Below are 57,671 nucleotides of genomic sequence, written 5' to 3' on the forward strand. Positions count from 1 at the left end.
GAGTCTTCATTACATAATCCTCCAATAACCAAAATGGATAAATCCCGTGTTCACAATTAATCGCAGTACGGAAACCATTTATCGGCTGTAGACACGATATCCCGCGCCTACAGCCGAAATGAGCCCGAACCCTTAGTCTCGCGGAGGGAAGGGATCGAACCCATGGGAATCCTTTGCGCGAATTCTGCCGTCAGGGCGATGGATAATCAACTCGGACTGTTGGTTAGAGCTAATGATTCGTCCGCGATTTATAGCATCGCGTTGTGTCGTCGTAACGAATGAAGCGCGACTCGCCCCTTCGCCTTTAACCTGCCAACTTCCGTCCGCCCGCTTTGTAACGTGTTGATTTCTGCCCTTCATGTTCACCTCGCCCTCGAAACCGATTCATCAACGAATCCACAGCACAAGACTTTCAGCAAGTCGCTCATGCTGTTCCGTTTAGATTTTAAGCGCCGGTGCGGACATGAACTTAGCGCGCCTTGAATCCCATGAGTCCGATAGCCAAACGCGTAAACAGTCCGCAAAGACAAATGCATGCACGATTTAACCAGCCAAAAATAGGGGGCGTCAACCTGCGCCGATGCCCCCCCATGCGAACACGCTATTTGCCACATGAGCCAGATCTCATACGCCAGCAGCACACCCCCTACTGCCCCTGTGCGCGGTAGCGCGCCTCGGTGGCCTCCTTGGCCGGGCGCCACCAGGACTCGTTGGCCACGTACCAGTCGATCGTCTGCTTGAGCCCCTCGGCGAAGTCGGTGTGGGCCGGCCTCCAGCCGAGCTCGCGCTGGAGCTTGGTGGAGTCGATGGCGTAGCGGCGGTCGTGGCCGGGGCGGTCGGCGACCCAGTCGAAGTCCTCGGGGTCGCGGCCCATGGCCTCGAGGATCATGCGCAGGACCGTGATGTTGTCCTTCTCGCCGTCGGCGCCGATGAGGTAGGTCTCCCCCATGCGGCCCTTGGTGAGGATGTCCCAGACGGCCGATGAGTGGTCCTCGGTGTGGATCCAGTCGCGGACGTTCTCGCCGCGGCCGTAGAGCTTGGGGCGCACGCCGTCGATGATGTTGGTGATCTGGCGCGGGATGAACTTCTCCACGTGCTGGTAGGGGCCGTAGTTGTTGGAGCAGTTGGAGATCGTGGTTCGCAGCCCGTAGGTGCGGGTCCATGCGCGCACGAGCATGTCGGAGCTGGCCTTGGTGCTCGAGTACGGGCTGCTCGGGTGGTAAGGCGTCTCCTCGGTGAACTTGGCGGGGTCGTCGAGCGCCAGGTCGCCGTAGACCTCGTCGGTGGAGACGTGGTGATAGCGGATGCCGTACTTCCTCACGGCCTCCAGCAGGCGGAAGGTGCCCTCCACGTTGGTGCGCAGGAAGGGCTCCGGGTCGGCGATGGAGTTGTCGTTGTGGCTCTCGGCGGCGTAGTGCACGATCGCGTCGTGGCCGGGGACCAGCCTGTCCAGCAGCCCGGCGTCGCAGATGTCGCCCACGACGAGCTCCACGCGGTCGGAGGGAAGGCCCGCGATGTTCTCGGGGTTGCCGGCGTAGGTCAGCTTGTCCAGGACGGTGGCATGGACCTCTGGGTGGTTATTGGCCACGTAGTGCACGAAGTTGCCGCCGATGAAGCCGCAACCGCCCGTGACGATGATGTTCTTGGGATTGAACGTTTCAGCGATGGTCAATCACCTTCCTACACCTAAAAACTACCGCGCTGAAAATGCTTGCGCAAGCGTAGCGCCAAAACGCCAGTTTGAATAAAGGCAACCTACGTCCAAGAATCAGAGATTCCAAAAACATTCGCAGCTTGCGCCGGTGTATTTACGACATGCGTACCCAAGCTTCGCCCCGACAACCTTGAAGACACGATTAAAAGCAACACGCAGCTCAAACAAGTTGATCCCTGAGTTATATCTCTTCGCCAAATCGATTAGATCCGCAGTGAAACGGAAAGAATGGATACAGATTCTTTAGAACCTCATTAAGGAAAAATTAAAGTCAGGAATTCGAATAACAGAGGTGAGCGGTTTGGACAGTCACATCGATAGCGTATATTACGACAAGCCACTCCCAGATAGGACCAAAATCGATATCTGGGAATGCTATGCAAGACACGTTCTGCAGTTTATCGATAGCAACAAATATGGAAATCTGACTTACAGCGACAAGCCAGATCTGATCGATAGGACACGTTCTCTGGGCATCGAGGTGACAGATTCCCAATCACGAGAAAGCAGAGAGGCTGAATCTCTTTACTCGAGGCTCGCATTCATCGATGACCAATCTTGGAGAAAACGCCAAATCGAACGGATCGAACAGTGCGGCGCGCATTATGAAAGCGGAATTCTGTTTGGTCCAAGGGGCGCCGATTCGTTCGAGCTGGTTTATGAAGCCCTTAACAAAAAACTGAAGAGACTCAACTCTAACGATTATGAATTATTTAGAAGAAATGAGCTGTTTGTCAAATCTACTATTCTTGCTGACGAGGAAATGCTTCGAGAAGCCCTCTCAAAAATGGAAAAACAATCCCGCGATCACCCGCGACGCTTCGCTTCCGTCACTGTCTCGGTTCCAGGACACAATTACGTGTTCGACTTCGATTCATCCACATACAAATCTCTTGAATTCGGAAGTAGCGAGCAGTTTCGAATTGCCGATAGTGCGCGGTGGGAAGTAATACGCGCGGAGTTGAGCTGAGGCAAGCACGGCCGCATAAAATAAGAGCTCCTATACCTCCGCGCTTGCAAAACCATTCACACTGCAATTAAACGGGCTGCGCGGTCAAGACCGCGCAGCCCGTCATTTCCCACAAGCGATTCCAAACACTCGTAATCTCTCGCGATAAGGAAATCCCAGGAGTCATTACCGCGCATAATCGCGCGATTGACCACATCGACAGCGGCACCATCAATGTGAGAAATACTCACCAAGCGGTCATTCTCTGATTTCTGCTTAAAGGCCACTCCATATCGAGGGCTCAACGGAAAGTAGATGCTGCAGGGATCGCTCTCCCGAATGTCCGACCATTCAGGAAAGATGGGCAACGACGAGGTTAAAAACTCTGACCCCTCAGGCGCCACGAAAAAGCCGCAATCCATTCTAAGCATCAAAGAAACCAGCGAATAAAGCGGGGCGCCCTCACAGAACTTAAACAAGGCTGCGTCCTGAATAGCAAGCTCTACAATCGATTCAAACTCCTCGCCAAAACCCTCGGCGTCCATCTCTTTTCGATCAACTTCAGTAAGGAATCCTTCTGCTTCCAACTCAGCCGTGTAGGATGCAGCATTGCTTCTTACCCTCTTGAGATATTTTGGGCTCCTTACGAGTAATAACGCAATGAGGAGTATAAGACGTTCGAGCAGCTCACAGGTCTCATCAGTGTCAGAAAACCCGCCGGCATCCAAATGCTCTATAAGCAGTCTGTAATCGTACGCAAGGTCATTCTCCATCTTGCTTAATGCCTTTTCAGCAGACCCCTGTTCAATAAATCGCTCCCCATCTATTGGGGTCCGTCTCTTTATCTCATGAAGGTACTTCTCGAAACAAATGCCTTCCGGTTTAGTTTGAAATATGCGACCCAAACCACTTGGCTCACGCTTCACCGCATAAAGAAAGCCATCTTGATTAGTAAACGACTTCAGATAAAAACGCGGCACGTAGTGCTGCTTCTTAACATCGGACATATAATCGCCTCCACAAAGCGTCCTTACCCCTGCCGAAACACCAGGAAGAAGGTCAACGTAAAAATCATGGAAAACAATAACCCAAAACCAGGCAACCATTATGCCGACAGGCCGAAGATGGTAACGCGCCGCAATATGCGATTAAAGGCAACCCGCTGGGAACATCCTTGGTGAGCAGCACGGTCACCTTCGGCTATTGCCAGTTTCCAATTTACTTCATCTATGCGATCAGGGGGCGCTACGCCCCCAACCAAGAGCCTGATTGGCAATCCGTTCCTTGGCAAATCGTATAGGCTTTTGTCAAAACGACCGGATACGGCAACTCGCAGAGACGACGCATCATCCGGGGTCTGCCCTTGAAAACCGAGGCTCGGAGTCTAGATGAAGACAGTTCGGCCTTTGTTGCAGCTAATTCGGTCATACCTACAAAACACGACACGAATACCTGGACCACTTGAGCCTCATACATCAGGCAAACCATAACGAATATGAATCTCTTTGGCAGAGATCCCACATCAATGCCCGCAACGGTTGGCACTACAGCGAGGCCCAATCACACGGCACCACTTCCAACACGCGTCTGAGGAACGTAGCCCCGCTGAGGTTGAGCAGGACAGCCTCAACTGTGAGCTCACCCCCGATTTCGTTATTAGCTGACAGCCGCCGACACTCCCCTGCCCGGAAACAGCTCCCGGAACGCTCCACAGACATGCACCCCCGGCGCCGAGGACGATCACAACCTCCGGGCAACACCAGCGATCCACACCACTCCCGCACGAGGGTCCCGCCAGGAACCTTTACCTTGGTAGCAAAGAACCTGGCCGCACATGGCGGTCCGAGGCATCACTACCAAAGAAAGGACGCGCCATGCCCGGCGGCACCATCGCCTACCTACTCAAGTTCGCACCCAAGGAGGCGTACATCGACGACCTGCTGAAAGGGCACCTCTACATGAACGCGGCCGAATACCACAATGGCCTGCCTGGCGAGCAGGGCGATCCGCTCGAAGCGTCCATGGTCCTCCCAGCATGCATCTACGGCAATTACCGACTGCCCATCTACTGCATGTACACGGTCCGCGAGAACAATATCGTGGACAACACCGTGAAAATCCTGATACGAATGATCCGGGAGTTCGGGTGCGTGGACGGGTGAATCGGCATTGTGCAGTACGACTGCTTCGCGTGCCTCGCCGACAGACACATCGCCGAAGACGGAAACATGTACGCCCACGGCCCCATCTCCTACGGCGTCCCCGGGCCAAAACTGATTCGCGAGATCTTTGAGGGCATCCCGCACAATCTCGTTATCAAAACGCCCAAGTACGCTTACCAGCAGGAATATCGAATCATCGGGTCGCGCCCGGTCGAATGTCGTCTTTTACCAGACGAGAATCACCCTAGCTACAAAATTGAAGAATACGGTCATGCGGAGCTTGACCTAGGCAGCAGCCTCGCGGACTTTTCCTGGAAAGTCCCGGTGTCGAGTCTCGAAGAAGCGGAAGACGGCCTCATGTTGAAGCTCCCGCATCGCGTATAGTCAACCCAGTACAGGTCAGAGCGCCGCCGGGGACCAAAGCGGGACCGCTCCCCCTCCCCAACATCCCCCAGAAAGATCGCTGATGTTGACTGGGGTTCCCGTAAAATAAAACCCCAACTAAATATGTGCGGAGTGCCGGCCTGGAGCTGCCTTCGGACCCTATTGGCTGCTCACCGAGAGGCTCCGCTATGAAACGACCCCTTTACTACCTGCTCTGCGCGATCGCGTGCACGTCCATGGTCGGCGCGACGATGCCTATGGCGGCCATTGCGGAGGCGATTCAGCCTCAAGCAACAGCCGAGCAGCAGGCACAAGCCGACGCCACGAGCAGCGGCACAGGCAAGGCCGAAGACGGCACCAACACAAATGCGACAGCGGATACAGTAGAGGACAGCACCGCAACATCCACCGGCACCAGCCAGACCGACACCGCGGACGCCAACGCCACAGACACCGCCATGCCCGGCACCACCGCCGCAACCGGCACCCCCACCCCATCCCTCCGAGCCCAAGCCACCCCCGCGCCCGCCGCGATCTCCGCCACGTCACAAACCGGCTACGCCCACTCCACTACCGCAACCCAAAACGGCGTCACCTTCACCGTCTGGTGGAACGACGCCCCCGCGGGCACCGCGACGACCTTCCACGTAACCCAGGCCGACGGCTCGTCCCAGGCCAAGGCGCGCATGGACGTGCCCACCTACTGGGACGGCGGCGGCCAGGAAAGCGTCTGCGACCCGTCGCGCCAGGCATGGTCCAGCTACCACAGCCTGGGCACCGCGGGCCACGACTTCACCTTCGACTTCACGGCGTCGGGCACGTACCGCATCCACTTCTACTTTATGGACAACGACAGAAACGACCCCCAAAACGACAGGGGGATCTACTACCTGCGCACCACGGCGGAGGTAACCGTAAACGACGCCGCCCGCCCGAGCGTCGCGCAGATCGTCAACAGCGCCGTGGACCTGTGCAGGCAAGAGACAAACGGCTCGGAATACGACATGGCGCTGTGGCTCCACGACTGGACGCTCGAGCAGCTGGAGTACGACCACAGCCTCAACTGGTACGGAGACCTGGACCAGCACCAAACATCAGCAGCGAACCAGCTATTCAAATAAGCTTCCGCCTGACGTCTTTTGCAGCAGTTCGACAAAACCGATCTGGTTTAACACGTGCTTAATCGCATACGTCTCAACATATCTCATAAGAAGCTCAGTGAGTTCCTTAATGAACCGTTTGAACTCATTCTCGGTCAGATAGCGCTCAAGCATCCAAACCATTCGAATGTAGTTGACGTTTTTGCGCCCACCGACCTTGGCGCAATAAAGCCTCTCATCATGGGCGCAAACATTGCGGAATTTAACGAGGACCTCAATCGAAACCCTCGCGTCATCCACACTGAAAAACCCGAGCTTGTGTGATCCGGTCCTACCCGTCGAGTCCACAATCATTTTGCAAACCGCAGACTTATCCTTGGGCTTCATTAAGTTATAGAAATGTTCGATGTTCCCAAAAGTCAGGTCGTTCACCAGCACCCAAATGGGCACCGCACCATATGAATTTCGGTAATGAGCGATGAAATCTGATTTGCTATTAGATACCCTACGACCCAAAACCGACGTAAGGCCAGCAATCTCTTGCGCGAAATTGGCCCCATTTTTCCCGGCGCTAGCAAATTCATTTTCATCGCAATAATTTGACTGGAGAAGATACGCTTCGGGAGCTCGGTGGGCATTCGAAAAAGCATAGGCGACCGCAGTCTTGATTTTAGCCTCAGCCAAAATCAAATATCGAAACGTAAGAGACCTTAGCTCTCTATCAAAAGTGAACAGAGTATATAAATCCGAAAACGATATGCCCTCAAGATACCGATCTTCGCCAGACTCTCTACTCTTGCCAGTATCGAGAAATGGATCCTTATAGCCATTGACAATTGAGTAGTAGCCCTCACGCATCAGAGTGGGACCAGTATCCTCATCGACATCCAAACCGCGAGATTCAAGAAGTCGAACTTGCTCATCGATAGTCAAAAAGGGCTTATCAGACATACCAACTCCTTAAATGAAGAGAGACGGCCATCCATAAGAACAGCCGTCTCTCCGCAGGACGTAGGCCCGTAGGTTGACTACGTCAATACCGCTATATTTACTTTATCCCCTGGACTCCAAGGGGTCAATTCAAATTAGGAGAGCAGAAATCCTTCATGAACCTGTTCCGACTGCGGCTCGATCACTAAGATGTCCTGCGGAGCAATCGAACCTTCAATAGCCCCATCAACCTCAAGCGAGAGCTGATCAGCATCGGAAAAACCGTCAAGCGCCTTTACAAACTTTGACATAATTGGATCCTGAGCATAAGGCTGGATACGATTAAAATTAAAGGCAAATTTCACCCTGATCGGAATTCCCATTTCCGTCAGCCTCTCACCCGCACCAGGCCCTAAACCGCCCTCCACCGACCACCTAAACGTTTCCCCACCCAAAGTCGCTGAATATTTCGAATAACGGTTGCTCATAGACTCAAGCAGATAGAAACATACATGGTTGCTCCGACGAGGATGTTCGTCTAAATAATGCTTCGCTATCCGAAGAACCGCATCAATCCTGTTTGAATCTAGCCCAACGATATCGTATAAACTGCGAAACCGATCAATCGTCTCAGTTTTTGAATATGCTTTGAGTCCCCCGTGCCTTATTTCTTCTTCCGAGAGCACCCTAGTCGCGTGCCACCCCGTAATTTTTTCCCTATTGAAAAGCTCTATGAGTGCGGCTCGACCCCTTCCATCAGAACCGCACAGCTTTCGATAGTCAGAATGCAATCGCATTAAATCGATACGGTTATCGAGATCGTACATATTTCAAGCCCTTCTTTAACGCCATCACACGAGTAGAATTGCTCAAGGCGAGATAGCAACAACACTAAAAAGAATATTTGTCCGCTTGAACACCGCTGTTTATTGCGAGACGGCGCACACGGCGTCGACGGGAAAACCATCGATACAGACAACGCTGTTAGCAATGGCATCCGCGCCTTACATACCCCAAGGCACCTTTAACGGATCAAATCTTGGAAAGGCGATTAACTCACAAAGCGAGCGTTCCAGCTTGGAGCGAACAGCCATAAGTTCGGTTTTAAACCCTTGCAAATCCAATCCCATCTGGTTATTACAGGCTATATCGAGTATTGACCACGAGGAGGAGCAACCGGAAGGATCAGACACAAGCTTCTCCGAAAAGTCGTAGTGCATGAATGCGTTTCGCAAAGGATGAGCGCGCTTAATCCATCTCTTATCTTCTCTCGAAATAAGCCTCTCGACTTCAGACAGAAACCTGTTCGTACAAAGATCAAGCTCCGCATGGGTCCTTGCAAAGGTAGTAAATATCTGAAGAGCCCTTGCGACATGGTCCAAACTCAAACAGGAATACTTAATAAAAACCGCGTCAGTAAAGAATCCTGCTTCAAACAAAACATCAACTGATACAAGCAGCATAAGGAGCTCAGAAAGAAAAAAGAAAATCACGTCGTCCTTGCATCCAATGATTTTTACCTTTTTGACCAAATCTTCGAATCGGCGATCATTCGAACGAGTTTCAAAGGCTGAAACATCAAAAACAGACCGATCTGCATAATACGATTGAGAAAAACGATATAAAAAGCTACCAGAAAACGCCGAATGGTATCCGATTTCATACGGAAAGCTAGTGGCGCTTGAACCGAGAAGCTCCGATGAGTCCTTGGTAAAGAGATGAATGGAAGAAAAGGTTGCATAACAGGGAAGTTCACCGTAATAGGTGATTCCGATATTGTTTCGAAACCTATTGAGAAGCTTTGGAAAGGGACCACCAGAGAATTGCTTATTGAGTTGATCTATTACGGCTCGGGTTTCCGAAAGATAATCATAGAAGCTCATTTTGTTCGAGCTGAGAGACTTTGTCATATGCCGAATACGAGTTACGCGTAGATCTTCTACGGGAATATGAAAACCGAGCTTCTTATTAATGAAAGGAATCGCATCGTGCACAGCAACCGCTACGAACGGAAGCGCCGTGATATCAAGAGCGATTGCCTCATTGGGAAATTGTTCTGCATGTCTCACCATACGACCAATGAATAGGCCCTCGTCGATGATAAGCCGCCAGCTAAACAAATCTCTGGAGTCAAGGTGGATATCTAGCATTGTTTATGAATACCCCGTTTACTATATCTAAGCCCGAAACACCCATCGCAGGCTCCGCCAAATCCGCTTACCCATACGACACCGGCTATCGCCTGGTCCAGAATCTCGGATTTAAACTCTCCTTTTCAATATGCTCGGCAAAGGCGACCCAGCTGCATCTCCATTCCGAGTAAAACGACTCAATCTCTAAAGCAGAATAGTTTTCGCCAATTTTCGAAGGCAAGACTGAGCCATGGGCGATTTCATTTCTTTTGTATTGGAAGTCATCGATATGACTCCAAGCTCTTCCCAAAATTGGCGCGGGGTCCCCCAAATCAAATAAATAACAGATAGTCCTAACCTGGGTCGACTTCATATAGCTCCCGTCATCTGGAAAATAATCAGTGAACTTCAAATCGCGAACACAAGAGTCGAGTAAAGACCGAACGTCCCTGGCGTTACCAATTTTGGTTTTTACATTAGACGCATCAGCATATGACCGAAAGGATGAATTTAAGGCTGCTGCTATAAACCCATCCTGCATGTTTTTCAATTTTCCCCTATAAGAATTGGCCGTCTCAAGAACAGCTCGAACAGTCCCTTTGAGTAGCTGCTCATAGGCCGAAAAAAGAAATACAAAGGAAATACCTTTAGCTGTCTTTACCAGAATATCATCAGGAGAGGGATTCGATTCTCTATCGCCGATCTGTTCGAAAATATTAGCGGACCTCAAAAGCAGCTCAAGTTCCGACATGGACTGTTCAAATAGATCGATCTGAGGTTTAAGGCTCAATGTATCCATGATTCAAAAAAGCCTCTTTTGCATAAGCAATCCGCCCCTTTACCTTAGGAAGCGAATTAGTTGCAGACGTCGTATACCCACGAAAAGCCTTAGAATCGATCCAGTTGTTTTTACTGCACACCTCAAGCTGGGGACATACTCTGAGAGCCTGCGCAGCCCCAACAGAGACTCCCTCAAACACGTTAGCAGGAGTTGATCCCTTTCCGCCCCGCTTCAACCCATTCGGAAAACACCGAGCAAGATAATTCATAACCCGATTGAATTCATCTCTATATTCATCAAGCAGCTCCTCATCGTATTGATTGCCCTTCTCGATAAAGGAGTTAAGGAACTCTTTAACCGAGTGTTTAAAACCCTCTACACCGTTTAAATAAGCAAAAAACCTGAGGACATATTCCTGAAGACTACCATCCGACTGGCGGTTTTTGGGGACAACAACAACAGTTCGAAAATCAGCATTGGATGACAGTTCATTAATTAAATCGAGAAAAACTCCGCGATAGATACAGGATCGCACCTCTTGAGATGTCAATGATATGCCTCCCGTATTCAGGCGCTCAAAGAGGTCGAAACGGACCTGACGATCGCTTTTGTCATTCAGAACCGTTACCTTTATTGGGCGATCGAGAAAAATCGAGCGCATGTCTTCTGGCAAATCCGAAAAGCAGCATCCATTAAGCTCGGGCAGCTTGCTTAATCCCTTAAGACATAGAGGAGCCTTCAAGCCCAACTCCTCGCGCTGTTCCCCTTCAAGAATAAAATTGACAATCGAGAGGCTACGCTGAAGTCCGTCCACAACTTCCCAAACAACAGCCTCATCTGGAGTAGAAGAAGTTGCCATAAATAAATTTGGAACCGGAATTCCCAGCAGAACCGACTCTATAAGGCCAGACTGTCTCTCATCGTCCCACCGAAACTGCCTCTGGTACTCAGGAGCAATATCGATTCTCTTTTTCAAAATCCTTCTTGTTAGCTCATCGCATGTAAGATCGTAAGTATCAAAACTAACTTTCATGCGCTGCGCTTGTAAAGCAGAACGCATGTCTTGAAACGTGGGTTTCATAATGCCCCAAACGTCATCGACCACTAGACCACTTCTGAGTTATTTTACTTTACGAACCGCGTTCACGAAATATCGACTCGCTTATGACAGGGTGGTCGCACGCATCCTCGCCCACAAGCGAGAGGATAGTCGAATCAGCCGCATTCCAGGTTCTTCAACGTCAAGACGATCCACTTCGGATTGGGCACTACGGCAACTATCACGACATCACCCAATCCGGCACGCAGGTTTGAGAAGCCGCCCTTATCTTGACAGCCAACACCCCGGAGCATACGACGCGGCCTGGCGCACGTCAAGCAACGAGAGGACTCGCCATGCCAATAGACGACATCATCTACCTACTGAAGTTCGCTCCCCAAGAGGAGTACATCGACGACCTGATGGGCGCCTCTATATGAACGCCGCCGACTACTACCACGGTTTGCCTGGAGAGCAGGGCGATCCGCTAGAAGCGTCTCTGGCGTACGGCGTGGGCGTCTACGCCCATTGGCCCTTACCGATCTACTGCATGTTCACGGTGCGGGAGAGCGACATCGTTGACAACGCTGTCGTGATTACCAAGCGAATGGTCGAGGAGTTCAGGTGTTCCGACGGCTGGATCGGCATCGTGCGGTACGACCGCTTTGAGCGGCTGCTAAATTGGGATATCGATTCTGGAGACGACATTTCCCTACACGGCTCCGTCCTCTATGGCGCTCCAACCCCTCCCCAACATTCCCCAGAAAGATCGCTGATGTTGACTGGGGTTCCCGTAAAATAAAACCCCAACTAAATATGTGCGGAGTGCCGGCCTGGAGCTGCCTTCGGACCCTATTGGCTGCTCACCGAGAGGCTCCGCTATGAAACGACCCCTTTACTACCTGCTCTGCGCGATCGCGTGCACGTCCATGGTCGGCGCGACGATGCCTATGGCGGCCATTGCGGAGGCGATTCAGCCTCAAGCAACAGCCGAGCAGCAGGCACAAGCCGACGCCACGAGCAGCGGCACAGGCAAGGCCGAAGACAACACCAACACAATCGCGGCAGCAGATACCGCAGAGGACAGCACCGCAACATCCACCGGCACCAGTCAGACCGACCCCGCGGACGCCAACGCCACAGACACCGCCACGCCCGGCACCGCCGCCGCAACCGGCACGGCCACCACAGCCCCCGCCCCATCCCTCCTCGCCCAGACCAACCCCACGCCCGAGGCCATCTCCGCCACGTCACAAACCGGCTACGCACACTCCGCCACGGCAAGCCAAAACGGCGTCACCTTCACCGTCTCGTGAATCGACGCCCCCGCGGGCACCGCAACGACCTTCCACGTAACCCAGGCCGACGGCTCGTCCCAGGCCAAGGCGCGTATGGACGTACCCACCTATTGGGACGGCGGCAGTCAGGAAAGCGTCTGCGACCCGTCGCGCCCGGCATGGGCCAGCTACTACAGCCCGGGCACCACGGGCCACGACTTTACCTTTGACTTCACGGCATCGGGCACGTACCGCATCTACTTCAACTTTATGGACAACGACAGAAACGGCCCCCAAAACGACAAGGGGATCTACTACCTGCGCACCACGGCGGAGGTGACCGTAAACGACGCCGCCCGCCCATGCGTCACGCAGATCATCAACGACGCCGTGGACCTGTGCAGGCAATAAACAGACGGCTCGGAATACGACATGGCGCTGTGGCTCCACGACTGGACGCTCGACCAGCTGGAGTACGACCACAGCCTCAACTGGTGCTCGGCCGAAAGTGGCCTCACGCGCCACCAGGGCACCTGCGAGAGCTACCAGCGCATCTACTCCAAGCTCCTTAACGCCGCGGGCATCGCCAACGGCCACATCACCGGCAATGGCCATACCTGGAACGCCGTAAAGCTCGACGGCAAATGGTGCCAGATGGACCTAACCTGGGACGACACCAGCGACAACTGGTACGGGGACCTGGACCAGCGCCATCTGTACTTTGGCCTGACCGACGAGCTCATGGCAATCGCCCACTCCGACCACACGGCCAACTACCAGAAGGACGGCCACGCCTACCGCTCGACCGACCTGTCCAACAATTACTTTGTGCGAAACGGCAAGGCAAATGAATGGGCCGAGAAACATCTCAGGGATTCAGAATGGAATCGTTGCTTTTGCGATGAATCAGAGGGAGGGAAAGGCTCAAGGCGCCGAGGTTAAGCTAACCGCGACTTCGAACGTCGGCAAGGAATCGATCAGCAGATGGAGCGCTAAGTACGTCCTAGCAGCAAATTACCAAAACGCAGCATAAGAGAAGATCATCGAGGACGGCGCACACCGCGTCGCATCCTCCCTCGACGGGGGGGGTGGCCGTCGCGGCCTCCGCCTCAGGCTGTTCCCTGCCGTCGGGCGGGGGCGCGCTGACGTTCGAGCGCGACGGCGCCGCAGGCCTCTACAGGATCTCCTCGGGCGGCGCGCTGCTGACCGAGTCGGGCGACTGGGCGGTCCTGGCCGAGGCGGACGGCTCTGCCTCACAACTCTGGCGCGTCTCGACCTGCGAGGGCGGCCACGCCATCGTGTCCGCGTCGGGCATGACGCTCGACGACTTCGCGCAGTCGACCTCCGAGGGAAACCGAGTGTAGTTCTACGCGCACAACGGGGCTGCCGACCAGGCGTGGCTGCTCGCGGACCCGGCGATCCCCGCAGCAGACAGGGTCGAGACGGCATAGGATATCAACAGTATTCCAGATTCTAGGACGCAGGGCCGACTCGCTTCGGATCGGGCTCTACACCAACTTTCTCGACGCTACCCAAAATGGGTGCCGAGGCTCATACTTGCCCCGGCACCCATGTGCAATTTCTTCGGTACTGTTTCACAATAATCCGGAGAGCCCAAACGAGTAAATGCCCAATCAGACACCGCTTAAGCAGATTGCTTACGCTTTCCAACTACCTTCATACCCTTGCAAGCAATGTCTAAGAGGCCATTCCTAAGAACGAATAGAAGGGCAAAGAAAAGCAGAAACTCTGCAATTAGAATGCCAGGGGAGAACGGTGCGAAAGACAAAGCCACTTGGGCGCCAATCAAAACAAAGCTGGCAGCAATCTCTCCCCTGCGAAAATCAAGTTTAATAAACTTACGTGTATCACGCGCACGCACCGCAGCGATAACAGCATAGCTAATGGCAGTAGCGCCAGCAGCGCCCAAAATTCCACACGCCGGAACAAGAAGCAAAGTGAGCGCTATATTAACGATTGCGCCAATAGCGGTTGTAGAGAAGGCCTTCTTGCTTTCTTTAGTAACGACATACGTTGTTCCAAAGAAAGCGGCAACGCAGGAAAAGAGATTGGCAAGCGATAGCATAGCAACTGGCTGCCACGAGCCTTCATACGACGAACTCATGAGGAACGTGTAGACGGGGTAGGCAGACGCAGCGATAAGGGACGATGCCACAGCAAGAACCACAAAGATATAGCGAAAGACCGTCGACTGAAACCTAGCATTATCCGCAGATTCTCGTTCTTCAATTGCCGAAATCTGCCATGCCTGCATGAAAATATTGTAGACGATGTTCACAATTTGGGGGATCTTCTGGGCAACGTTGTAGATACCGTTTGCGCTGGCGCCAATAAAGAACAGTATTACATACCTATCGGAAGCCGACATAATCCACCACATAAGCGAGTTCGGAATTAGAGGTATGCAGTAGGTCAACATGGCATTTAGCGCATGTCTATTTAAGCTGGAGAACGCTAGGTAATTCCAAAGTCTACAGGAAACGATGATATGCAAAGCACCGATGAATTGCGCTACGACCATAGAAGCAAGGTATCCGCCAACACCTAGATGCCATACCGCAAGTGCAAGTACGTTCGAAAAGGCGGTAACAAATGTAATGACCACTCCATTAGCAGCAAATGCCTTTGATTTACCGATCCCGCGAAGAAGCTGCATGAATACATAGTTGAAGCTGGTCAAGCAAAGTAGGAGCAAGAAATAAACGACGTTATCACCAATAACGCTGAACATGCGAAACAACGGGAACAGTAGCCAGCAAATAAGCCAGCCAGCGATAACAACAAGAAGCGAATTCGACGCAATGGTCTTAACGTCGACTTCCTTTGAGACCGTGAATCGAAGAACAGCTTCGTTCATACCAACCATAGCAAATGGAACGAGCAAATTGACCGTAGTGGTAACAAGGTCAGCTGTGCCATACTCTGCGGTCGTTAAATAATAAGTATAAAAGGGAACAATGAGAAAGGTGATAACCTTGCTACCTAGGTTCCCAATAAAGAAAACCACAGAGTTCTTAACTAATTTCTTATATTTACTTTCTGCAGTCATCTGCCCATCCAAACCATATAGCGATTACAACGAATGCAGCCTAATTGCCGAGCATTCGCTTGAGCTTTCGTCTCAAACGAATAAAAAATGTATCCGTGAAGCTCCACCTCGAAGAAAGCTCCTTGATACTCGCCCCTTTGGCAAGAGCACGCATAAATTTGCATCTTTGAGGATGAGGAGCCACTGAAGCGGCAAGCGCAGGATTCCCGCCAATCACCTCGTCATAGCTAGAAGGCCCTATTTCGAGCTTAGGCGATATTCTTTCGAACCATTTCTTGCCTTTATCGGTATTGCACAGAACGGCAGAGACCCCCATAGAGGAATCAACTTCGGGATGAATGGAGGGGAATCCCCAAAAATCGCCAAGAGTTAAATCAGAGCCACATGAGCGCTTTGCCGGACAATCAAAACATGAAGAACGTAATGACGCGTTATCCAAAAATGCTCTCATATACCAATCGTCGCCATAACGTCCGCCGGTGACGCGACAATCGTCTTTCTCCGTCCTTGCGTAGTAAAGGACGGAGTAAGACGACCATCCGGTCGTCTTACTCCGGAAATTGACATCATCAATTTCAGAGTTTTGGGCAGAAGACTGGAATTCAATCCATTTTCTCCAGAGCAGAGGCGATGGGGCGCCGTGGCAGATAACGTCAGCAGAAATAAAGAAAGCGGAATCTGCTAGCTTGCCCAGATAGTTCCTCATGCCGGAAACCTGACAAGCAGTGCCCGTAAAGAAAACTAAGCGTTTCGCCAGAAGATATTCCTTGACCTCTCGATAAAGAGAAGCAGGAATCTCGCTTTGAACATATTTTGATCGTTGGAGTCTTTTAAGATCCTCTAAATCAGTAGCACACTCATGTCGAACCGTATGGCAGTGCTCCTGGAAAGAAGCCCCAACGACAACGCCATCGGACTTAATAGCAGCATCGGCAAGCACACCAAAGAGCCCTCCAGACGATGATTGCTGGAGAACATCACTTGAAAGAGACTTGGCCCAAGACACTTCAACAGGCTCGACAACGGGATTGCGACTTAATACGGGGCAAGTCGAGTCACAAGCACCACACCCGATACATAGGTCGGAATTGAAGCTGGGCCTTAAGAAGCCCGCCTCGTCCGGCGTCATCGAAAGACATCCCTTCGGGCATTTGGCAGAGCAGGCGCCGCATCCACAGCAGGAATCACCCAGAGAGATGATTTCTGGTGCCCTATCAGCCCTTCCCGACTGTTCTTGCTGAGTCATTCTCATTTCCTCTTCTTTACGGCACGCAATGTTGAATTAAATGCCCTCGAAACAATTCGTGGAGCGTTAAGATACATCGCTCTACGCACCCTATCGACACCACTTAGCTGAGAACTGTCACACTCGGTAAACCTAATAGCGTTAAATAATCGATCTTCCTCGTTCGAGCTCATTTGGCCCGAATCGATACCCATTCCAAGAATCCTCAAAGCCTCATGAACCTTGAACTGACGAAGATGACTAACGATCTCAGGACTGTTCCCTGGATAACCAATCATCTGATCAATAGCATCGAGAGAGCTTATCAAACTATGGTTGAAGCCGCTGGTGGTAGCGCTTCCAGGGCGATCCAAAATATTCCACAACGCAAGGGGCTCATAGTGAAGGCCGCGACATACCTTAAGATAGGTAAATACAAAAAGACCATCCTCGGTATGGGCAATCCGCTCATCAAACCTTAAGCCGCACCGTTCAATTAACTCACGAGAAAAAAGCTTATAGCAGGAACTGCCGATATGTATCGAATTGTAAACTCCAAAGCGGAGAATAGCGGCATCGGAGGATAGATCCTCAATGGACATGTCGACAATCTGATTGCCGCAAACCTCCAAGCCGTTAACCACAGAAACAAAATTTGCATCTGCAGCAATTAGGGCACCCGGTTTAAGGCTTTGCATCCGCATCATCTGCTCGCATGCTTCAGGTTCAAGCCAGTCATCAGAGTCGAGAAAGATAACATAGTCACCAGTCGCAAGATTCAGCGCATGGTTACGTGCGCGAGAGACACCGGAGTTTTCTTGCCGTGAAAGCACCACTCTTGAATCAGCAGAATACGTCTGGAGAACACTCCAAGTGCCATCAGACGACCCGTCGTCGACAACGACAACCTCAATGTCCTCATACGTCTGGGAAAGAGCGGAAGAGACACCGCGCCCGATATAATTCTCAACATTAAATGCGGGAATAATTATCGATACTTTGCCTTTCATAGGCGGCAACTACCCCAATTCTTTGTAACCGAATTTATATTTAAGCCGCTCGTGAGGAGCCAAATTGTTCATGAAACGAAGCCACTGAAGTATTTCCGCCGTTGCGTCACCAAACCCTGGAATGCCATTCGCCATCTGGGAAAGCCAAATAGAGCCTCCCCTAATATTGGCTTCAATAACAATCGGCGCGCCATCTTCCCCGATGGTAAAGTCCCAACTGATAAGGCCCATTTGAGGCATCAACGAATGCATGCGCTTCGCCGCATCAATAGCACCGGGAACACCAGCAATCTTATATCCCTGAAAAACAACCCCCGTGTCAGGATGTTTCTCGAACCGATCATTAAACTCAGTAAGGGCCGATGGTGCAAGCAAACCTTCATTTGAAATGCCAATGAACATGCCGCCAGCATGCGCATTATCCACCGCACTCTTTCCGCGACCAATCCTCATCAGCAGAGGTAAAGAACGGAGTTCGCCTTGCCAGCGGTATGTCATAATCCTCAGCGTATTAACGCTCTCAGGATGTAATTTAACCACTGAAGAATGGCATGAGATTACTTCTTGAACTGTAAAATCACTGCCGAGCAATTCGAATAATTCTCCAGCAGTAACACCCGTCGCAGCATCGACACCGGAAGCAAAGCAATAAGACCCGCAGCCTTCGCCCGAACAAGTCCCTACGGTCGGTTTTGCAAAGCAAGCACCACAGTTGCCAATTAAATTAAGTGCTGTCTCTTTGGAAATCTCTTTGAAGTCGGAATTGCGAAGAACCCCAGACGTGCTTGTAACGATTGGACGTGGAGTTCTAACCCCAGCTCTTTCGGCAAACAATGGAAGAAGATTCTTATCCTCAAATACGGTGGCATACGCCACCGGCATATTCATATATCGTTCAAACTCAGGGATAAACAGGAGTTCTGGAAAAAACCTGACATCGAACTTGCCAGAAATTGCAAGATTATGCCGATGCCATGTGTAAGGGATTTTTCTACCATAGTTCTCAACATAAAACTTGTCGATGGCACGCATTTGCTCGGAAGAGAGCTCGACATCACTGAGAATAGATTTTCTTTTGGGATCTTTAAACTTTGCAATTTCTGCCTGTCGAGCGCGATGAATCTTGACGTTCTCTAAGACATCATATAAGCCATCTTTAACATCTGATTTGAGAGACATGTGTTCTCCGATAACTGAAGGGACGAATTTAACGTGACAAAGCGTCTAATAAGTATGAATTGGAATATGCCCTGCGAATATCTATAGCACGGTCGATTCCAGAATAGTCGCAGTTAAGCGCGTTTGTCGCATCCGAAATACCCCACCGTTCCTCGAGGCCACACATCTGCAGCAAGGTGTTAATACGACTGTTCATGTTGGAACCGTTCGCATGTTTACGATCAAAAACGACAAAGGGACGCTTAAACAAAATCGAAAAAACCGATGCATGAAAACTATCGGTTAAGACACAGTCGGCCTTATCGATATAAGAAAGGAAATCCGAAGGATCACCGCCAAAATAGCGACAGTTAGGATTCATGTAGTCAATAATTTCATACCCGAGCGACTTCAACTCCGCCGTCAATTTAACCTGAGCATCAGACTGCTCGCCAAGATTAAATTGAAATACGTACTTCTGCTTGCAAGCCACAGGCTTTTCTATCTTACGCCATTGATTTGCAGTCAAAAGCATGGTCGGATCTAGGGTAACCGGCACTTTTCGACCAGTCAGTTCCTCTACAATGCGAGCTCCGGCATCTTCTCGCACACTAATATCCGAATAACATTCAAGAGCTTCCTTAAAGGAAGACGCCCAATTCTCGGGAAGAGATGCCAGGCCAAAACTGGCTGAGTATGCTACTCGTTTATTAGCGTCGGCAAATTGAAGAAGATAATCATTGGCGCATCTGCACTCCAGCGAATCGCCCCACCAAAGGGGATTCCAGACCTGGTCACTTCCGACAACAAAATAGTCGTACTCATCATTCAATTGAGACGAAATACCACTGCCGTTCGTTGAAATAATTCTTGTAGGAATTAGAGAATCTGTAAACTTAGAAAAAGCGGCATCGCGACCACGCTCCTTTTTAGTCCTGAACCTTATCGCACCGTTCTCCTTTTCAAAATACTTGTGAAAAATGGATTTAAGTGCAGATGATTTTTCAAGAGTAACGAGCGTATCTACATCATGCCCCATTTGGCTCAAAACGGTATGAAGCGCATAATTCTGAAGTCTATTGCCGTAATTAAAATTACCAAATAATGTAACGATACCAATTCTCATATTAATAATCACCTTATCGTGCTTCTAAACTAATTATTGATCCCCATAGGCAAGTGACAAATCAATGAGCGATCCGAGCCATAAATCGTTTTTCTCATCAATGGGATCAAGTCCGGCTCCATTAAACAGCGTTAACTCTCCGAAAACTAAGCGATCGCCCAGAACATACCAATCACAACGTACTTGAGGAATTCCCCTAGTGAGAACACTGCTCAACTCGAGCATTTTCTCAAGCTTTTCAGGCCGCTCGACCTCAACAGGAGAAACTGGGATGCCGGCCCAATCGATGGTGACTGGATTCCAATCCTGATCGTAATAGTTGCAAGTATGTTCACCAAACCTGCCCCTATGCACCTCAATTAGGCGAGGATTTCCGTTAAAGCACGTGACTTTATAGTCAACTAGGCCAGTATCGAAGCCTTCATCCTCGAGATACTCCTCCGCCATGACCATGGGGGTAACATCCTTATAGGGCCACTCCCTTGTCCACCAAAAATAATTACTCTTGAGATGTCTACGAAGAACCCTCTTGGCCGCATCAAAATCAAACGAGGACTTGTCGCGACAGATAGCAACTCCGCCGCTGTCATGATTCGTCTTAAGCACGAATTGTTCGGGAAGATTCTCGAGGCTTATGCTCTCGACACGGTCCCAAGAGTCATAAGTCTCAGAAACGTATTGAGCGCCAATTTTGTCGGCGACCCACTGCTTAACAGCCAGCTTGTCAACAAGGATATTGTAGAGAGGGTTACGATCATGAAGCTTTAGCCAGTTCAGCTTCTCGTTAAAGCCTTTTGGATTATCAAGATTGATGTTCTTTCCAATCAGCGCCCTATACATTATTTTTAAGTGAATTTCATCAGGCAAGCAGCGAGTCCATCCCCATTTTGAGATTAATGAGTAAGTTCTCAAAGGATGCTTCATATACTGAACTGCTTTACTAATTTTTCCCATTAATTATCTCCGTTGCTCTTACGCAGCATTTTGGCGGGAAATTGAATTCCACCGGAGGCTGCAAGTTATCGCGATAGCAAAGAAATACGTAATCAGGTTTGGAATCGTTGTGAATAGAGCTCCGCTCGTAAATGCATAGCTTAAAAAGAAAACCTGAATGCAAAGTGAAAGGCGTAGAAAAGCTTTTTGTTGCCCCTCCACAACCCTCGAAATAGTCGTGAAGGTTAATACAAAACTTGTTAGACAGCTAGCAAGAACCAAGGCAGTTCCAAAAAACCCGGTTTCATATAAAAGATTAAGGAGCTCATTGTGCGCCATATATGTAATAGTAAAACCGTCAGGCCAACGATAGCAGTAGCTAGTCCAGCCATGACCAAATAAAGGTGCCTGGGAAAGGCCATTAAGGGCGTAATTCCAAAGAAATGTCCTATTGTTAACGTTGTCCTCGAAGCTGGTACCACTGGAAAAGGTTGAATTCAATCTTTCGATTGTCGCCTCAACGCCAGGAACAAGAGGCGCAAGGATAGCCACGGCAAGCAGCACCAATACCGTGACTCCAATAGCCTTAAGATATTTATGGCTATTGCCAGAAAGCAAGTAAACCAAACCAATAGCAAAAATCCCGCACAACAAATGAGCCCTTTTTGTAGTCAAAACAAGAGCAATAAAGAAAATTAACGCAAGAATGCCGTAGAACCGTTTAGTTGAACTTGACTCGCTGCCATAAAAGGACATAGAGGAAGCAAGTATTAAGCCTATCGTGCAGAAAGTTCCATTATGACTATAGTGTGACGCTAAACCCGATCGATAGTCCATTGCCATTGGCACATTTGAATAGAACGTCGGTTTTATAAAACCAGTATAGAGCTGAGGCGCTACATAGCAGGCAATAGTTGCCAATGCAAAAATGAGTAAAACCCCAATAAAAACTTTAACGGCAGGCAGAATCCAATTAGAGTTTTCAGCTGCAAAATAACTAATAACAACTACGGAGACAAGGGCAATAGTTGCAGAAAGGTCGTAACCACCGCCCAGTACAAATCCGATAGCAGCCATGACAGCAACCGCGCCCCATGGCAATAGTGGCACGATTGCCCTCAGATCAAAGGACACAATCCTGCCACTTCGAACGGCAAGGGCAATCATCAGCATGATACTCAAAGCAAAAATAACAAAACTAATTCTATAAGTTATCAGAGAAGAGCAATAAGCAAATAAGCAGACGAAAAGAGCTATAACGCCAAACGCAAATTCACCTTTGCCCCGCATCTTCGGGCAATGCAAGCTTAGATACCTCCTCTTGCGAGTAGAAAAAAAGATGACTTGTCTTCCGAGCAAAATAACTAAGAAAACTTGCTATCTGCGCGCAAAATAGTAAGGCCAAAGGCCGACAACGCTATACCCCTACATTGCCTCATGCGTCTCGTATACGTGCGCATCGGCCTTGGACGCCTCGGACAGGCCGTCGTTGATCTTGGCACACAGGTCGCAGGTGGAGCAGGCGTCGAGCTGCTCCTTGGTGACGCGGCCCTCCTCATAATCACGAACGACCTTGAGCTCGTGCATGTCGTAGGGCCTCTTGGTGAAAAGGCCCTTCACCTTGTGCTTGAGCACCCACCAGCCGGGCTTCCAGATGTACTTGTGCATGGCTGGGCTCACCGAGCCGATCATCCAGCAGTTGCGGTCGCAGTGGCGAACCTTCGCGCGGACCTTCTCGGCCTGCTCGGAGTTCCAGAGCTCGTCCCAGGACTCCTCGTTGAGGTTGCCCATAACCTCCTTGTCCTTGGTGCCGTTGCAGGGCATGACGTCGCCGTAGGGGTCGATGAAGAAGGTGTCGAACGCCATGTCGCAAGGCAGCAGGCGCGGCTGGCCGTAGATGTAGTTGATGAGGCCGTGGTTGAAGTAGGCACGGAACCACTTCTTGGGGCTGTTGGACCTTAGCAGATCGTTGACCAGGTCCTCGAAGTTCTTGGCCACCATGGGGCGGTCGTGGATGATGTTCTTTGCCTCGACGAAGTAGAAGCTGTTGTGCAGCGACGCCGTGGCGAACTCCATGCCCAGCTCGTCGGAGATCTTATAGAGGGGCACCAGGTCGGGTGCGTTGAGGTCCTGGACCGTCATGCCGAAGCCCACGTCGGGGTGCTTGAGCTCGACGAGCTTCTTGAGCGTGGCGTAGCCGCGGTTGTATCCGTTATCCAGGCCGCGGATCTTGTCGTTGGTCTGCTGCAGGCCCTCGATGGAGATGCGGATGCCGACGTTGGGGAACTCCTCGCACAGGTCGATGATGCGGTCGGTGAAGAAGCCGTTGGTGGAGATGACGATGCGGTCGGACTTCTTGTAGAGCTCGCGCACGATGTCCTTGAGGTCCTGGCGGATGAAGGGCTCGCCGCCGGTGATGTTGGTGAAGTACATCTTGGGGAGCTTCTTGATGGTCTCGATGGAGAGCTCCTCCTCCGGGCGGCTCGGAGCCTTGTAGCGGTTGCACATGGTGCAGCGCGCGTTGCAGCGGTAGGTGACGATGACGGTACCGTTGAGTTTCTTTTCGGCCATGTGGATTAGTCCTCTTTCTTGGCGCATGCAGGATCAAGAATTGCTTCAAGCTTTTCGAGATGGTTCTGCGGTGTATATTTCATTAGCACGGCATTACGACCATTCATACCCTGACGTCTGGCTTCATCCGGATTCTCCAGGTAAAAGGCGATGGTTTTCGAAAGGGCATCAACGTCGCCCAGGGGAAGCACGGAACCAGTCTCCCCGTTCTCCACCAACTCCGGCATGCAGCCGATATCGAAAACAACAACCGGCTTGCCATGTGCGTAGGCCTCTAGCACGGTGTTGGGCATGTTCTCAAACCAAGTCGATGGGCAGAGAACGCAAGCGGCGCCGTCAATGAGGCGCTCCTTCTCCTCGCCCTTAACGAAGCCTACGAAATCTACGCGGTCCGATATGCCGGCCTCTTCTACAGCCGTTTTAATTGACGCAGCGTACTCGTCGTCGGTACGACCAGTGATCTTGAGCCTAACACCGCTGTTGCGCATGGCGGCATCTACGGTTAGATCAACGCCCTTTTCGGGACTGATCCTACCAAGATAGAGTGCGTACTTTCCCGCGGCAGGACAGACCTCAGACCGAGAAGGAGCCGTAGTAAACGTCGGAACAACATTAATCTTCTCCCCTGGTACACCGGACTTCTTGAGAAGGGACGCCGTGAACGCGGAGGGGCAGACGAATGCATCCACATAATCAAACAGGCGCTTGCAGCGGTGGAATTTCATCGACGCGATGCGTACTGCAGTTGTGGCCCTCGAGCCATGGCAGCAGGACATATCGGCAGCCTTGGAGTAATCACCGTTGATACAAGCAGTACAAACCTCCCCGTTGCAAAGGAAATCGGAACGGGGGCACATGATATTGAAATCCGAAAGCCTGTGGACAACCCTTACGCCTTCATCGTGACACGCTTTGAAGATGCTGGGAGAAAGCGCGTTAATCTGCTGCAGAACGTAAACGACGTCCGGCCTCTCGTCCTGAATGAGACGGCGGAGATTCTTATATGCCTCGCGGTTATAGAAAGCGCAGGAGAGCAAACGAGCGACGTTCTTCGGAGTCTTTTTAACGTTGTTAAAGTAGGCGTCACCCAACTCGCTCTTCCCATGGGGAAAATAGCGAGAATATGGCGTACCCTCATTGAGCGGGCTGCGGACCGAAAACGGAATAACAGTATGACCGGCGTCTTCGAGAAGGCGCTTAACGTTGAACATATAAATCTCGGGACCGCCCGAGACATAGTAGCGATAATTCGCCAAGATTATCTTCATCGGGCCTCTCCTTGATAAAGCTCGAGGGTCCGTTCGACGACGGAATCCCAGTCATAGTTATTTCTCACGCGCTCGCGAGCACTCTCGCCGAGCTTGTTGGCCCTTTCCGGATTATCCAGAAGGCCGCGAAGGACGCGAGTAAGCTCAGAAACGTTGCCTTTGGCAAAAGTTGCGCCGGCGCTTCCAAGAACGTCAGCGCATTCGGGCACATCGCTCGTAACGCAACATGTACCGTAGGACATGGCTTCCATAAGAGAAAGTGGCATACCTTCCACATCGGAAGGGAGCACGTAGACATATGCATTCGAATAGAGCTCGGCGAGAAGGTCACCCGTGACGAATCCAGTAAAAATAACGCGCGGGTCAGAACCAGCCCGCTTTCTAAGCTCAATCTCAAATGCATCGGTGTCAGAACCTCCGCCAGCAATGACCAAGCGCTTATCGGTATCGAGCCGACGGAAAGCATCAACGAGCAAATCACCGCGCTTCTCGGGCACCAGTCGGCCAAGATACAAGATGTAGTCGCCACGAGATAGGCCCCAACGCTCAGCGATTAAACTGGCATCAATACGCTCACGGATTTCCACTCCATTGTGTATGAGAGTGGCCTCACGACCGTATTCCTGCTTGAAGTAGCCCTCCGCAGACGACGACAGGACAATCAGCTCATTCGATTGGGTTGCAGCCGCCTTCTCGCCCATCTTGATACAAGTGCTAGCAAGTCGTCCCCACTTGGCCCTCTGCCAGTCAAGACCGTGGATCGTTGCAACGGTGCGAATTCCTGCCCGACGGGCAAGGGGAAGTGGAACACAGGGCCCTTCGGCGTGGTAATGAATCACGTCAGGACGGTCCTTAATCGCCTGTCGAGTCGCAAAATAGGACGAAGAAAGTGCAGCAAGGCCCTTCTTATCAATTGTCTTTACCGGCACAATACGAACACCGTCAGCGATGCGCTCGGAAAGGGATGTCGCCTCACCGGTCATTACGTCGGAGCCGGAGCGATCGTAACATGTAACCTCATGCCCAAGAGCAGCCATACGACGCGCCAGTTCCGTGACAACGACTTCGACCCCACCTTCGCGAGAGCCAAACCGCTTATGCCCAATCATTGCGATTCGCACGCTAGCAACAGCCCCCGTAATAGCGCTTATACCACTTGGCGAAGGCCCTCAGGCCGTCCTCGAGCGGCGTCGCGGGCTTGTAGCCCAGGTCGCGCTGGAGCGCCGTGGTGTCGGCGTAGGTGACGGGCACGTCGCCGGGCTGCATCGGCACGAGCTGCTTGTGGGCCTCAAAGTCGTAATCGGTGGGAAGCACGCCCTCCTCCACCAGCACGCGCTGCAGCGTGTCGACGAAGTCGAGCAGGTTCTCGGGATGAGAGTTGCCGATGTTGTAGACGCGGTGCGCGGCGAGGGGCAGCCCGTCCTCGCCCATCTTCACCTCGGGGGCGGCGTCCATGACGCGCTTGACGCCCTCGACGATGTCGTCGACGTAGGTGAAGTCGCGGCGGCAGTCGCCCATGTTGAAAATCTTGATGGTCTCCCCGCGGCGCAGCTTCTCCGTGAAGCCGAAGTAGGCCATGTCGGGCCTGCCCATGGGGCCGTAAACCGTGAAGAAGCGCAGGCCGGTGGCCGGGATGGAGTAGAGCTTGGAGTAGGCGGCGGCCATGAGCTCGTTGGACTTCTTGGTGGCGGCGTAGAGCGACACCGGCGAGTCGACGCGGTCCTCCTCGGAGAACGGCACCTTCTTGTTGCCGCCGTAGACCGAGCTGGAGCTCGCGTAGACCAGGTGCTTGACCGGGTGGTGGCGGCAGGCCTCGAGCACGTTGAAGAAGCCGACGAGGTTGCTCTCCAGGTAGGCGCGCGGGTTCTCGATGGAGTAGCGAACGCCCGCCTGGGCGGCGAGGTTCACAACGACGTCGAAGCCGTTCTGTGCGAACAAGCGCTCGATGAGGGCGGCATCGCACAGGTCGCCGCGCACGAAGGTGAAGCGGCCGTCTGTGTCGGCTTCGGCCAGCATGCGCAGGCGCGCGTCCTTGATGCCGGGGTCGTAGTAGCTGTTGAGGTTGTCGAGTCCGACGATGGCGTCATCGGTTTCCTCGATCAGCTTCTTGACGAGGAACGCACCGATGAACCCGGCGGCTCCTGTGACGAGGACTTTTCTATTTGCCATTCATACCACCTAGTCTCGTTTGAACAAGTCGCGTGAATAGACCTTGTCAGCCACGTCCGCGAGCTCGTCGCTCCAGCGGTTCGCGACGATCACGTCGCAGCCGGCCTTGAAGGCCTCCAGGTCGTGGGTCACTTCGGAGCCGAAGAACTCCGGCGCGTCCAGCGTGGGCTCGTAGACCACCACGGGCACGCCCTTGGCCTTCACGCGCTTCATGACGCCCTGGATGGAGCTCGCGCGGAAGTTGTCGGAGTTGGACTTCATCGTCAGGCGGTAGACGCCAACGACCGGCTTCGGCTTGCCCTCGTACACGCGGTCCCACACCATCTGCAGCACCTCGTCGGCGACGAAGTCCTTGCGCGTGCGGTTGGCCTCCACGATGGCCTCGATCAGGTTCTGGGGCACGTCCTTGTAGTTGGCGAGCAGCTGCTTGGTGTCCTTGGGCAGGCAGTAGCCGCCGTAGCCGAAGCTGGGGTTGTTGTAGTGGCTGCCGATGCGCGGCTCCAGGCAGACGCCGTCGATGACGTCGCGGGTGTTGAGCCCGCGGACCTCGCAGTAGGTGTCGAGCTCGTTGAAGTAGGCGACGCGAAGCGCCAGGTAGGTGTTGGCGAACAGCTTCACGGCCTCGGCTTCGGTGGTGCCCAGCACGAGCTCCGGGATGCCCTTGGTGCCGTCGGCGTTCACGCGCTCCAGCTCGGCGGGGTCGGCGCCCTGTGCGAGCAGGCCGGCGAACTTCTCGGCGGCTATAACGGCCTCAGCGTCATCCTTCGGCGCGCCCACCACGATGCGGCTGGGGTGCAGGTTGTCGTAGAGCGCCCTGCTCTCTCGCAGGAACTCGGGGCTGAAGAAGATCTTGCTGTCGCCCAGCCTATCGCGAAGCCCCGCGGTGTAGCCCACGGGGATCGTCGACTTGATGACGATCCAGGCGTCCGGATTCACCGAGCGCACTGCGGCGATGGCGGCCTCGACGGAGCTCGTGTCGAAGAAGTTCCTGTCCGAGTCGTAGTTGGTGGGCGTGGCGATGACGGCGTAGTCGGCGCCCGTGTAGGCCTCCGCCACGTCGACGGTGGCGTGCAGGTCGAGCTTTCGCTCCCCCGCCTTTGCCTCCGCCAGGAAGCGCTCGATCTCGTCGTCCTGGATGGGCGACTGGTAGCTGTTGATCTTCTCGACCTTCTCGGGCACGATGTCCAGCGCGTGGACCTCGTTGTGCTGCGAGAGCAGGACGGCGAGGGACAGGCCGACGTAGCCGGTGCCGGCGACGGCAATCTTCATTTTCTTCTCCGATTCGAATCGAGCATTAGAGTTAGGCATTAGTACGCATCGCTTCCGTTGAAGACCTCAAGAACCGTGAGGAGGACGATCTTGAGGTCCATGACGATTCCGCGCTTGGCTATGTACTCGAGATCACGGCGGACCATGCCGTCGAACCCGGTGGAGTTTCGCTCCGTCACCTGCCAGAGCCCCGTAATACCTGGCTTCACTGCTAGCCTCTGCAAGTCGTACTCGGTGTACTCAGCGACCTCGTTGGGCAGCGGCGGGCGCGGGCCTACCACGGACATCTGGCCCAGGAACACGTTCAGGAACTGCGGGAACTCGTCGATGGAATGCTTGCGGATGAACTTGCCGATCCTGGTGACGCGCGGGTCCTCCTTCATCTTGAACATGGCGCCGGCGATCTCGTTCTGCTCCTTGAGCTCGGCGAGGCGCTCGTCGGCGTCCTTGTACATGGAGCGGAACTTCCACATGCGGAAGGTTGATAGGCTGCCGTCTGGGCGGGTCTGACCAACGCGGATCTGGCTGTAGAAGGGGCTGCCCTCGCTCTCCATGCGGATGGCCGCCGCCAGCACCAAGCTGGGGATCGCGATAACGACGAGCACGGCACCGCTGAACACGATGTCGAACGCGCGCTTGACGGTGCGGTAGGCTAGGCGCGAGCGATCCCAGTCCATGATGGATTGCATAGCGTTGTAGCGGCCGACGCCCTCACGCCGGTCCATGGCCTGAGCAATCAGCGCCGCCCCCACGGGCGCATTTGTCTCTGTTACTTCTTTAGCAGCCACAATAAAACTTACGTTCCTGTCCCCAGGAACCCCCCCCCATCTATGAATCCAAAATCAAGTAATTTGCCGGCGCAACGTCTCCCTTACGTTTTGCTGGGCACGTCTAACGGAAGCAGCTCCCTAAATGTGGAGTCACCCTCGCCCACGTCTACCAGGCACCAGCGCTTATGACGGTCTATCTTCTTTACACGGGCCTCTTGCCCCACCAAGGGCCCCTGTTCTATGTGCAACACGCCGTCTTCTATGCGCGCGACGCTGTTGCGCACCACGCCGTCGTCGTCCAGAACGCTGCGGTACCAGTCCTGTGCGTCGTCCGGCATGGGCATGTACGCCCGCTCCCTACTGCCGGCGATGCGGCAGCCAAAGCTCAGCTGGGCCAAAGCCCTATCGAGCACAGCGGCATCGTGCGTGGCGACGAAGAAATATTCCTTGTACATGGGTTTGGTTTGGAGCGACCATGCGCCGTCCCGCTTAAACCAGAACTCCTTTTGCATCACAAAAGCGTCCTGCATCAGCTCGTGCGGGATAATGCAGCGGACCTTTTCGCAGGTCTCGCGCTCTTTTCCATGGGGGGTGTGGACCAGATACCAGCGAACGCGGCCGTGCTGGCTGTTGGTAGTGGCGCCGTTAAATGCGCCCGGCAGCTGTTCTTGGCGCCGTGCCGTCTGTTCCATGTTCTCGCCCCCTCTTTTGGCTTTGCGATGCACGCAAATGCAGGGGCGTTTAGAACAGGCTTCTCGCTCGCAGCTAGGCGCAGTCGCAAAAGTACAGGTTTTTGTATCTTTCGACAGACGACATTATACGAGCAATTAATCAGCGTTTACCCAGATTACGCAAAATGTACTGCTAGTAGGTACATCTCCATACCCCTCTACAAAAACCTGTACCTTTTTGTGCAATAAGAAAAGCCGCTCAACCAGCGGCTTTTCTTATTTGGGCATGAAAAAAGGCGACCGACCTATGCGGACGGTCGCCTTTGTTAATTGTTGTGAAGCTTGCCTTAAGCGCGAGTCTTGATCTCCTCGAGCACCTTCGCAACAAACTCGTCAACGCTCATCTGAACGGTCTCGTTGGAGCGATCGCGGACGGAGATGTTGCCGGCCTCGACCTCTTTCTCGCCCAGGATGAGCATGTAGGGCACGCGGTCGATGCTGCGGGCCTCGCGGATCTTGTAGCCGATCTTCTCGTCGCGGTCGTCGCAGACCACGCGAATGCCGGCCTCCTCCAGCTTGGCGCACACCTCGTGCGCGTAGTCGCGGCTCTTCTCGGAAACCGGAAGTGCCTTGACCTGCACGGGAGCCAACCAGGTGGGGAACTTGCCCGCAAAGTGCTCAATCAGAATGCCGATAAAGCGCTCGATGGAGCCAAAGCATACGCGGTGCAGCATGATGGGGCGCTTCTTGGTGCCGTCGGCGTCCACGTACTCCAGATCAAAGTTGAGCGGCATCTGGAAGTCGAGCTGAACGGTACCGCACTGCCAAGTACGGCCGAGCGAATCCTCCAGGTGGAAGTCGATCTTGGGGCCGTAGAAGGCGCCGTCGCCCTCGTTGACCTCGTAGTCCATACCCAGCTTCTCCAGAGCGGTGCGCAGGCCCTCCTCGGCGCGCGCCCAGTCCTCGTCCGAACCCATGGAGTCCTCGGGGCGGGTGGAAAGCTCAACGTGGTACTTAAAGCCAAACTTCTGGTACACGGAGTCGATGAGGTTGACCACGCCCACGATCTCGTCGGTCAGCTGGTCGGGGCGCACAAACAGGTGGGCGTCATCTTGGTTAAAGCAGCGCACGCGGAACAGGCCGTGCAGGGCGCCGCGCAGCTCGTGGCGATGCACCAGGCCAATCTCGCCGGCACGGATGGGCAGCTCGCGGTAGGAGTGCGGCTTGGAGGCGTACACCAGCACGCCGCCCGGGCAGTTCATGGGCTTAATGCAGTACTCTTCGTCGTCAATGACGGTGGAGTACATGTTGTCCTTGTAGTGGTCCCAGTGGCCACTGGTCTTCCACAGCTGCTTGTTCATGATGAGCGGCGTGGAGATCTCCACGTAGCCGGCCTTGTGGTGGATCTCGCGCCAGTAGTCCAGCAGCGTGTTCTTAAGGATCATGCCGTTGGGCAGGAAGAACGGGAAGCCGGGGGCCTCGTCGCGCATCATAAAGAGGTCCATCTCGCGGCCGATCTTGCGGTGGTCGCGTTTCTTGGCCTCCTCCAGCATGCGCATGTGCTCGTCGAGCTCCTCCTTGGTGGCAAAGGCGACGCCGTTGATGCGGGTGAGCATCTTGTTGTCCTTGTCGCCCTTCCAGTAGGCGCCCGAGACGCCGGTAAGCTTAAAGGCCTTCAGCGCCTTGGTGTAGCAGATGTGGGGGCCGACACACATGTCGATGTAGTCGCCCTGCTGGTAGAAGGTAATGCGGGCGTCGTCGTCCAGGTCGCCGATGTGCTCGACCTTGTACTTCTCGCCGCGCTCCTCCATAAGGGCGATGGCCTCGGCGCGGGGCTTCTCGTACACGGAAAACTTGAGGTTCTCCTTGACGATCTTCTTCATCTCGGCCTCGATCGCGGGGAAGTCGTCCTCGCTGATCTTGACGCCCTCGGGCAGGTCGACGTCGTAGTAGAAGCCGTTGTCGGTCGCGGGACCGTAGGCAAAGTCGGCCTGGGGGTACAGGCGCTTGATGGCCTGCGCCATGATATGCGCGGCAGAGTGGCGGATGACGTGCGTGACCTCGTCCTGCGGGAGCTCGGCCACCGAACCGTCATTGTAGAGTGCCTTCATGGGTATGTTTTCTCCTCTCGGATGCCTAATGCAAGTGCGTGCGATGCGCTCGGCGTTTTAACTTGCATCATTATAGGCAGGTTGCCTTGGTATACAAGCGCCCGACGCACCTTAATGGCACGGCGGGCGATTTTCTACGCATGCTTCATCGTGTGGGGCGAGACTGCGGGGCGCGCGTGGCTTGCGGCGTGCCCGTGGCTTGCGGCCGGCCCGGCGATGGATGCGTTACTGGATGCGAGTTCGGCAGTAGGGACAGACCTTCCAGTGCGCATCGAGCGGGCGATGACAGCTGGGGCATACGTTGCGAACCTGAGTATCGCACACCGGGCAGACGACGAAGTCCTTCTCGATAGGCGCGCCGCACTGCGGACAGGTGCCGTACTGGGCAAGTTGGCGCTCGCGCAGGGCCATGTCCAACTCCTGCTCCTCGCGGTCGGACGCGTAGGAGTGCGGGCGCAAGACCAGGTAGGCAATGAGGCCTACAAACGGGATGAGGGCGATGATGCCCCATGCCACGTAGGCGCTGGCGCCGCGGCGGCGAGCGTCAATGAACACATAGACGACCGACAGCACATACAGGGCGATGATAAAGCCAACGAAGGCATAGACGACGCCCATAAGCTGCGGCGACATGAGCTCGGAGATGTACTTGGACATTACGGATACCTTTCGGAATATTTATAATCCGGTCAAGTTTACCACGGGGTTTGTTTATATGGGACTACGGCTGGGTACGGGGCCGGCGCGGACACAAACATCTCAATCTGTAACAAGTGGGAGCGGAATCCGGGTCTAGGTGTTACAGATCGAGACACAGGGGTCCCTCCCCGACTTCAATCTCGATCTGTAACAACTGGGGCCCCAAAACCCCTCTTACTGTTACAGATCGAGACATTCAAAATCCGCCGGAAGGTTTGTCTTGATCTGTAACATCTAGAACCCAGATCGTCAGCTAACTGTTACAGGTCGAGACGAACGGTTGCCGCAGCTGTCGACAGACGAGGTCAACATCCGTGCCGGGTCTCCCCTTGCCTGCCGTTGGCGGGTGTTGCGGGGCTGTTCGCCGCATTGCCGCCGCACCGGGGGTGTGCAGACCGTAAGATAGTCCTATTGACAGCCTGTCAACTTGTCTGGGAGGCACTGTGACGGAAACGTTTGATATCGCGATTGTGGGCGCGGGCATTACCGGATGCGCCATCGCGCGGCAGCTCGCGCGCTATGACCTGTCCATTTGCGTGGTCGAGGCGGCCAACGACATCGCGCTGGGCGCGTCGAAGGCCAACGGCGGCCTGGTGCATGCCGGCTACGATCCGACACCGGGCACCGTAAAGGCGCAGGTCAACGCCCGTGGCTGCGAGTTGTACGGTGCGTGGGCGCAGGAGCTGGGCTTTCTGTTCTGCCGCACCGGGTCGATGGTGTTGGGCTTTAACGACGAGGACCGCGCGCATCTGGAAAAGCTGCGCCAGAATGGCCTGGCCAACGGGGTGCCCGAGCTGTCAATCGTCGGACCCGACCGCATCCACGAATTAGAACCGCGCGCCAGTACCAAGGCGACATGCGCGCTGTGGTGCCCCTCGACTGGGTTTGTCGACCCGTTTGAGGTTGCCATCGCCGCGCTGGAGAACGCCGTGGCCAACGGGGTGATGTTTATGCGCTCCGCACCGGTGGAAGCGATTGAAGTCGCGAGCTCGGGCGAAGACGCACGCTTTGCGCTGGCAACCCCCGCTGGCAACGTGCGCTGCCGCTACCTGATCAACGCCGCGGGCAACGGAGCCGCGGACATCTCGCATATGGCGGGCGCCGAGGAGTTCCATATGGTCTGGCGTCAGGGCAACATCGTGGTGCTGGACAAGGAGCCGCGCACGCTCATGCCGCTCTACCCCGTTCCGACGCCGATATCGAAAGGCGTCATCGTGACGGGGACCGTTCATGGCAACACCGTGATTACCGCGACGGCCGCCGTGCGCGAGCCGGGCGACACGCAGACCTATGCGAGCGATGTAAACGCGCTCCTGAACGGCGCGCGCAAGCTGGTGCCCGACCTGGAGACGCGCCGCGTGGTTCGTGCGTTTGCCGGCGGGCGTCCGGTCATTCGGGGAACGAACGACTTCTTTATTGGACAGTCGGCCGTGGTGCCGGGGCTCTTCCAAGCGGCGGGCATTCAGTCCCCAGGCGTGGCGAGCGCGCCTGCCATTGCCGAGCGCATGGAGCTTGTGATGCGTGAGGCGGGCGTGGAGCTGCACGAGCGGGCGGACTGGAATCCAATTCGCCGCGCGCCGGACGACTTTGACCGCGCACCGCTGGCTCGCAAGGAAGAACTCATTGAGTCCGATCCCGCGTGGGGGCAGATCGCCTGCCGCTGCGAAACGGTGCCCGAGGCCGAGATTGTGGCCGCGATCCGACGCCGTCCGGGCGCGATTTCGGTCGAGGGCGTCAAGCGCCGCTGCCGCGCCGGCATGGGTCGGTGCCAAAGCGGTTTTTGCCAGAGCCGCGTGGTGGCGATCCTGGCGCGCGAGCTGGGCTGCGACCCCAGCGAAGTGCTGTTGGAGGATGCCGGATCTTGGCTGGTCGAGGGACCTTTGAAGGGGGTGCGCTAGGATGGCGGAATTCAAATCGAGTGCGATTGATTGCGGCGTCGTTGAGGCCGTGGCAACGCAGGCCTTCGACGTGGTCGTTATCGGCGGCGGACCCGCCGGCATGGCGGCCGCGATGGCCGCGCATAAGGCGGGCGCACGCGTGGCCATCGTGGAGCGCGAGCAGCACCTGGGCGGCATCCTCCGCCAATGCATCCACCCCGGCTTTGGCCTGTCGCACTTTAAACAGGAGCTCACCGGTCCCGAGTACGCGCAGCGCATTATCGACCAGGTGCACGCAACCGACATTGCGCTGTTCCTGAACAGCATGGTGCTTGGGATTGATTCAGGCGAGCCTACGGAAGACACCGCGGTCCATACCGTCACGCTCATGAGCCGCGACGGCATGCTGCAGCTCACCGGGCGCGCGATCGTCCTTGCCATGGGTTGCCGCGAGCGAACGCGCAGCGAGATCAAGATCCCTGGTAGCCGACCCGCCGGCGTGTTTACGGCCGGCTTGGCGCAGCGATACATCAATATCGAAAACCTCAAGCCCGGCTCGCGCGCCGTCATTTTGGGCTCAGGTGACATCGGGCTGATCATGGCGCGCCGCTGCACGCTCGAGGGGATTTCGGTCGAGGGCGTGTACGAACTCATGCCATACGCCAACGGTCTGCGCCGAAACGTCAAGAACTGCCTGGACGACTTTGGCATTCCGCTGCACCTGTCCACCACCGTCACGCGCGTGATCGGACACGATCGCGTGGAGGCCGTCGAGGTGAGCCAAGTCGACGAGCACCTGGCACCCATTCCGGGAACCGAGCGCATCGTTCCGTGCGACACGCTGCTGCTTTCGGTGGGTCTGATTCCCGAAAACGAGCTTTCGGTAGGCGCGGGCGTTGAGCTTGACCCACGTACGCGCGGCGCCGTGGTGGACCAGAACCTGCAAACGGGCGTGCCGGGCATCTTTGCCTGCGGCAACGTGCTGCACGTGCACGACCTGGCAGACAATGTAACGACCGAGTCCGAGCGCGCCGGCGCGGCCGCGGCGGCGTACGCGCTGGGTGACGGAGCCGAAACGAACGCGGTCGCGGACACGAGCTGCGAGCTCACGGTCTCCCCTGCCGGCATTGCGGGCTACGCGCTGCCGGGACGCATTACGGCTGTGGCGCTCACCAAGCTCAACTTCCGCGTACGCCGGCCGGTCGATACCGCTCGAGTACGCATCTTGGCCAACGGCGAAGAAATGTTTGCGGGCAAAGTCCGCGCGTTTAAACCGAGCGTCATGGAAAGCTTCCCGCTGCCGGCTAAGGTGATTCAACGCGCACTCGACCTGGGTGCCAGCGAAATCGTCCTGTCCGTCGATCCCGTTGAGGAGGCATAGCTCATGAGTACGAATGTGACCGAGACGCTGCGGTTCAACTGCACCACCTGCCCATCCGAGTGCCTCCTGACCGTAGAGGCGGAGCACGACGCCAATGGCACCGTGGTGGAAGTGCGCTCCGTAACCGGTAACAACTGCCCGCGCGGCGATACGTTCGCACATCAAGAGCTCACCTGCCCCATGCGCGTGCTCACAACGACCGTGGCCGTCTCCGGCGGCGACGAAGCCCTTCTCCCCGTGCGCACGGCCGAAGCCATCCCGCTGGAGCTTCACGCCCAAGCTATGGACCTCATCCGCGGCGTGGTCGTCGAGGGAGCCATCCGCATGGGCGACGTCGTGCTAGAGAACCTCCTAGACACCAACATCAACCTTATCGCCAGCATGGACATCGACCGAGCCTAAGTAGCTAATTGGGGACGGGGCTCTTTAGCTAATTAGGGACGGAGCTCTTTTAGCTACCCGCCCATCCACCCGGTCCTCCTCCGCAGTTGCGGTGAAATACGGACTGTTTTATGGCTTCAGGCCGCTAAACAGTCCGTATTTCACCGCAACTTATGAGGGCGCGCATGGGATGCAAAGGAGTGTCCCGAAGTGCCGGCATAAAAGGAACGTCCCTATGTACCGGGCTTGGGATACCATGGTGGCAGCCTAGCGAAAGGATGTTTCATGGCACATGTCGATGACCAGCGCGTGGCGCGCGTGCTCGATGCGCTCGAGGCTCAGCACCCCGGTGCGCAGCTGCTCGTGAATGACCCGTGGTCGATCTATTACCTAACCGGCTTTTATGCCGATATGTTCGAGCGTTTTTGCGGCGTGCTGCTCGCGCGCGGTGCCGAGCCGGTGATCCTAGTCAACGCCCTGCACCAGCTGCCAGAGTATGACAATGCCCGCGTTGCCTACCACACCGATACCGATATCGTGACCGATGCCATCGCTCGCGAGATCGATCCGACCAAGCCGCTTGGCATCGACACTGTCATGCGTTCTGGCTTCTTAATGCCCCTCATGGAGCGCCACGCCGCCAGCGAGTTTTTCCTGGGTGACTTTGCCGTCACCGCCGCGCGCACCCACAAGGATGCCACCGAGCAGGAGCTCATGCGCGCGTCCTCCGCCGCCAACGACGCCGTGATGGCCGATGCCATCAAACTCGTCCACGAAGGCGTGACGGAGCGCGAAATCGCCGACCAGATGCTCGGCTTGTATCGCAAGCACGGCTGCGAGGGCTTTAGCTTTCCTCCCATCGTAAGCTTTGGCGCCAACGCCGGCGACCCGCACCACGAGCCCGACGGCACCGTGCTCAAGCGCGGCAACGTGGTGCTGTTCGACATTGGCGGACGCCATCGCAACTACTGCTCGGACATGACGCGCACGTTCTTTTGGGGCGAGCCGGACGAGGAGACGGCACGCATCTACGACATCGTGCGCCGCGCCAACGAGGCCGCCGAAGCGCTCATCGCACCGGGCGTGCGCATGTGCGACCTGGACCGCGCCGCACGCGATGTGATCGAGGACGCAGGCTATGGGCAGTACTTTACGCACCGCTTGGGACACTCGATCGGCCTGCAGGACCACGAGCCGGGCGACGTCTCGCTGGTCAACGAGCAAGTCGTAGAGCCAGGCATGACGTTCTCCATCGAACCGGGTATATACCTCCCCGGTCACACCGGCGTCCGCATCGAGGACCTAGCCCTGGTGACCGAGAACGGCGTCGAGATTCTCAACGCCTACCCCCACGATCCGGTCCGCTTAGACTAGGCAATGCGGCAAAGGGGCTGTCCCTTTGCCGCATCACATGAATGCCGCCACAAAAACGGCCTATCTACTACGTTTAGCCCGCGTGGGTCGACCATACCCGTGTTTTCGCAAAACTGGCAAGCCCTTTACCTGCGGTTTTGATTTCGCAATTCTCGGTATGGTTGAGGGTTACCGGTCAAACGTAGTAAATAGGCCCATTTCGTGGCAAGCGAGTCAACTCGGGGCACAGGGCAGCCAAAAAGCCCCGTCCCAAATTGACTGCTTTTGAGTTGCGGTGATATACGGACTGTTTGAGGCTTCTTGCTTGTAAAACAGTCCGTTTTCACCGCAACTGATGTGGGGATGGGTTAACGGAGCAGGCCCGCTACTTCGCCGGCCAGGGTGATGGTGCCGGCGGCAACGAAAGCCTCGCCCGCGGCATCGAGGGCCGCGAGGGCCTCGGGCACGCTGGGATACACACCCGCGAGCTTGTCGGCGTCCACTAGGGCGGCGAGCTCCTGTGCGGGCAAGGCGCGATCGGAATCGGTCTGGGTTACGACCACGCGGGGGAACGCCGGAACCAGAACGTCAACGATACCCGCCACGTCCTTATCGGCCAGCGCGGCGCACAGCAGCGTGGGGCGATTCTCTACGCACGAATCGATCTCGTCCAGTGCGCTCACAAAGTTCTCGCAGCTCTGAGGGTTATGACAGGCGTCGATCAGCTTGAGCGGATTGGTTCCCAGCACATCAAAGCGACCCGGCGTGGGGCAGCCCATAAGCGACGCATCGAGCTTGTCATGATCGAGCTCGCGACCCAGATACCCCTCGCACAGCATGATCGCACACGCGGCATTCTGCGGCTGATACGCCGGCTTAACCATGCTCGACGTATAGATGGCACGCGGCGTAGTACAGCTAAACTCCACGGTATCGCCCACGTGCTCCGGCACCTTGGTCGTGGCATGGTTCACCACCAGCGGCACAATGCCGCACTCGCAACAACGCGCATCCATCACGCGCTGAACACTCACCTCATGCGTGCCCTCGCCCAAAACAACCAGGCGCCCAGGCTTAATAACCGCAGCCTTCTCCCCCGCAATAGCCTCGAGCGTATCGCCCAAAATTCGTGTGTGGTCGAGCCCGATGCCGGTAATGGCAACGGCGACGGGATCGGTCGCGCTCGTAGCATCCCAGCGTCCGCCCATGCCAACCTCGAGCACGGCAACATCCACCGCAGCCTCGGCAAACACGACAAGCGCGGCAGCCGTCAGCAAGTCAAACGGCGTGATGGAATAGGCGCGCTCCCCCGCCGCCACACGACGGGCATTCACTCGATGTCCCGCCTCAACAGCGGCAGAAACGCCACGGGCAAACGCCTCATCGCTCACAACGCGCCCGTCAACCTCCATGCGCTCGGGATAACGCACCAGCTGCGGCGACGTATACAGTGCGGTCTTTAACCCCTCACCACGAAGGATGGCAGCCGAAAAACGCGTGGTCGAAGTCTTGCCATTAGTACCGGCAACCTGAATGCAATCGAAATACTCATCCGGACGCCCGAGCTCATCGAGCATATCGACAACCGTCTCGAGCAAAGGACCAGCATCCCCGGAAATCCGCCCCGTATCAGCAGCCAGCCCAACAGCCTCATCAAACGAAAGCAAATCAAACTCAAAAGGAACGGTATACAAGCCGGAACGCTTAGGCATTTTTAGAACCGCCATTCATAGAAAAATAAAACAGTATAGGTTGAGGATAGTCAGCGAAAACGCCTCTGATGAGCCAAGGTGCCGTGAAACAAGGGCGCATAGGGCTTATGCCCATGCGCCCGAAGTTGAACGGCAGATTGGCCATCAGAGGCGTTTGCAGCGTCGAGTCAGCCGCCGTTCGTTAGAACGGCGGAATAGGTGTCCGCAGCGGAGAGCAAAGCATCGGGACGCGCCCCCGAGTAAACCTTACGAGAAGTCTGCAACCTGGGCAGTCAGCGCCGCCAGGATCTCCTTGAGCTCAGCTGCACGGTCCCTCTTCTTCTGGACCACCGCAGGCGCGGCCTTAGCCACAAAGCCCTCGTTGGCAAGGGTCTTCTCGCAGCCGGCGAGCTCCTTCTGCGCAGCGGCGATCTCCTTCTCCAGGCGCGCCTTCTCGGCCGAAAGATCAACCTTGCCCTCGAGCACCACAAAGACCTCGACACCGCTATCGACCACGGCGATGCTCGCAGCCGGCTTCTCGACGTCGGTACCCATGACCAGCGAAGCGGTGTTCGCCAGCGGCTCGATGGTCGAACGCAGGCTCTCGAGCTTCTCGATGTCCTCGGCGCCGGCGCGCACGACCACGTCGAGCTCGGCCTTGGGGCTCAAGCGATAACGCGAACGCGTGGCGCGAGCGGCAGACACGACGGTACGGCACAGCTCAAACGCGCGCTCGGCGTCCTCGTCAACATACTTGTCGTAGTCGGCGGGCTCGGGCCACTTGGCGATCATGAGCGCCTCGGCGCGGTTCACGTTGCCCTCGGCGTCCAGGTCGAGCACGCTCGCCGGCATGTTGTCCCAGATCTCCTCGGTGACGAACGGCATGAGCGGGTGCATCAGGCGAATGGAGGTATCGAGCACAAAGATCAGGTTGCGCTGAGCCTGTAGACGGCCCTCGCCCTTCAGGCGGGCCTTGGTGACCTCGACGTACCAGTCGCAGACCTCGTTCCAGAAGAACTGCTGCACGCCGCGGGCCATGTCGCCAAAGGTGTACTGCTCGATACCCTCGGTGACCATCTTGACGGCCTTGGCAAGGCGGCTGAACATCCAGGCGTCGGCCGGCGTCTCCACGACGGGCTCACCTGGCGTATAGCCCTCCATGTTCATGAGCAGGAAGCGGCTGGCATTCCAGATCTTGGTCACAAACGACTTGGCCTGGTCGGTACGCGGGCTGTCGATAAGCTTCTTGGTCTTCTTGTCGATGTTCGCATCAAATTTGACGTCCTGGTTGTTGGTGCACAGCGTGAGCAGGTTATAGCGCATGGCGTCGGCGCCGTACATGCCAATGAGGTCCATGGGGTCAACACCGTTGCCCTTGGACTTGGACATGCGGCTGCCGTCCTTGGCAAGGATCGTCGGGTAGATGACGACGTCCTTAAACGGAACCTCGTCCAGGAAGTACAGCGAGCTCATGACCATGCGGGCGACCCACAGCGCGATGATGTCGCGCGCGGTGACGAGCGCCGTCGTGGGGTGATGGCCCTCGAGCAGCTCGGGCTTTTGCGGCCAGCCCTGCGTGGCAAAGGTCCACAGCTGTGAGCTGAACCAGGTATCCAGCACGTTCTCGTCCTGATGCACGTGATGACCGCCGCACTTGGGGCACACGTCGGTGTCCTCGGTCAGGGCGTCCTCCCAGCCGCAGTCCTCGCAGTAGAACACGGGGATGCGGTGGCCCCACCACAGCTGGCGGCTAATGCACCAGTCCTTGAGGTTCTCCATCCAGGTGGTGTAGGTCTGCGTCCAGCGCGCGGGGTGGAAGGTGACCTTGCCGGAGTTAACGGCGTCGAGTGCCGGCCCCTTGAGCTTGTCGACGGCCACAAACCACTGCTCGGACAGCCACGGCTCCAGCGCGGAGTCGCAACGGTAGCAGTGCATGACGGAGTGGTCGAGCTCTTCGACGTGGTCGAGCAGGTCGTGATCCTCGAACCACTTGATGACGGCCTCGCGGCACTCGTCGCGGTTCATGCCGGTGAACTCGCCGTAGCCCTCAACAACTACCGCGTGCTCATCGAAAATGTTAATCTGCGACAGGTCGTGGGCCTGACCCATGGCATAGTCGTTGGGGTCGTGGGCCGGTGTGACCTTGACAAAGCCGGAACCGAAGTTGGCGTCAACGTGGTAGTCGGAGAAGATGGGGATCTCGCGGTCGACGATGGGGAGCTTGACGGTCTTGCCCACAAAGGCGGCCTTATCGGGGTCCTTCGGGGAGACGGCAACGCCCGTGTCGCCGAGCATGGTCTCGGGGCGCGTGGTGGCGACGACGATGTAGTCCTGACCGTTGACCGGCTCGGTCAGCGGGTAGCGCAGGTGCCACAGGTGGCCCTTCTCGTCCTTGTACTCGGCCTCGTCGTCCGAGATAGCAGTAGTGCAGTTGGGGCACCAGTTGACGATGCGCTTGCCGCGGTAGATCAGACCGTCGTGGTACCAGTCGCAAAAGACCTTGCGCACGGCCTGCGCGTAGTCCTCGTCCATGGTAAAGCGCTCGTTATCAAAGTCGACGGAGCAGCCCATGCGCTTGATCTGCTCGACGATGATGCCGCCGTACTCGTGGGTCCAATCCCAGCAAGCGTCGACAAACTTGTCGCGACCGATCTCCAGGCGGCTGATACCCTCGCTCTTGAGCTTCTTGTCGACCTTGGTCTGCGTAGCGATACCGGCGTGGTCGGTGCCGAGCACCCAGCGCGTGGACTTGCCGCGCATGCGGGCCATACGGATGATGGCGTCCTGGATGGAGTCGTCGGTGGCGTGACCCATGTGGAGCTTACCGGTCACGTTGGGAGGCGGAATGGTGACGGTGCAGTCGCCCACGCCCTCGCGGCGCTTGTAGTAGCCGCCGTCGAGCCACTTCTGCAGGATCGCCGGCTCGTTGGTCGACGGATCGTAGTTCTTGGGCATCTCTTCCATATATCTCTCCCTGTCCCGCCGGCGTGTCCGCCTGCTTGGTTTTCGCTCGGTCAGGTCCTGGCTCGCACGAAGAGCACATTTAGTGCTCTTCGGCTCGTGCGGAATCTACGAAAACCAAGCAGGCGGACACGCCTTAGGTATCGATTACTTCAGTCTGAAGGTACTAGCTAAACAATCTCACAGAATAGCACAGGCATACCTGCCGAATAGGGACAGGTTTATTCTGGTAGGTTTTATCAGGGGAAACGACAGTTGCCCATATAAAACCGACCAAAATAAACCTGTCCCTAAATAGCAGGTCCCGCGGTGGTTGCCGCGGGACCTGGATTCAAGCTATTTAGCCGTAGATGCGTTGGGGCTGTTCTTCGCCCTTAACCGCCGCTTCGGTCACGATGACCTTGGCGACACCCTCCTCGCTGGGGAGGTCGAACATCGTCTGCTGAAGCACGTCTTCGCAGATGGCACGCAGGCCGCGGGCGCCGGTCTTGCGGGCGAGCGCCATACGGGCGATCTCGTGCAGAGCTTCGTCCTCAAACTCCAGCTCAACGTCCTCGAGCTGGAACATCTTGCGGTATTGACGCACCACGGCGTTCTTGGGCTCGGTCAGAATCGACACCAGGTCGTCCTCGTCGAGCGCCTGCGTCTGGGTGACAACGGGCGTACGGCCCACGAACTCGGGGATCATGCCAAAGGCGTTGAGGTCCTGCGGGAGCACCTGACGCAGCAGGTCGTTCTCGTCGACCGAGGTGGGGCCGGCGATCTCGGAGTTAAAGCCCACGCCCTTGTTGCCCACGCGGTCGGCGATGATCTTGTCCAGACCCACAAAGGCACCGCCGCAGATAAACAGGATGTTGGTCGTGTCGATCTGCAGGAGCTCCTGCTGGGGATGCTTGCGGCCGCCGGTGGGCGGAACGCTGGCCACCGTGCCCTCAAGAATCTTAAGCAGTGCCTGCTGAACGCCCTCGCCCGAAACATCACGGGTAATAGAGAGGTTCTCGGCCTTGCGGGCGATCTTGTCAATCTCGTCCACGTAGATAATGCCCACCTGAGCGCGCTCAATGTCGCCATCGGCGGCGTTGATGAGCTTGAGCAGGATGTTCTCCACATCCTCTCCCACGTAGCCAGCCTCGGTGAGCGCGGTGGCGTCGGCGATGGCAAACGGAACCTCGAGGATGCGCGCGAGCGTCTGGGCGAGCAGGGTCTTGCCGGTACCGGTGGGGCCGAGCAGCAAAATGTTGGACTTGGCGAGCTCCACCTCGTCCATATCGTCGTCGATCTGCGAGCCCATGCCGTCGTCAAAGGCAGACAACGCGGCGCCGCCCTCGATCACGCGGCGATAGTGATTGTACACGGCCACCGACATGGCGCGCTTGGCGTCCTCCTGACCCATAACATAGGCCGAAAGCTCGTCATAGATCTCGTGCGGCGTCGGCACGTGCGTGATGACCTGGCGGTCGTCCTCGAGCTCAAAGCCCTCGGCCTCGGGGTCCACGGCGGGCTGGGATGCAGCCTGGCCGTGGTCGTTGAGGAAGCCCGGCAGCTTGCCGTTGCGGGCAGCGTCCATAAAGTCCGAAGCCAGCGACTCCTCAAGGATCTCGGAACAGGCGGCGACGCACTCGTCACAGATAAAGATGTTGGTCGGGCCCTTTACGAGGCGACGGACCTGGCCCTGCTCTTTTCCGCAAAAGGAGCAGCGGATGGGGTTGCCGTTCTCGTCAAAGTTGTCCTGCATGTTACCTGCCATCCTAGGCATCCTTCGCGGCGAGATCTCGCGAGGTGACGATACGGTCAATCAGGCCGTAGTCGAGGGCCTCGGCGGCGGTCAGGTAGTTGTCGCGCTCGGTATCGGCCTGGACCTTCTCGATGGGCTGGCCCGAGGCATCGGACAAGATCTGGTTGAGCTCGCGGCGGGTCTTCTTGATCTCCTCGGCCACAATCTCAATCTCGGTCTGCTGACCCTGGGCACCGCCGCTGGGCTGGTGAATCATGACTTTGGAGTGCGGCAGGCAGAAGCGCTTGCCCTTAGCGCCGGCCGAAAGCAGCACGGCGGCCATGGACGCGGCCATACCGACGCAGATGGTGGAGACCTGCGGCTTGATGAAGTTCATGGTGTCAAGAATCGCCAGGCCGGAGTAAACCTCGCCACCGGGCGAATTGATGTAGAGCGAGATATCCTTCTCGGCATCCTGGCTCTCAAGATGCAGCAGCTGGGCAACGACCAGGTTGGCGCTGACGGAGTTGATCTCCTCGCCCAAGAAGATGATGCGGTCGTTGAGCAGGCGCGAATAGATATCGTAGCTGCGCTCGCCGCGCGGCGTCTGCTCGATAACGTATGGCACGAGGGCGGAATCGAACTTAGCGATCATACGCATCTCCATTTCTCTCTTGCGGACCAAATTGGTTCTAGATAAACGTACGGTGCCCGCATGCTATGCATTGGCTGGCACCGTACGAAGCAACCGGATAACCGGCTATTAACTTTACCCCATCACGGGCACATACATGCGCTCGCGGGCAAGGTGGCGAGAATTACTCGGCGTCCTTGGCGGTCTCGTCGACCTCGGTCACCTTGGCGTTCTCGACCAGGTGGTCGACGGCCTTGGAGCGACGGATGGACTCGCGGACGGCAGGCATGCGGCCATCGGCGATGAACTCGGCCTTGGAAGCCTCGACGTCCTTGACGCCGGCCTTCTCGAACTCGGCGTTGATGTCGTCCTCGGTGACCTCAATCTTGAGCTCACGCGCGAGGGCGTCCAGAGCCAGGGACTCACGGGCAACGTCGTTGGCCTGCTTATGCAGGTCGCCGATGAACTGCTCCATGGTCAGACCGGAAGCGGGCAGCCAGGTGTCGAGCGTCATGCCGCGGGCAGCGAGGTTGGACAGGAAGTTCTGGCCAAGCTCCTCAAAGACGGACTGCTCGTAGTCGGCGTCCATCTCGTCGAGCTGCAGACGCTCGGCGAGAGCGGAGACGCAACGGTTCTCCTTCTCGGCCGGCAGGCGGGAAGCCTTGTCCTGCTCAATCTCAATCTTGATGGCGTCGCGCATGGCGCCGATGCTGTCGAAGCCAAAGTCGGACTTGACGAGCTCGTCGGTGAGCTCGGGGGTGTTGCGGACCTTGATGCCCTTGACGGTGACCTCGACGGTGTGGGTCTCGGCCTCCTCGCCCTCCTCGGCCTCGTCGGTCCAGGTGACGGACTTGACGTCGTCAACGTTGGCGCCGATCAGAGCCTCGTTGAACTCGGCGGGGTTGCTGTCGCTACCGGCGATGAGCATACGGCCCTCGGCGGCAAAGTTGTCGGCGTTCTCGACGGCCTTGAGGTCGACGGTAACGTAGTCCTCGGACTCGACAGCGCGGCCCTCGACATCCTCGAAGGTGGCACGGTAGTTGAGGAGCATCTCGACCTGGTTGTTGATCTCGGACTCGGTGACCTCCGCAGGGGGCATCTCGATCTCGACAGCGTCGAAGGAGGAGAGCTCAGCGGCGGGACGCAGGGAGAACTCGACGGTGTAGGTGTAGTCCTCGTGATCCTTAGCGAGGTCGAGGTCCTTGTAGTCACCGTTCTTGGTGGGGACGATGTCCAGCTCGTTGAGGACGGCGGGCTCGTTGGCGGCGATCAGGTCGTTGGTGGCCTGAGCGAGGGTAGCCTCGGCGCCAAGAGCAGAGTCGATAACCGGACGGGGAGCCTTACCGGCGCGGAAGCCCGGGAAGCGGTACTTCTTGGCGGTGTCCTTGTAAGCCTTCTTGATCGCGGCGTCGACGTCGGCGGCCGGGATGGTGACCGTAGCGGTGAGCTTGGCGTCCTTGACGTCAGAAGCGGTGATGTTCAACACGTTCCTCCTCATACTGCCCAGCTTATCTGAGGTGCTGGTACCTTTATGCAACAAAGAGTCGCGACGGCCAGGGCCGACGCAGATGCGTTGGTGCGGGCGAAAGGACTCGAACCTTCACGGGAATCCCACCAGAACCTAAATCTGGCGCGTCTACCAATTCCGCCACGCCCGCATGAGCGCACAGATTAGGAATGATAGCAGATACGAGCGACAAGCGCACGCACACGTTTTACAGGCTCACGACCTCACCACGAGTGCAAAAGGCGGGTCGAGTTGCCCCGCCCCGCCAATTACGACTTGTTCGCCGACCCGCTACTCCCCCAGCAGCGCTTTCTCCGGCGTGATGGGCAGCGAGCGGACCTGGTGGCCCGTGGCGTGTGCGACGGCCGAGGCCACGGCGGCGAGCGGCGTGTTGATGACGACCTCGCCGATCGACTTGGCGCCAAACGGGCCCGTCGGCTCGTAGCTCGGCTCAAAGGCCACGCGAATGCTGCCGATATCCAGGCGCGTAGGCAGCTTGTAGCTCATAAAGTTGCCGGTGCGCAGGCGGCCACGGTCGTCGTGCTCGACGATCTCGTAGAGCGCATGACCGATACCCTGGGCAATGCCGCCCTCGGCCTGGACGCGCGCGAGCGCCTCGTTGATCACGGTGCCGCAGTCCACAGCCGCCGCGTAGTCCACCACGGTCACCTTGCCGGTGGCCTTATCGACCTCGACCTCGGCAATGCCGGCCATAAACGGCGGAGGCGAAACGGGCAGGCAGGCAGAGGCATGCGAGGTGAGCGCGTCGCCGCCCGCGATGTTCTTGACGCATAGGTTGGCAAAGTCGCGCAGCGTGAGGTAGCGGTTCTGCTCGCGCGCGGCACGCTCGTCGGACAGGCGCACGTACTGGCCATCAAAGACCACGTCGGCGGCGTCCACATCCCACATCTGGGCGGCCTTGACGCAAATCTTCTCGCGCAGCTCGGTCGCGGCGTTCTTGGCTGCCAGGCCCGTCACGTAGGTACCGGAGCTCGCGTACGAGCCGGCGTCGAACGGCGACACGTCGGTATCCACGCCGCGCACCACAATGAGCAAGCTTTCAACGCCCAACTCCTCGGCGGCAATCTGCGCCAGAATCGTATCGACGCCCATGCCGTTATCGGTGGCGCCGGTCGAAAGCGTAATAAAGCCGTCCTCTTCCAGGCGCATGTCGATGCCGGCGATGTCCACGTTGGAGATGCCCGAGCCCTGCATGGTGAGCGCGCAGCCCAGGGCGCGCACGTGGTCGCCCAGGTCCACGGCCAGCGGCTTGTCGCGCCAGCCGATCATGTCCATCGCACGCAGCAGGCAGCGGTCGAGCGCGCAGGCGTTGAGCTTCTCGTTGTAGTACTGCGGCATGACCTCGCCCTCGCGCACGATGTTCTTAAGGCGCAGGTCGGCAGGGTCCATGTGCAGCATGTCGGCGAGCTCGTTGACGGCGCTCTCCACGGCAAACTGGCCCTGGGTAGCACCGTAGCCGCGATACGCGCCGCCGCGGTTGGTGTTGGTGTAGACGGCGTCCCACCTAAAGCGGCTCGCCTTCACATGGTTGTAGATGGGCAGGCTCTTGTGGCCCGAAAGGCCGATGGTCGTGGTGGCGTGCTCGCCGTACGCGCCGGCGTTGGACAGCGTATGCAGGTCGATGGCCGTGATGGTGCCGTCGTTCATGGCGCCCAGCTTAACGGTCATCTGCATCTGATGGCGCGAGTTGCCCGCGGTGATGGTCTCCTCGCGGGTGTAGCAGCAGTAGCTCGGACGGCCGGTCTGCTGTGTCACGAACGCCACGAAGATCTCACAGCAGCCCGTCTGCTTGGAGCCAAAGCCGCCGCCGATGCGCGGCTTGATAACCTGCACCTGCGACTGCGGAATGTCGAGCGACTGCGCGACCATGCGGCGCACGTGGAAGGGCACCTGCGTGGAGGAGGTCACCGAGATGCGGCCGAACGCGTCGGTCGTCGCGAAGGCGCGGAAGGTCTCCATGGGCGCGGTCTGCGTGGCCTGGCTGGTGTAGGTGCGCTCAAAGACGATGTCGCTCTGGGCAAAGGCCTCGTCCAGGTCGCCAAAGTCGCTGGTACCGCTGCACACCAGGTTACGGGGAACGTCGCCGCCCTGCGGGAACATGAAGGTCACGTCGCCCTCGGGGTGGACCACGATGTCGTTATCGAGCGCCTGGGTAAAGTCGAGCAGGGGCTCGAGCACCTCGTAGTCGACCTTGATGAGCTTGAGCGCCTTATCGGCGGCCTCCTCGGTCTCGGCGGCGACGATCGCCACCTCTTCGTTTTGGTAGCGCACGAGGTTCTCGAGGATCAGACGGTCGTAGGGACTCGGCTGCGGATAGCTCTGACCGGCGATGGTAAAGCGACGCTTGGGCACGTCCTCGTAGGTATAGACGCCCACCACGCCGGGCACCTTCAGGGCGCGCGACGTGTCGATGGAGCGGATCTTGGCGCGGGCATACGGGCTGCGCTTGAGCTTGACGATCAGGGCGCCGGCGGGCACCAGGTCGCCCGTGTAGACCGGACGGCCCTCGAGCAGGGCCTTCGAGTCCTTCTTGGGCTGTTTGTGGGTGATTTGCTTGTAGGAGACGCCGTCGCAGCTGGTGTCGTTGACCGGCAGCTCGGGCATCTCAAAGCCCACCCGCACGCCGGACTCGTTGAGAAAGCGCACGATGGCGCGCAGCTGGCTCTCGTAGCCGCTGCAGCGGCAAAGATTGCCGGCGAGCTGGCGCGAGAGCTCCTCGCGCGTGGCGACGAGCGTCGGGTCCTCCTTGGCGGCGCGGGCGAGCGCCAGCACGTTCATGATGAGGCCGGGGGCGCAAAAACCGCACTGCTCGGCGCCTTCGGCAGCCATCGCGCGGGCGAGCGCCTCGGACTCGGCCTTGAGGCCCTCGAGCGTGGTGACGGAGCGGCCCTCGACGCGCGCGGCGGGAACCGAGCAGCTCAGCACCGGGTCGCCGTCGAGCCACACCGTGCACAGGCCGCAGTTGGTGGTTTCGCAGGCGCAGCGTACCGACGCGCAGCCCTGCTCGCGCAGCAGCGCAAAGAGCATGGTGTCGGGGGCAATCTGAACCTTGACCTTGCGACCGTTGAGCGTAAAAGAAAGATCGATGAGTTTGGCAGCCATTAGCGCACCTCGCTAGAATCGACGCCGGGCACGCGGCGGCAGGAATACTCGTCCGTGGCGTGCTTGGGAATCTGCACGCCCTCGAGCTCGCGGACAAGCGCGGCCGAAAGCTCAATGCCGGCGGCGCGGCGCACGGCCTGAATCGCCAGCGGGGCCGAGATGCGGCGGCGGTAGTCGGCCGAGCCCCACAGGTTGGTGCCGTAGCTCAGGGTACGCACGGATGCGGCAAGGGCGCACAGCTCGTCCTCGGAAGGCTGCTCGTTCACCAGGCCGCATGCCTCGCCCCGCAGCAGGGTCGCGCGCAGCGGGCGGGCACCCACGGTGACGTGCCAGGAGCCGTCCCACCAGGCGGCGGTGACGTTCAGCGAGGGGAAGTCGGTCGCGGCCTTGCGCACGGCCTCGTAGCTTGCGCGGTAGTCGTGTTTAACGACCACAACATGCTCGATCACGTCGCGCACGTAGCCCATGTTCACAAACTCGGCGAGCGGCACGCGGCCGGCACCTGTCAGCTTAACGTATGAATCGAGTGCCAAAAAAGCCGAAAGCACGTCCGAGAAGCCAAAGCGGCCGTAGATGCTGCCGCCCACCGTGGCGGTATTGCGCAGCTGCACGCCCACGATATCGTGGACGGCAAACTCAAAGACATTGTTGACGAGCGCGTTGAGCTCGGCATGGCGCTCGAGCTGGCGTAGGGTGCACATGGCACCGATGCGAAACTCGGTCTCGGTCTCCTCGATCTGATCGAGTCCGCAGGCCGAAAGGTCAATCGCCGTCGCCACGCGACGCGAACCCAGGCGCATCCAGATGCCGCCGCCCACAATCTTGTTGTTGCGGTTCTTCTGTAAGAGCTCATAGGCTTCGGCCGCGTTTCCAACACGGACGTAGGTACCGAACTTGAGCACGTTCTCCCCCATCTCTTTACTTGTCCAGTACCCCTAAGTGTACCAAACGAGGGCGCACGGCCCTCACCACCATAGAAAAAGGCTCCCAGCACAAATGCTGGGAGCCTCATCAGGTGCTATGTCGAGCTGGGCTTAGCAGACGCCCTGAGCGAGCATGGCGTCGGCGACCTTCAGGAAGCCGGCGATGTTGGCGCCCATGACAAAGTTGCCCTCCTGGCCGTACTCCTTGGCGGTGTCGTCCACGTTGTGGAACATGCCGCGCATGAGCTGCTCGAGCTTGCCGTCGACCTCCTCGAAGGTCCAGGACAGGTGCTCGGCGTTCTGGCTCATCTCCAGGCCGGACACGAGCACGCCGCCGGCGTTGGCAGCCTTACCGGGCATAAAGGCGACGCCGTTCTCTTGGAAGTAGGTCGTGGCCTCGATGGTCGTGGGCATGTTCGCGCCCTCGCCGACCACCTTGCAGCCGTTGGCGACGAGCGCCTGGGCGTCCTCGAGCAGCAGCGTGTTCTCGCGGGCGCAGGGCAGGGCGATGTCGCAGGGCAGCTGCCACACGCCGCGGCCGTCGCCCTCGTGCCACACGGCACCGGGCTTCTCGTCAACGTACATGGCGAGCGTGACGCCCTTGTCGTGGCCGGAGCGCTTCTGGTTGTAGACGTGCTCGAGCACGGAGTAGTCGATGCCGTCGGGATCCTCGACCCAGCCGTGGGTGTCGGAGCAGGCCAGCACCTTGCCGCCGAGCTGCGCGACCTTCTGGACGGCATAGATAGCAACGTTGCCGGAACCGTGAACGACGACGTTCTTGCCCTCGAAGGAGTCGCCGCGGCTCTTGAGGTACTCGTCCACAAAGTAGACCAGGCCGTAGCCGGTGGCCTCGGTACGGGCGAGCGAGCCGCCAAAGGAGAGGCCCTTGCCAGTGAGGACGCCGGTCCACTCGTTGGTCAGGCGCTTGTACTGACCGAACATGTAGGCAACCTCGCGGCCGCCAACGCCAAGGTCGCCGGCGGGAACGTCGGTGTTGGGGCCAATGTGGCGATAGAGCTCGGTCATGAAGGACTGGCAGAAGTGCATGATCTCGTTGTTGGACTTGCCCTTGGGGTCAAAGTCGGAGCCGCCCTTGCCGCCGCCCATGGGAAGGGTGGTCAGGCTGTTCTTGAGGATCTGCTCCAGGCCCAGGAACTTAAGCATGCCCAGGGTGACCGTCGGATTAAAGCGCAGGCCGCCCTTGTAGGGTCCAATGGCAGAGTTGAACTCGACGCGGTAACCGCGGTTGACCTGAACCTTGCCCTGGTCGTCGACCCAGGGAACACGGAACATGACGATGCGCTCGGGCTCGACGAGGCGCTCAAGCAGGGCGGCCTCCTCGTACTCGGGGTGGGCGTCGAGCGCCGGCTGGATGGTGCCGAGGATCTCGGTCGCGGCCTGGATGAACTCAGGCTGCTCGGGATAGCGGGCCTTGAGCTCGTCGAGAACTTTCTGCGTGTAGCTCATGCTTCCTCCAATGATGGGAAAGAAAAGTGTCGGTCGCGGCACCCTATGCGCCGCGAGCTTTATCGAGTATGGATAATATCGCACTGTTGCCGCAAAGTTACGAATAAGACCGCGGGCGGATGTTTCATTTTGATTACGATGCAGGTAGATGCGTTTTTGAGCGCCTGACGTGCAAGTTGCGTGTTTCGAAGCTGTTTCCCGCACGTTTCAAAACCACCACAAAGGGGACAGGCACCTTTGTGGTGGTTTTGGCGAGATACGTTGGCGGGAACGTATGTGAATCGAACACATCCAAGACGTTTTGCACGCCTCGCAACGGTTTTGAGGACCGCGGGGCCCACCGGAGCCCATCCGTTCCCAAGCGTGGCGGTATTTTACCAAACCGAACAGCCCGCAACTGCAAGGAGGACCAGGGCAGCGATGCAAAGCCCCTAACGCAGCGATCTTAGGCCGCCGGCATCCTTGTCGAGTGCGGTAAAGCGCACGGCATCCAGGTGCTCCAAGATGCTGATCGCTCGCTTGCGCGACACACCCAAGGCCTCGCGCAATACACTCGTGGTGGTAGCGCCGCCGGCAGCCTCGATAGCCGCAAAAACAACCTCACGCGCATGGGCCTCGGCGGCGGCGGACAAGGCAACGTCGTGCTCGACCTTAACGATCGAGTGGTTGAGCGAAAGCTCGCGCAGCGCACGCGTCATGGTGTCGCGATCGAGTTGCAACTGCTGTCCCAGCTCGGGCAGCGTCGGCGCGTCGAGGCCGGCCTCATCCAGCAGGGCCACAATGCGATGGCTAGCCTCGCGCACCACGCGTAACGCCGCAGCGGCGGAATGCGAGTCGAAGACCTCGGCACCGTCGATGGCGCAGATGCCGCGCACACAGCCCTCGAGGATGAGCGCGGAGGCGACATCTTCGCCCGCTGTCGGCCAGGCGGCATGCGCGACCTCGCCCGGCGTGAAACCCGTCTGCTTGGGCGCGGCCCCGTGCATGGCGGCCAGCGTGACGGAGAGCGTGGCGAGGGCGGCATCGAGCACAGCGGGGGCGGCATAGAGCTCCTCGGTCGAGCGCTCGGCACGAAGCGCCACGGCGTCACCCGAGGAAACCGCCCCGTGCAGGAGCGCAGCCGCCTCGGCACCCGAAAGATCGAGAGCACGGGCTGCGGCCGCGGCAGGCACGGGCAGGCGCTGCAGCCCCAACCATGCGGCAACGGCGGCGGCGCGGTCGTCGGCATCCAGGGCCCCGAGCAGCGCGCACTCGCCCGCGGAGAGGACGCGCGAGCGGCGACACCGCGAAAGAAGAACACGACCGCCGCCGATAAGCACCACCGGCGAGAACGCGAGCACAATGAGGCCGTCGCCCGATCGCACGGGAAGGCGCTCCTCCAGACGGACCTGCACGATGCGGGTCTCGCCAGCCTCAATAGGACCCTCACCCTCCATGAGCATGATTCGGCCGAGGACCTCCGCCGTGCCCGCCATCACATGCACGCGCGTACCGGACTCGAAGGGCGCGGGCTTGGTGCCCTCGCGCCCCAGATACGTGAAGCGGGCGATGAGCCTGAGCGTCGAGCCCTCGGCACCAGACCCGCAGAGGACCTCGCCACGCGGAAGGTCGCCCGCACCGTCGCCCACGATGTTGAGCGCCGCGCGCTGTCCGGGCAACGCCCGAGGAGTATCACCATGCACCTGAATCGCGCGCACGCGGCAGCGCACGCCCGCGGGACATGAGACGAGCTCGTCGCCCACCGCTACGGGGGCATCGTGAAGCGTGCCCGTGACGACCGTCCCGGATCCCTTGATGGTGAAGCAGCGGTCGATGGGCAGGCGCGGGGCCAGACCGGGGCGCACCGGGCGGGATGCGGCATCGGCCAGGAAAGAGTCGATGGCGGCATCGAGGGCAAGGCGAACGTCCTCGATGCCCACGCCCGTGCGCGAGGAAACAGGCACCACGGGCGCATCGGCAAAGACGGTATCGCTGAGGAAGTCCATCACGTCGAGCTCGGCGAGCTCCGCCGTCTCGTCATCGGCCAGATCGCGCATCGTGAGCGCCACCACGAGGTGCCTCACGCCCAACAGCTCCAACACGTACACGTGCTCTCGCGTCTGCGGCATCACGCCCTCAACGGCAGAAACCACCAGCAACGCAACGTCCACGCCGGTGGCACCCTGTACCATCGCGCGCAGGTAGTGCGCATGCCCGGGCACGTCAACCAAGCCGACAAGCTTGCCGCTGGGAAGCTCGAGCTCGCCAAAGCCGAGCTCAGTGGTCATGCCTCGGCGCCGTTCGACCTCCAGACGGTCGGGATTTTTGCCGGTCAGCGCCTCGATAAGGGCCGACTTTCCGTGGTCGACGTGTCCTGCTGTTCCAACGACAACGGGACACTCGACAAGCTCAAGCGCGGTCATCAACGCAAACCCGCCCGCACGGCATCCACCAACGCAGACGCACACAGGTCAAGGTCGGTGTCGCGCAAAAGCGTGCGAACGTCAAACAGTACCTGGTCGTGTCGCACGCGCGTCACAACCGGCGTATCGGGCTCCTGAACCAAAGCGCGCTTTAGGCCATCGGCAGATAGGCGCCCATCGACGGGGCAGACGGCAACGCAAAATGTTGGGAGCTCGACGGTCGGCAGCGATCCGCCGCCGGGAGCAGAGGCGCCCTCGACAACCTGCAGCTCCACCGCCTCCTCGAACTGAGAGTCGCGAAGCTTGCGCAGCATGCGGTCGTGCAGGCGCTTGGCCTGACGCTCGAGCGGAGCCGGCGCAGCGGAAAGCATGTTGAGCACCGGGATCTCACGATGTGCCGTATCGGGACCGGCCACATACAGACGCAGGGTGGCCTCGAGCGCCGCGAGCGTGAGCTTACCGGGGCGAAGCGCGCGCATAAGCGGATGAGAGGCGCAGGCGGCGATTGCCTGGGCGCTGCCGAGGATGATGCCCGCCTGCGAAGCACCGAGCAGTTTGTCGCCCGAGCACGAGACGACGTCAACGCCGGCGCCAAGAGACACGGACGTGGGCCTCTCCCCCGCATCGGCGAGTACCCCATCTGCAAGCAAAGCGCCTGAGCCTTGGTCCTCGTAAAGCAACAGGCCATGTTCATGCGCCAGCGCAGAAAGCTCCGCCACGGAAACCTCCTCGTGGAAGCCCTCGATACGGTAGTTGGAAGGATGGACTTTGAGGATCATCGCCGTGTTGGGCGTGATGGCGTTTCGATAATCATCCAGATGTGTGCGGTTGGTAGAGCCCACCTCGACAAGCTTGGCACCCGAAGCCGCCATGATGTCGGGGATGCGGAAGCTGCCGCCCACCTCGACAAGCTCGCCGCGGCTCACGATGACCTCTTTGCCGAAGGCATGCGCGGCAAGCACCAAAAGCACCGCGGCGGCATTGTTGTTGACAACTAAGGCGTCCTGCGCCCCCGTGAGCGTGCGCAGCAGACGCGCGGCATGCTCTTTGCGGCCCCCGCGAGCGCAGGTTGAGACGTCATACTCAAGCGTGCTGTAACCTCGGGCGACATCGGTCACCGCCTGCACCGCCGCGGGAGCGAGCGGAGCGCGGCCCAGATTGGTGTGAATCACAACGCCCGTCGCGTTGACGGCAGGGCGCAGGGTCGGCAGCGACAGGCGATGGGTCCGCTGCTCAATTGCCAAGGCGAGCTCGCGCTTGTCCCTTGCAGGGGCGCCGGAGCGAATCGCCGCGCGCTCGGCATCGAGCTCGGCGTCAATCGCCTCGCGTACCATCGTGTCGCCTGCATCGCCAGCAGCCTTCATGACCGGCCACTCGGCAAGCAGCTCGTGAACGGCGGGAATGGAACGCAGGCGGCCGCGCACCTCGGCAGACATGGATTCGCAGTCGCTCATGAAAAGCCTTTCGACATGTTCAATAAAAAGCTGGTCCCCCGCGATCGTCATCGGGCAAATAAATACCGGCGCGCACGCAAAAGGGACAGGTCCATTATGGCAGCTCGTGACAAGACGTCGAAGAGCCTCGTCTAAAACCTGCCAAAATAAACCTGTCCCTTTTTGGTCGGTTATGGCTTGGTGGCTTTAGGCCTCCTTATTGGCGTAGATAAACCAGTAGCCCAGCGCCACGATCAGGGCGCCACCCACGATATTGCCCAGCGTGGCGACCGTAAGGTTGAGCGCCAACCCGGCAGCGTTGAGGGCATCGGCGCCGGCGACATCGGCTCCATAGCCGCAGGAGTGCATCAAAATGCCCATGGGCAAAAAGTACATGTTGGCAACGCAGTGCTCAAAACCGCATGCTACAAAGGCGGCGATGGGCAGCAAAATGCCCACGACCTTGTCGACCACGGTCTTGCCGGCAGTGCCGATCCATACGGCCAGGCACACAAAGATGTTGCACAGAATACCGCGGAAGAAGATGGTAACGGCGCCGATCGTAACCTTACCGGCGGCGACACTCACCATGGTGTTGGCGACGGCCTCGCCGTTGAGTTTGTAAATGGCTGCCATGTAAATCAAAAAGACAACGAACAGGGCGCCGGCAAAATTGCCGATCCACACAATAGCCCAAGCCTTGAGCATCTGGACGAGCGTGATCTTGTTGCTCTTAAGCGCGCAGACCATAAGCGAGTTGCCGGTAAACAGCTCCGCGCCGCAAATAAGCACGAGCACCAGCCCCAGGCAAAAAGCAAGGCCACCCACAAAGCGCTGAGCGCCCCAGCCAAGGGACGCATCGCTCAGAAAGACCGTGAAGAACAGGCCGCCAAAGGCGATGAACGCGCCGGCGAACATGGCGAGCAAAAAGGCCTTCGAGACCGGCAGGTTGGCCTTGGTAACGCCTGCGGCCTCGGTCTTCGCCTCGATCGCGGCGGGCGCCAGGCAATCGGAGGTGGGGTATTCTGCCTTGGAATCTGCCATGTCGATCACTTCTTTCTTACGTTGTGGGACAAGCATTGCCAAAGCACATGTCCCGCGCCGGATGGTCAAAACAAAACAGGCCAGAAGTAAACGTACCTCTGACCTGCAAATTACTTGGAGCGACGGGTTCGTCACCCGGTACTCTCACAAAAACGGCCTTGATCCCAAAAAGAATCAAAGCCGTTAACCAATCTTGTGGAGCGGGCGACGGGAATCGAACCCGCGTCATCAGCTTGGAAGGCTGGGGTTCTACCATTGAACTACGCCCGCAAGATATGGTCGGGACGACAGGATTTGAACCTGCGACATCCTGCTCCCAAAGCAGGCGCGCTACCAAACTGCGCCACGTCCCGAAGGTGTTGAGCAGCTAAGGTCTAAACCTTGCGTGTCCCAAAGCGAAGGAAATTATAGGGGAGACTCCCCGCCTGTGCAAGCATTGATGCCTTAGCTCCTCGAATGTGCGACAAAACGACTATGGAGCAGACCGATCACAAACGCCACCACGGCAACCGGTGCCCACGCAGCACCGATATCTGCCAGCGGCAACGCATCGAACGGTAGCCACGCGCCAGCAAAGAACGCATCACGGGCCGAAGTGATTACGCTCTGCACGGCAACCACGCCGCCGACCCAGACCCACACCTGCGGATGAGCGTCGCAAAAGCCGTGCACCAGGCCCATCAGTACCAGCACGATGGCAACGGGATACAAGGCGTTGAGCATGGGCACCGAAAACATAAGGATCACGTCGAGGCCCACGTTGGAGAGCACGCACGAAAACGCCGCGAACACAAACGCGAGAATTGCAAAGGGGCGGCGCATAGCCTCCTCGGAAGCCTCCGCTCCCCCTTTAACCACATACGTCTCGCAGAAGTAACGCGAGCAGCAGCTGATGAGGCCGATGCACACGTTCATGCAGGCGAGGAAGAAGATCGCAAAGACCACGACCGTGCCGGCAAGGCCAAAATGCATGGAGGCGGAACGGGCGAGGATGGCGGCACCGTTGGTGGCATCGGGAATCACGGTGCTGAGCTGCGCGCCGGCAAGTGCCAGGCCGCAGTAGATGATGGCCATGAGCACACCGGCGATCACGCCGGAGCGCGAAATCTCGAAGGCCACACGGTTGTCATCGGTAACACCCAGCTCATGAATGGTCTCGGCGATGATGATGCCAAAGGCGAGCGACGCGAGCAGGTCCATGGTCTGATAGCCGGTCAAAAAGCCCTGCACGGCAGCACCGGCATTATAGGGAGCCTGCGGCG

General features: G+C 57.5%; 50 protein-coding genes and 4 tRNA genes (2 of these 54 running past the window's edge). 13 read left to right on the forward strand and 41 right to left on the reverse strand.

Annotation, left to right across the window (positions count from 1 at the left end):
- From DWV20_RS00800 to rfbB, 3 genes are all read right to left on the reverse strand, one after another.
- Positions 1-10, reverse strand: the start of a protein-coding gene (locus DWV20_RS00800; protein WP_118256109.1) for a hypothetical protein. It extends 1,250 nt beyond the left edge of the window; only the first 10 of its 1,260 coding nucleotides appear in the window; the start codon lies at positions 8-10; its stop codon lies off the left edge, out of view.
- Between the two features lie 122 nt (positions 11-132).
- A complete protein-coding gene (locus DWV20_RS10175; RefSeq protein WP_118256110.1) occupies positions 133-360 on the reverse strand; it encodes a DUF2188 domain-containing protein in 228 nt (75 codons plus the stop codon).
- A 286-nt stretch (positions 361-646) separates the two neighbouring features.
- Entirely contained in the window at positions 647-1,666 is a 1,020-nt protein-coding gene (rfbB, locus tag DWV20_RS00810; RefSeq protein ID WP_199581732.1) for a dTDP-glucose 4,6-dehydratase, read from the reverse strand.
- A 349-nt stretch (positions 1,667-2,015) separates the two neighbouring features.
- Here rfbB and DWV20_RS00815 point away from each other — a divergent pair, with 349 nt between their 5' ends.
- Positions 2,016-2,684 (forward strand): hypothetical protein, encoded by a 669-nt coding sequence (locus DWV20_RS00815; protein WP_118256112.1) that lies wholly within the window; start codon positions 2,016-2,018, stop codon positions 2,682-2,684.
- Positions 2,685-2,740: 56 nt separating this feature from the next.
- On the opposite strand, the gene DWV20_RS00820 is transcribed toward DWV20_RS00815, so the two are convergent.
- On the reverse strand, positions 2,741-3,670 hold the full coding sequence (locus DWV20_RS00820; RefSeq protein WP_158566261.1) for a DUF4238 domain-containing protein: 930 nt from the start codon (positions 3,668-3,670) through the stop codon (positions 2,741-2,743).
- Between the two features lie 867 nt (positions 3,671-4,537).
- On the opposite strand from DWV20_RS00820, the gene DWV20_RS00825 reads away from it, so the two are divergent.
- The 3 genes from DWV20_RS00825 (at position 4,538) to DWV20_RS00835 (ending at position 6,330) form a co-directional block, all read left to right on the forward strand.
- Positions 4,538-4,825, forward strand: a complete 288-nt coding sequence (locus DWV20_RS00825; RefSeq protein ID WP_118256114.1) for a hypothetical protein — start codon at positions 4,538-4,540, stop codon at positions 4,823-4,825.
- A 66-nt stretch (positions 4,826-4,891) separates the two neighbouring features.
- Positions 4,892-5,209 (forward strand): hypothetical protein, encoded by a 318-nt coding sequence (locus tag DWV20_RS00830; protein WP_147346292.1) that lies wholly within the window; start codon positions 4,892-4,894, stop codon positions 5,207-5,209.
- Positions 5,210-5,397: 188 nt separating this feature from the next.
- Positions 5,398-6,330 (forward strand): hypothetical protein, encoded by a 933-nt coding sequence (locus DWV20_RS00835; RefSeq protein WP_118256116.1) that lies wholly within the window; start codon positions 5,398-5,400, stop codon positions 6,328-6,330.
- On the opposite strand, the gene DWV20_RS00840 is transcribed toward DWV20_RS00835, so the two are convergent.
- From DWV20_RS00840 to DWV20_RS00860, 5 genes are all read right to left on the reverse strand, one after another.
- On the reverse strand, positions 6,319-7,260 hold the full coding sequence (locus DWV20_RS00840) for an Abi family protein (protein WP_118256117.1): 942 nt from the start codon (positions 7,258-7,260) through the stop codon (positions 6,319-6,321). The genes DWV20_RS00835 and DWV20_RS00840 overlap by 12 nt on opposite strands.
- A 134-nt stretch (positions 7,261-7,394) precedes the next feature.
- Complete coding sequence (locus DWV20_RS00845; protein WP_118256118.1) at positions 7,395-8,066, reverse strand: hypothetical protein; 672 nt, start codon at positions 8,064-8,066, stop codon at positions 7,395-7,397.
- A gap of 177 nt (positions 8,067-8,243) precedes the next feature.
- Positions 8,244-9,389: a hypothetical protein gene (locus DWV20_RS00850; RefSeq protein WP_118256119.1), complete on the reverse strand. Its 1,146-nt coding sequence runs from the start codon at positions 9,387-9,389 to the stop codon at positions 8,244-8,246.
- 85 nt (positions 9,390-9,474) lie between these two features.
- A complete protein-coding gene (locus tag DWV20_RS00855) occupies positions 9,475-10,170 on the reverse strand; it encodes a HEPN domain-containing protein (RefSeq protein WP_118256120.1) in 696 nt (231 codons plus the stop codon).
- Positions 10,151-11,257 carry a DUF262 domain-containing protein gene (locus DWV20_RS00860; protein WP_118256121.1) on the reverse strand — a complete coding sequence of 369 codons (1,107 nt, stop codon included), beginning with the start codon at positions 11,255-11,257 and terminating at the stop codon, positions 10,151-10,153. The genes DWV20_RS00855 and DWV20_RS00860 overlap by 20 nt, the downstream gene beginning before the upstream one ends.
- A gap of 370 nt (positions 11,258-11,627) precedes the next feature.
- On the opposite strand from DWV20_RS00860, the gene DWV20_RS00865 reads away from it, so the two are divergent.
- From DWV20_RS00865 to DWV20_RS00885, 5 genes are all read left to right on the forward strand, one after another.
- On the forward strand, positions 11,628-11,993 hold the full coding sequence (locus DWV20_RS00865) for a hypothetical protein (RefSeq protein WP_118256122.1): 366 nt from the start codon (positions 11,628-11,630) through the stop codon (positions 11,991-11,993).
- 79 nt (positions 11,994-12,072) lie between these two features.
- The gene (locus tag DWV20_RS00870) at positions 12,073-12,507 is read left to right on the forward strand and encodes a hypothetical protein (RefSeq protein WP_118256123.1); all 435 of its coding nucleotides are present in this window, start codon (positions 12,073-12,075) and stop codon (positions 12,505-12,507) included.
- 75 nt (positions 12,508-12,582) lie between these two features.
- On the forward strand, positions 12,583-12,879 hold the full coding sequence (locus DWV20_RS00875; protein ID WP_118256124.1) for a hypothetical protein: 297 nt from the start codon (positions 12,583-12,585) through the stop codon (positions 12,877-12,879).
- A gap of 21 nt (positions 12,880-12,900) precedes the next feature.
- Positions 12,901-13,410 (forward strand): transglutaminase domain-containing protein, encoded by a 510-nt coding sequence (locus DWV20_RS00880; RefSeq protein ID WP_118256125.1) that lies wholly within the window; start codon positions 12,901-12,903, stop codon positions 13,408-13,410.
- Positions 13,411-13,556: 146 nt separating this feature from the next.
- Positions 13,557-13,832, forward strand: a complete 276-nt coding sequence (locus DWV20_RS00885) for an RICIN domain-containing protein (RefSeq protein WP_118256126.1) — start codon at positions 13,557-13,559, stop codon at positions 13,830-13,832.
- Between the two features lie 281 nt (positions 13,833-14,113).
- On the opposite strand, the gene DWV20_RS00890 is transcribed toward DWV20_RS00885, so the two are convergent.
- From DWV20_RS00890 to DWV20_RS00965, 16 genes are all read right to left on the reverse strand, one after another.
- Positions 14,114-15,538, reverse strand: coding sequence for a lipopolysaccharide biosynthesis protein (locus DWV20_RS00890; RefSeq protein ID WP_118256127.1), 1,425 nt, complete (start codon positions 15,536-15,538; stop codon positions 14,114-14,116).
- Positions 15,539-15,578: 40 nt separating this feature from the next.
- Positions 15,579-16,790, reverse strand: coding sequence for a Coenzyme F420 hydrogenase/dehydrogenase, beta subunit C-terminal domain (locus DWV20_RS00895; RefSeq protein WP_118256128.1), 1,212 nt, complete (start codon positions 16,788-16,790; stop codon positions 15,579-15,581).
- Entirely contained in the window at positions 16,787-17,773 is a 987-nt protein-coding gene (locus tag DWV20_RS00900; RefSeq protein ID WP_147346293.1) for a glycosyltransferase family 2 protein, read from the reverse strand. Before DWV20_RS00900 ends, DWV20_RS00895 begins: the two co-directional genes overlap by 4 nt.
- 9 nt (positions 17,774-17,782) lie before the next feature.
- The gene (locus DWV20_RS00905) at positions 17,783-18,952 is read right to left on the reverse strand and encodes a sugar-transfer associated ATP-grasp domain-containing protein (RefSeq protein ID WP_118256130.1); all 1,170 of its coding nucleotides are present in this window, start codon (positions 18,950-18,952) and stop codon (positions 17,783-17,785) included.
- Between the two features lie 28 nt (positions 18,953-18,980).
- Entirely contained in the window at positions 18,981-20,057 is a 1,077-nt protein-coding gene (locus DWV20_RS00910) for a polysaccharide pyruvyl transferase family protein (protein WP_118256131.1), read from the reverse strand.
- A gap of 33 nt (positions 20,058-20,090) precedes the next feature.
- A complete protein-coding gene (locus DWV20_RS00915) occupies positions 20,091-20,924 on the reverse strand; it encodes an ATP-grasp fold amidoligase family protein (protein ID WP_158566263.1) in 834 nt (277 codons plus the stop codon).
- Positions 20,925-21,029: 105 nt separating this feature from the next.
- Positions 21,030-22,295: an O-antigen ligase gene (locus tag DWV20_RS00920; protein ID WP_147346294.1), complete on the reverse strand. Its 1,266-nt coding sequence runs from the start codon at positions 22,293-22,295 to the stop codon at positions 21,030-21,032.
- A gap of 120 nt (positions 22,296-22,415) precedes the next feature.
- The gene (locus DWV20_RS00925; RefSeq protein ID WP_118256134.1) at positions 22,416-23,561 is read right to left on the reverse strand and encodes a radical SAM protein; all 1,146 of its coding nucleotides are present in this window, start codon (positions 23,559-23,561) and stop codon (positions 22,416-22,418) included.
- A gap of 5 nt (positions 23,562-23,566) precedes the next feature.
- Positions 23,567-24,829 carry a glycosyltransferase family 4 protein gene (locus DWV20_RS00930; protein ID WP_118256135.1) on the reverse strand — a complete coding sequence of 421 codons (1,263 nt, stop codon included), beginning with the start codon at positions 24,827-24,829 and terminating at the stop codon, positions 23,567-23,569.
- Positions 24,826-25,938: a glycosyltransferase family 4 protein gene (locus tag DWV20_RS00935; protein WP_233539739.1), complete on the reverse strand. Its 1,113-nt coding sequence runs from the start codon at positions 25,936-25,938 to the stop codon at positions 24,826-24,828. The genes DWV20_RS00930 and DWV20_RS00935 overlap by 4 nt, the downstream gene beginning before the upstream one ends.
- 13 nt (positions 25,939-25,951) lie before the next feature.
- Positions 25,952-26,998, reverse strand: coding sequence for an NAD-dependent epimerase/dehydratase family protein (locus DWV20_RS00940; protein ID WP_118256137.1), 1,047 nt, complete (start codon positions 26,996-26,998; stop codon positions 25,952-25,954).
- 9 nt (positions 26,999-27,007) lie between these two features.
- Entirely contained in the window at positions 27,008-28,267 is a 1,260-nt protein-coding gene (locus DWV20_RS00945) for a nucleotide sugar dehydrogenase (protein WP_118256138.1), read from the reverse strand.
- 38 nt (positions 28,268-28,305) lie between these two features.
- Positions 28,306-29,055 (reverse strand): sugar transferase, encoded by a 750-nt coding sequence (locus tag DWV20_RS00950; RefSeq protein WP_233539740.1) that lies wholly within the window; start codon positions 29,053-29,055, stop codon positions 28,306-28,308.
- Between the two features lie 83 nt (positions 29,056-29,138).
- The gene (locus DWV20_RS00955; RefSeq protein WP_118256139.1) at positions 29,139-29,729 is read right to left on the reverse strand and encodes a hypothetical protein; all 591 of its coding nucleotides are present in this window, start codon (positions 29,727-29,729) and stop codon (positions 29,139-29,141) included.
- A 326-nt stretch (positions 29,730-30,055) separates the two neighbouring features.
- The gene (gene thrS, locus DWV20_RS00960) at positions 30,056-31,819 is read right to left on the reverse strand and encodes a threonine--tRNA ligase (protein ID WP_118256140.1); all 1,764 of its coding nucleotides are present in this window, start codon (positions 31,817-31,819) and stop codon (positions 30,056-30,058) included.
- Positions 31,820-32,044: 225 nt separating this feature from the next.
- Positions 32,045-32,476, reverse strand: a complete 432-nt coding sequence (locus DWV20_RS00965; RefSeq protein WP_055251579.1) for a zinc ribbon domain-containing protein — start codon at positions 32,474-32,476, stop codon at positions 32,045-32,047.
- 485 nt (positions 32,477-32,961) lie between these two features.
- Here DWV20_RS00965 and DWV20_RS00970 point away from each other — a divergent pair, with 485 nt between their 5' ends.
- The 4 genes from DWV20_RS00970 to DWV20_RS00985 all read left to right on the forward strand — a co-directional run bounded on the left by DWV20_RS00970 (position 32,962) and on the right by DWV20_RS00985 (position 37,531).
- The gene (locus DWV20_RS00970) at positions 32,962-34,416 is read left to right on the forward strand and encodes an NAD(P)/FAD-dependent oxidoreductase (protein ID WP_118256141.1); all 1,455 of its coding nucleotides are present in this window, start codon (positions 32,962-32,964) and stop codon (positions 34,414-34,416) included.
- A 1-nt stretch (position 34,417) separates the two neighbouring features.
- Positions 34,418-35,776: an NAD(P)/FAD-dependent oxidoreductase gene (locus tag DWV20_RS00975; RefSeq protein ID WP_199581720.1), complete on the forward strand. Its 1,359-nt coding sequence runs from the start codon at positions 34,418-34,420 to the stop codon at positions 35,774-35,776.
- 3 nt (positions 35,777-35,779) lie between these two features.
- Positions 35,780-36,178, forward strand: coding sequence for a DUF1667 domain-containing protein (locus tag DWV20_RS00980; protein WP_118256142.1), 399 nt, complete (start codon positions 35,780-35,782; stop codon positions 36,176-36,178).
- Between the two features lie 264 nt (positions 36,179-36,442).
- Entirely contained in the window at positions 36,443-37,531 is a 1,089-nt protein-coding gene (locus DWV20_RS00985) for a Xaa-Pro peptidase family protein (protein WP_118256143.1), read from the forward strand.
- A 347-nt stretch (positions 37,532-37,878) separates the two neighbouring features.
- Here the strand turns inward: DWV20_RS00985 and DWV20_RS00990 are convergent, their stop codons facing one another.
- The 16 genes from DWV20_RS00990 to brnQ form a co-directional block, all read right to left on the reverse strand.
- Entirely contained in the window at positions 37,879-39,222 is a 1,344-nt protein-coding gene (locus DWV20_RS00990; RefSeq protein ID WP_118256144.1) for a folylpolyglutamate synthase/dihydrofolate synthase family protein, read from the reverse strand.
- A 246-nt stretch (positions 39,223-39,468) separates the two neighbouring features.
- Positions 39,469-42,165, reverse strand: a complete 2,697-nt coding sequence (locus DWV20_RS00995) for a valine--tRNA ligase (RefSeq protein ID WP_118256145.1) — start codon at positions 42,163-42,165, stop codon at positions 39,469-39,471.
- A gap of 337 nt (positions 42,166-42,502) precedes the next feature.
- Complete coding sequence (clpX, locus tag DWV20_RS01000; RefSeq protein ID WP_118256146.1) at positions 42,503-43,909, reverse strand: ATP-dependent Clp protease ATP-binding subunit ClpX; 1,407 nt, start codon at positions 43,907-43,909, stop codon at positions 42,503-42,505.
- Position 43,910: 1 nt separating this feature from the next.
- Positions 43,911-44,531 carry an ATP-dependent Clp protease proteolytic subunit gene (locus DWV20_RS01005; protein ID WP_022095182.1) on the reverse strand — a complete coding sequence of 207 codons (621 nt, stop codon included), beginning with the start codon at positions 44,529-44,531 and terminating at the stop codon, positions 43,911-43,913.
- 163 nt (positions 44,532-44,694) lie between these two features.
- On the reverse strand, positions 44,695-45,996 hold the full coding sequence (tig, locus tag DWV20_RS01010) for a trigger factor (protein WP_233539741.1): 1,302 nt from the start codon (positions 45,994-45,996) through the stop codon (positions 44,695-44,697).
- An 88-nt stretch (positions 45,997-46,084) separates the two neighbouring features.
- Positions 46,085-46,168 (reverse strand) — tRNA-Leu (locus tag DWV20_RS01015).
- A 140-nt stretch (positions 46,169-46,308) separates the two neighbouring features.
- The gene (locus tag DWV20_RS01020) at positions 46,309-49,140 is read right to left on the reverse strand and encodes a molybdopterin cofactor-binding domain-containing protein (protein ID WP_118256148.1); all 2,832 of its coding nucleotides are present in this window, start codon (positions 49,138-49,140) and stop codon (positions 46,309-46,311) included.
- Positions 49,140-50,042 carry a xanthine dehydrogenase family protein subunit M gene (locus DWV20_RS01025; RefSeq protein ID WP_199575592.1) on the reverse strand — a complete coding sequence of 301 codons (903 nt, stop codon included), beginning with the start codon at positions 50,040-50,042 and terminating at the stop codon, positions 49,140-49,142. Before DWV20_RS01025 ends, DWV20_RS01020 begins: the two co-directional genes overlap by 1 nt.
- A 132-nt stretch (positions 50,043-50,174) precedes the next feature.
- Positions 50,175-51,530: an NADP-specific glutamate dehydrogenase gene (gene gdhA / locus DWV20_RS01030; RefSeq protein WP_117646557.1), complete on the reverse strand. Its 1,356-nt coding sequence runs from the start codon at positions 51,528-51,530 to the stop codon at positions 50,175-50,177.
- A gap of 262 nt (positions 51,531-51,792) precedes the next feature.
- Positions 51,793-51,889 (reverse strand) — tRNA-Sec (locus DWV20_RS09880).
- 72 nt (positions 51,890-51,961) lie between these two features.
- Positions 51,962-53,932, reverse strand: coding sequence for a selenocysteine-specific translation elongation factor (selB, locus tag DWV20_RS01035; protein WP_118256149.1), 1,971 nt, complete (start codon positions 53,930-53,932; stop codon positions 51,962-51,964).
- Positions 53,932-55,386, reverse strand: coding sequence for an L-seryl-tRNA(Sec) selenium transferase (gene selA / locus DWV20_RS01040; protein ID WP_158566265.1), 1,455 nt, complete (start codon positions 55,384-55,386; stop codon positions 53,932-53,934). Before selA ends, selB begins: the two co-directional genes overlap by 1 nt.
- Positions 55,387-55,572: 186 nt before the next feature.
- Complete coding sequence (locus DWV20_RS01045; RefSeq protein WP_117786474.1) at positions 55,573-56,409, reverse strand: formate/nitrite transporter family protein; 837 nt, start codon at positions 56,407-56,409, stop codon at positions 55,573-55,575.
- 196 nt (positions 56,410-56,605) lie between these two features.
- Positions 56,606-56,679, reverse strand: a tRNA-Gly gene (locus DWV20_RS01050).
- Between the two features lie 6 nt (positions 56,680-56,685).
- Positions 56,686-56,762 (reverse strand) — tRNA-Pro (locus tag DWV20_RS01055).
- Positions 56,763-56,853: 91 nt separating this feature from the next.
- A protein-coding gene (gene brnQ, locus DWV20_RS01060) for a branched-chain amino acid transport system II carrier protein (RefSeq protein WP_118256151.1) crosses the window boundary here: on the reverse strand, positions 56,854-57,671 show its 3' portion. The gene runs 541 nt beyond the window's last position; the window shows 818 of its 1,359 coding nt (coding positions 542-1,359); its start codon lies off the right edge, out of view; the stop codon is at positions 56,854-56,856.

Origin of the sequence: Collinsella sp. AF02-46-1 (assembly GCF_003465825.1) — a bacterium.
Taxonomy (GTDB): domain Bacteria; phylum Actinomycetota; class Coriobacteriia; order Coriobacteriales; family Coriobacteriaceae; genus Collinsella.

What these genes read in the sequence shown, in the direction of transcription:
- DWV20_RS10175 (WP_118256110.1), bottom strand. Translation starts at nt 360, where the DNA reads ATGAAGGGCAGAAATCAACACGTTACAAAGCGGGCGGACGGAAGTTGG.
- DWV20_RS00820 (WP_158566261.1), bottom strand. Translation starts at nt 3,670, where the DNA reads ATGTCCGATGTTAAGAAGCAGCACTACGTGCCGCGTTTTTATCTGAAG.
- DWV20_RS00825 (WP_118256114.1), top strand. Translation starts at nt 4,538, where the DNA reads ATGCCCGGCGGCACCATCGCCTACCTACTCAAGTTCGCACCCAAGGAG.
- DWV20_RS00830 (WP_147346292.1), top strand. Translation starts at nt 4,892, where the DNA reads ATGTACGCCCACGGCCCCATCTCCTACGGCGTCCCCGGGCCAAAACTG.
- DWV20_RS00835 (WP_118256116.1), top strand. Translation starts at nt 5,398, where the DNA reads ATGAAACGACCCCTTTACTACCTGCTCTGCGCGATCGCGTGCACGTCC.
- DWV20_RS00840 (WP_118256117.1), bottom strand. Translation starts at nt 7,260, where the DNA reads ATGTCTGATAAGCCCTTTTTGACTATCGATGAGCAAGTTCGACTTCTT.
- DWV20_RS00845 (WP_118256118.1), bottom strand. Translation starts at nt 8,066, where the DNA reads ATGTACGATCTCGATAACCGTATCGATTTAATGCGATTGCATTCTGAC.
- DWV20_RS00850 (WP_118256119.1), bottom strand. Translation starts at nt 9,389, where the DNA reads ATGCTAGATATCCACCTTGACTCCAGAGATTTGTTTAGCTGGCGGCTT.
- DWV20_RS00855 (WP_118256120.1), bottom strand. Translation starts at nt 10,170, where the DNA reads ATGGATACATTGAGCCTTAAACCTCAGATCGATCTATTTGAACAGTCC.
- DWV20_RS00865 (WP_118256122.1), top strand. Translation starts at nt 11,628, where the DNA reads ATGAACGCCGCCGACTACTACCACGGTTTGCCTGGAGAGCAGGGCGAT.
- DWV20_RS00870 (WP_118256123.1), top strand. Translation starts at nt 12,073, where the DNA reads ATGAAACGACCCCTTTACTACCTGCTCTGCGCGATCGCGTGCACGTCC.
- DWV20_RS00875 (WP_118256124.1), top strand. Translation starts at nt 12,583, where the DNA reads ATGGACGTACCCACCTATTGGGACGGCGGCAGTCAGGAAAGCGTCTGC.
- DWV20_RS00880 (WP_118256125.1), top strand. Translation starts at nt 12,901, where the DNA reads ATGGCGCTGTGGCTCCACGACTGGACGCTCGACCAGCTGGAGTACGAC.
- DWV20_RS00890 (WP_118256127.1), bottom strand. Translation starts at nt 15,538, where the DNA reads ATGACTGCAGAAAGTAAATATAAGAAATTAGTTAAGAACTCTGTGGTT.
- DWV20_RS00895 (WP_118256128.1), bottom strand. Translation starts at nt 16,790, where the DNA reads ATGAGAATGACTCAGCAAGAACAGTCGGGAAGGGCTGATAGGGCACCA.
- DWV20_RS00900 (WP_147346293.1), bottom strand. Translation starts at nt 17,773, where the DNA reads ATGAAAGGCAAAGTATCGATAATTATTCCCGCATTTAATGTTGAGAAT.
- DWV20_RS00905 (WP_118256130.1), bottom strand. Translation starts at nt 18,952, where the DNA reads ATGTCTCTCAAATCAGATGTTAAAGATGGCTTATATGATGTCTTAGAG.
- DWV20_RS00910 (WP_118256131.1), bottom strand. Translation starts at nt 20,057, where the DNA reads ATGAGAATTGGTATCGTTACATTATTTGGTAATTTTAATTACGGCAAT.
- DWV20_RS00925 (WP_118256134.1), bottom strand. Translation starts at nt 23,561, where the DNA reads ATGGCCGAAAAGAAACTCAACGGTACCGTCATCGTCACCTACCGCTGC.
- DWV20_RS00930 (WP_118256135.1), bottom strand. Translation starts at nt 24,829, where the DNA reads ATGAAGATAATCTTGGCGAATTATCGCTACTATGTCTCGGGCGGTCCC.
- DWV20_RS00935 (WP_233539739.1), bottom strand. Translation starts at nt 25,938, where the DNA reads ATGATTGGGCATAAGCGGTTTGGCTCTCGCGAAGGTGGGGTCGAAGTC.
- DWV20_RS00940 (WP_118256137.1), bottom strand. Translation starts at nt 26,998, where the DNA reads ATGGCAAATAGAAAAGTCCTCGTCACAGGAGCCGCCGGGTTCATCGGT.
- DWV20_RS00945 (WP_118256138.1), bottom strand. Translation starts at nt 28,267, where the DNA reads ATGAAGATTGCCGTCGCCGGCACCGGCTACGTCGGCCTGTCCCTCGCC.
- DWV20_RS00955 (WP_118256139.1), bottom strand. Translation starts at nt 29,729, where the DNA reads ATGGAACAGACGGCACGGCGCCAAGAACAGCTGCCGGGCGCATTTAAC.
- thrS (WP_118256140.1), bottom strand. Translation starts at nt 31,819, where the DNA reads ATGAAGGCACTCTACAATGACGGTTCGGTGGCCGAGCTCCCGCAGGAC.
- DWV20_RS00965 (WP_055251579.1), bottom strand. Translation starts at nt 32,476, where the DNA reads ATGTCCAAGTACATCTCCGAGCTCATGTCGCCGCAGCTTATGGGCGTC.
- DWV20_RS00975 (WP_199581720.1), top strand. Translation starts at nt 34,418, where the DNA reads ATGGCGGAATTCAAATCGAGTGCGATTGATTGCGGCGTCGTTGAGGCC.
- DWV20_RS00980 (WP_118256142.1), top strand. Translation starts at nt 35,780, where the DNA reads ATGAGTACGAATGTGACCGAGACGCTGCGGTTCAACTGCACCACCTGC.
- DWV20_RS00985 (WP_118256143.1), top strand. Translation starts at nt 36,443, where the DNA reads ATGGCACATGTCGATGACCAGCGCGTGGCGCGCGTGCTCGATGCGCTC.
- DWV20_RS00990 (WP_118256144.1), bottom strand. Translation starts at nt 39,222, where the DNA reads ATGCCTAAGCGTTCCGGCTTGTATACCGTTCCTTTTGAGTTTGATTTG.
- DWV20_RS00995 (WP_118256145.1), bottom strand. Translation starts at nt 42,165, where the DNA reads ATGGAAGAGATGCCCAAGAACTACGATCCGTCGACCAACGAGCCGGCG.
- clpX (WP_118256146.1), bottom strand. Translation starts at nt 43,909, where the DNA reads ATGGCAGGTAACATGCAGGACAACTTTGACGAGAACGGCAACCCCATC.
- DWV20_RS01005 (WP_022095182.1), bottom strand. Translation starts at nt 44,531, where the DNA reads ATGATCGCTAAGTTCGATTCCGCCCTCGTGCCATACGTTATCGAGCAG.
- DWV20_RS01020 (WP_118256148.1), bottom strand. Translation starts at nt 49,140, where the DNA reads ATGGCTGCCAAACTCATCGATCTTTCTTTTACGCTCAACGGTCGCAAG.
- gdhA (WP_117646557.1), bottom strand. Translation starts at nt 51,530, where the DNA reads ATGAGCTACACGCAGAAAGTTCTCGACGAGCTCAAGGCCCGCTATCCC.
- selB (WP_118256149.1), bottom strand. Translation starts at nt 53,932, where the DNA reads ATGACCGCGCTTGAGCTTGTCGAGTGTCCCGTTGTCGTTGGAACAGCA.
- selA (WP_158566265.1), bottom strand. Translation starts at nt 55,386, where the DNA reads ATGAGCGACTGCGAATCCATGTCTGCCGAGGTGCGCGGCCGCCTGCGT.
- DWV20_RS01045 (WP_117786474.1), bottom strand. Translation starts at nt 56,409, where the DNA reads ATGGCAGATTCCAAGGCAGAATACCCCACCTCCGATTGCCTGGCGCCC.